This window comes from Streptomyces sp. BBFR51 (genome assembly GCF_044591655.1).
Classification (GTDB): Bacteria; Actinomycetota; Actinomycetes; order Streptomycetales; family Streptomycetaceae; genus Streptomyces.
In genome coordinates, this window is record NZ_CP172448.1 from 3,215,087 (window position 1) to 3,270,829 (window position 55,743).

Consider the following 55,743-nt stretch of genomic DNA (forward strand, 5'->3'; position numbering starts at 1 on the left):
AGGTTGAGGTCGGACCGGGCCAGGTTGTGGTTCTGGTTCCAGCCCGGCTTGGTGACGTAGTACTTGAAGTCGGTCGTGGCGTGCCGGGCGGTGAACTGCCAGCGGAAGGTGTAGCTCTGCCCGCCGTTCACCCCGGTGGTCGGCCACGCCTGGCCGTTCGGCTGCTTGGGACTGTCGAGCGCGGCGAACGAGCCGTGGCCCGCGGAACAGATGTTCCCGTCGGCCGGCCCGGAGGCCGGGAAGCCCTTGGGCCCCTCGACGCTCTGCGGCTCCCACTGGATGGCGCCGCAGCCGCCGACCGTGCCGTTCTGGCACACCTTCTGCCGGCTGACCGGCAGGTCGGTGTAGCCGTGTCCGCTGGCGCCGCCGGACGACAGGACGAGGGCTCCGGTGGTCGCCATGCCCAGCGCCGCGGCGTACATCTTGGTCCTTGTGCGCATACTGCTGCTCCCTGTGCCGTGTGGGGAAGTTCAGTGAGCCGTGCAGGTCTAGACCAAGTATCAGATTATTGCCGGCAATTGAACATGTCCATACCAATCGCGGAACGCGCTGTGGAGGAGCGGACCGGCACCGCCCACGCCGGACGGCTCAGGGCCCCGTGTCCCCCCGCCCCGCGCAGAACGCCACCGTCAGGTCCTTCACCAGCACCTTGCGCTCGTAGTCGTCCAGTTCGACCAGCCCGCGCATGGTCAGCCGGGTCACCGTGTCCTCCACCGAGTCCACGACCGAGGTGAGCACGCTCGCCCGCTGCGCCGCGTCCAGGGCGGCGATCCGGCGCCGGTGCATCGCGGCGGCGACCTCGGGGGCGTACTCCACCCGGACCGGCCGCACCGAGAAGACCTCGAGGCCGACCGGCGCCGCGTCCGCCGCCACCAGCCGGGTCAGCGTGTCGCCGGCCACGTCGGCCGAGCTGCGGACCGTACCGAGCGGCTCCACCGGGACCCGGGCCAGCGCCGCCTCGACGCACTCGCGCAGATACGTCTCGTGGTCCTCGACGCCCAGCGTGGCCCGCGCGGTGTCCCGCACCCGCCACACCACCAGCGTCACCGCGCGCAGCGCGACCCCGTTGCCGTCGGCCGCGGGCATCGGCTCGCTGCGCCAGTGCCGCAGCCGCACGTCGACCCGGCGGCGCAGCAGCAGCGGGTTCACCCACAGCAGGCCGGTGCGCCGCACCGTCCCCCGGTAGCGCCCGAACAGGCCGAGCACCCAGGCCCGTCCGGTCCGGCCCCGGGCCAGCCCGCCGAACCCGAACATCCCCAGCGCCCCGGCGGCCGCGTACGCCGCCCACTGCGCGGGCCCGAGCCCGGCGCCCGCGTACGCCGGCAGCCCCAGCGCCTGGGCCGCGAGCGGCGGTACTAGCCCGGCCCACCAGGAGGTGAGCGCGCATCCCGCCGTCCCGCACAGACCGGCGGCCACACCCGCCGCGCCGGGCAGTACCCGGGCCGGACGTTCCGTCAGCTCCGGGTCGACACTCGGCACCGGGCGCGGTCGCGCCGCGCCGGGGCGCCGCGTGGGGGGCCGCTCCCCGGGCCGCTCCCCGGGGCCCCGCCGGCGGGCGACGACCGCGGGCCGCAGCGGCACCGGCGCCGGGTCCGGGTCGTCGCGGAACAGCAGGTGGACGGGGATCTCGGTGGTGGCCTCGTTGTGGATGAGCCGGGCGGGCCGGGGACCGGCCTCCCCCGTCACGGGCTCGGCGGCGGCCGGCGCCGTGGTCTGAGGGTTCGTTGAAGATGTCGTACTCATGCGTGCTCCAGCCTCCGCGCCAGACGCGTCATGAACGGGTGATCACCTCGGTGCGGACGCTCACGAGAAGAGCCGCCGCCAGGTCTCCGGGCCCGGGTGGCCGTCGGCCGCGCCGCCGCGCCAGCCCTGGGCGCGCTGGAAGGCCTCGACGCCCCGCCGGTCCGCCTCGCCCCAGCGCGGACCCGGTCCCCTCGTGTAGTGCGTGCCGAATCCCTTCTTCACCAACTGCCCGCCGAGCCGGGTGACGTACGCGTTGTCGGCGCCCGGACGGAACATCGCCCGTCCGGGGTATCCGGCCACCCCGTGCGAGGCGGGGGCCCGGGCCGGCGCCCCGGCCGCGCCGCTCGCCGTGCCCGCCGCGACCCCCTTGTAGCGGTACGGCAGGTACTTGGCGGAGTCGCTCCAGTAGGCGTAGGGCGTGGCCAGCTCGCGGGCGCGCGGCGGGGTCTGCTCGTAGGCCGTGTAGGCGGTGTGCGTGGCGTCCGTCCAGCCGCCGAAAATCACCACGTGGGAGCCCTTCTGGGGGTCGGACGCATTGTGGAACAGCAGAATGTCGCCGGGCTGGAGTTCCTCCTTGGTGATGCGGTCGGCGAAACCCGCGAGGCTTCCGGTCCATTCGTTCGCGGGCAGCTTCCAGGCCATCGACACGAAGCCCGAGCAGTCCTGCCGGTAACCGTCGGACCAGTAGGCGGTCATGCTGTACGGGACCTTCGCGGTGACCCAGGTCCTGGCCCGCTCGATGATCTCCGTACGGGTGATCGTGGCCGTTTCCGCACCGGCCGGAGGCGCCCCGGGCAGGCCCGCCAGGCCGTACAGCGGGGCCCTGGGCCCCTGCGGGGTGTCGGGCACGTCAGCTGCGGTAACGCCCGGCCGAAGGGCGGCGTGGACGGCGGCCGGGACCGCTGCCGCCTGCCCCGCGCCGAGGGCGGAGGCGACGGTCGCGGACGCCGCCGCGGTGGCCGCGACCAGCGCCCGGCGGGCCGCCGGATGGGCGAGCGCGCGGCCGGCCGGGGCATGCGGCAGGACGCGCCGCCAGTGACGGCACCCGGGACATCCGCAGTCGCTCGCGGGGTCGATTTCCTCGAATACGGGAGTCTCCATGCGATTCCCCTCACACTCCCGTTGGAAATGTCCGCGACGGTGCACTTCGGTACATGTCGGTCAGCTTCTCAACTGCTCTCCGCACTCGCATGTTGACGGTCCGAATGATGTAACCGGCGGGGCCGGGCCCCGGGCGATGGTCCTGGGCACCGATCGGCATCGGGTAGAGTCGTGCAGGTCAGCAGGCGCCGCTAGCTCAGTTGGTTAGAGCAGCTGACTCTTAATCAGCGGGTCCGGGGTTCGAGTCCCTGGCGGCGCACCGACGGTCGAAGGCCCCTCGTAGCACACGAGGGGCCTTCGGCGTACCCGGTGCCCGGACACCTTGCGATCATGACGAACCCCGTAGAACCCTGGTCCGGTTGGGGGGCCGGGTGCCCGGGGGATGCCGAGGGGGGCATCATGCAACCGGGGGTCGCCGTTCCATGTCTATATAAGGTGTGGATGCCGTGGTGACAGTGACCCACCACTGTGACGTCTGTGACGGTCGAGGGGGACCAGTGCAGGCGAAGGAAGCGACGAAACACGCATGACCCGCGTGTGGGGGGATGACTCATGACGTCGACGCCGACGGGCGCCGGGCCAGACCACGACCCGTCCCAGACCACCCAGCTCAGGGTGCCCGGGCACCGGAACTGGAACACCGGTTCGTTCCGCCGGATAAAGAAGACCCTGCCGAAGTACGACTACGAGCACTACAGCCGGCTCGCGGGCCCCCTCACCCAGCCCGACCCGAACAAGCCGTACACGGTGCAGTACCGCTCGCTGATCTCGCAGGAACCGCACCGCTTCCGGGTCGCGCTGATGCTGGCCGCCGCCCCGCTGCTGTCGGTGGTGCTGCTGGTCTGGCTGCTCCAGCCCGAGCACTGGACCGAGCGCGACTACGTGGCCTTCTCCTGGCTGCCCGCGCTCGACATCGTGATGCTCGTCGCGATCGGCCTGATCGAGCTGTTCCGCTGCCTGAACGTGCTGTCGAACGCGCACGCCACCCTGGTCGCCCGCGACCCGGTCCCGGTGGTGCCCGAGACCGGCACCAAGGTCGCCTTCCTCACCTCCTTCGTGCCCGGCAAGGAACCGCTGGAGATGGTGACGAAGACCCTGGAGGCGGCCGTGAAGATCCGCCACCGCGGTCTGATGCACGTCTGGCTCCTCGACGAGGGCGACGACCCGGACGTGAAGGAGGTCTGCGCCCGCCTGGGAGTACACCACTTCTCCCGCAAGGGCGTCTCGAAGTGGAACCGGAAGAAGGGTCCGCACCGCGCCAAGACCAAGCACGGCAACTACAACGCCTGGCTCGATGCGCACGGCGACGACTACGACTTCTTCGCCTCCGTCGACACCGACCACGTGCCGCTGCCCAACTACCTGGAGCGGATGCTCGGCTTCTTCCGCGACCCGGACGTCGGCTTCGTCATCGGCCCGCAGGTCTACGGCAACTACGACAACCCGATCACCAAGGCCGCCGAGTCGCAGCAGTTCCTCTTCCACGCGCTGATCCAGCGCGCGGGCAACCGCTACGGCGGGCCGATGTTCGTGGGCACCTCCAACGCGGTGCGCATCAGGGCGCTCAAGCAGATCGGCGGTCTGTACGACTCGATCACCGAGGACATGGCGACCGGCTTCGAGATGCACCGCCACCGCAACCCGGCCACGGGCCGCAAGTGGCGCTCGGTGTACACCCCGGACGTGCTCGCGGTCGGCGAGGGCCCGAACGCCTGGACGGACTTCTTCACCCAGCAGATGCGCTGGTCGCGGGGGACGTACGAGACGATCCTCAAGCAGTACTGGAAGGGCTGGTACTCGCTTCCGCCGAGCAAGCTCTTCAACTACACGATGATGATCATCTTCTACCCGATGTCGGCCATGAACTGGATCCTGGCGGCCCTGAGCTGCTGCCTGTTCCTGGGCCTGGGCGCATCCGGCGTCAACATCGACCCGGCGGTCTGGCTGATGCTGTACGGCAACGCCTCCGCGCTCCAGATCGGCCTGTACGTCTGGAACCGCCGCCACAACGTCTCGCCGCACGAGCCCGAGGGCTCCGGCGGCGTGGCCGGCATGATCATGTCCGCGCTGTCGGCGCCGCTGTACGCGAAGGCACTCATCGACTCCGTGCTGCGCCGCAAGAGCAAGTTCGTGGTGACCCCGAAGGGCGACTCGGCCAGCCCGGACACCCTGTTCGGCACCTTCCGGTACCACTGGTACTTCATCGTCATCTTCGGCGGCTCGATCGCCGCCGGCTTCGTGTACGGCCACTCGCACCCCGCGATGATCATCTGGGCGACGTTCGCCCTGCTGATCACCGCGTCGCCGATGTTCGCCTGGCGCCACGAGCTGAGGAAGGCGAAGAAGCAACCGCCGGTCGCGGCGGCGGAGCCCGCCCCGCGGGTCCCGCCGCAGTATCCGGCGCCGGCGCCCGAGCAGCCGTACTCGCCGTACGGGCAGCAGGCGCCACATGCGCCGCACGCGCCGCACGCGCCGCAGCAGAAGCCCAGCTGGGCCGCCTCCGCCGACGGGGGCGACGACCAGACCATGCAGATCGCCCTCGGTGGACTCGGGGGACTTGGGGGACGTAAGGAATGAAAGACCGTGCCGGCCGCCGCCGCGCCCGTCGCTTCGCGATAGGTACGGCGGTGGTAGTCGCGCTGGCCGGGATGAACGGGCCGTGGCTCTACCGCTTCGGAACCGAGAAATACCACCAGTACAAGATCAACCAGCCGGAGTACAAGGCCGCCAACGGCAAGTGGGAGATCGTCGAGTTTCCCGAGGAGTACCGGCAGAACACCATCCACGCGGCGCTGCTGCGCACCGGCAAGGTGCTGCTCGTCGCGGGGTCGGGCAACAACCAGGACAACTTCGACGACAAGAAGTTCGACACCCGGATCTGGGACCCCGTCAAGGGGACCATCAAGAAGGTGCCGACACCCGCCGATCTGTTCTGCACCGGCCACACCCAGCTCGCCAACGGCAACCTGCTGATCGCGGGCGGCACCAAGCGGTACGAGAAGCTCAAGGGCGACGTCACCAAGGCCGGCGGCCTGATGATCGTCCACAACGAGAACCCGGACCAGCCGATCACCCTGCCCGCGGGCACCAAGTTCACCGGCAAGGAGAACGGCAAGACCTTCGTCTCCAAGGACCCGGTCCTGGTGCCCCGCGCCAAGAAGGTCTTCGACCCGCAGACCGGCGCGTTCGTGCGCAACGACCCGGGCCTCGGCCGGATCTACGTCGAGGCGCAGCAGAGCGGCACCAAGTACGAGACGGGTACGCAGGACAACTACCGGATCCAGGGCCTGTCGGGCACGGACGCGCGCAACACGTACGGCATCGCGCAGAAGCTCGCCCTCGACAAGAAGGACTTCCAGGGCATCCGGGACGCCTTCGAGTTCGACCCGGTCGCCGAGAAGTACATCAAGGTCGACCCGATGCACGAGGCCCGCTGGTACCCGACGCTCACCACCCTGAGCGACGGCAAGATCCTCAGCGTCTCCGGCCTCGACGACATCGGCCAGCTGGTCCCGGGCAAGAACGAGGTCTACGACCCGAAGACCAAGGAGTGGACCTACACCGACAAGGTCCGCCAGTTCCCGACGTACCCGGCGCTGTTCCTGATGCAGAACGGCAAGGTCTTCTACTCGGGTGCGAACGCGGGTTACGGACCCGACGACGTGGGCCGCACTCCGGGCATCTGGGACGTGGAGACCAACAAGTTCACCAAGGTCCCCGGCATGAGCGACGCCAACATGCTGGAGACGGCCAACACGGTGCTGCTGCCGCCGGCGCAGGACGAGAAGTACATGGTGATCGGCGGCGGCGGGGTCGGCGAGTCCAAGCTGTCCAGCGAGAAGACCCGGATCGCCGACCTCAAGGCGGACGACCCGAAGTTCGTCGACGGGCCGTCACTGGAGAAGGGCACGCGCTATCCGCAGGCCTCGATCCTGCCCGACGACAGCGTGCTGGTCTCCGGCGGCTCGGAGGACTACCGGGGCCGCGGCGCCTCCAACATCCTCCAGGCCCGGCTGTACCACCCGGACACGAACGAGTTCGAGCAGGTCGCCGACCCGCTGGTGGGCCGCAACTACCACTCCGGTTCGATCCTGCTGCCCGACGGACGCCTGATGTTCTTCGGCTCCGACTCGCTCTACGCCGACAAGGCCAACACCAAGCCGGGCGAGTTCGAGCAGCGCATCGAGATCTACACGCCGCCGTATCTGTACCGGGACTCCCGGCCCGATCTGTCGGGCGGCCCGCAGACCATCGAGCGCGGTGAGTCGGCCACGTTCACCTCGCGGGCGGCCTCGACGGTCAAGAAGGTGCGGCTGATCCGGCCGAGTGCGTCCACACATGTCACCGATGTGGATCAGCGGTCCGTCGCGCTGGACTTCAAGGCGGACGGGGACAAGCTGACGGTGACGGTGCCTCAGGGCAAGAACCTGGTGCAGTCGGGGTGGTACATGATGTTCGTGACGGACGGGGAGGGGACGCCTTCCAAGGCGGAGTGGGTCAAGGTGCCGTAGCGCTCCCGCGGCGGAGCCGCGTATGTCACAGTTCCCGCGCCCCTTCGGGACGCGGGAACTCGGCGTTATTCAGTTGCCTCGGCCAGCTTCGCGGCGTACTCCGGGTACCACTCGCCCGCCTTGGGACCGCCCTTGCACTCGCCGTCGGACTCTCCGGGGCGCTTGACCCAGAGGTAGGCGTCCACCAGCGGGTCCGACGTCTTGGTGGTCGGTGTCTCGCCCAGGGCGCGGCCCGGGGGGTTGCACCAGCGTTCGTCAGGGGTGCCCTCGGTGTAGGGGCCGTTGCCGTTGCGGCTGGTGTCGATGACGAAGTGCTTGCCGCCGACCTTGGCGGAGAGCTGCTTGCCGTAGGCGATGGAGTCCTTGGTCGTGTAGAAGTTCGAGACGTTGACCGAGAAGCCGTCGGCCTGGTCGATGCCGGCCCGCTTGAGCGGTTCGAAGATCTGGTCGGGGTGGCCCCAGCCGGCGTTGCCCGCGTCCAGGTAGACCTTGGTGTTCTCGAGGGCCGTGAGCTTCTCGACCGCGCCCTTGAGGAGGTCGTAGCGCTCCTCGTGGAACTCCTGGGGGGTGCAGCCGTCCACCAGGTGGAGCAGCGCGTCCGGTTCCAGGATGACGGTGGCGTCGCGGTCGCCGATGCCCTCGGCCACGCCGTCGACGAAGGAGCGGTAGGCGTCGCCGTCGGCGGCGCCGCCGCCGGAGTACTGGCCGCAGTCGCGGTGCGGGATGTTGTAGAGGACGAGCAGTGCGGTGCGGCCGGCCTCGTCGGCGGCCTCGGTGAAGCCGCGGGCCTGGTCCTCGGGGTTCTCCGGGGTGAGCCACTCGCCGGTCGGCTGCTGGGCGATCTTGCGGATCTGTTCCGCCTGGTCCTTCTTCCCCGCTTCGGTGAGCGACGCCATCTGCTGTGCCGCGTTGCCGTCGGGGTTGACCCAGAACGGGTCGGCCTCCTTGGGCTGTTGCGTGATCCCGGCGCCCGCGTTCTTGTCCTTGTCGTCCCCGTCCCCGGACGAGGAGCAGCCCGCGAGCAGCAGCGCCGCCCCCAGTGCCGCCGCGGACGCCGCTCGCCTCCCGGACAAGGTTCCGGCCGCCCTGCTGCCGTACATCCGACCCCCCTGGGTGCACTGTTCCAAGGCTCAATCCTGACATACGCCAGTGGCACCCAGATGGTTCCCTGACCGGGGCCCGGGTCGTGTGCTAGGGGGCGGTTCCGGTCAGGTAGGCGGAGACGACGACGTTGGCCGTGTAGCTGTTGGTGGTCTGGTCGAAGGTGCCGCCGCAGGTGATCAGGCGGAGTTCGGAGCGGTCCGTCTCGCGGGGTCCGTAGGCCTGCTGGGCGTCGAAGCCGTCGCGGGTGAGGACCTGGACGTCGTCGACGGTGAACTCGGCGGTGCCGGCGTCGTCGCGGACCACCCGGATCGTCTCGCCGGGTTCCAGGCTGCTGAGCTTGTAGAAGACGGCGGGCCGGGTCTCGGTGTCGACGTGGCCGACCATCAGGGCGGTCCCGGCCGCTCCCGGGGTGACGCCGGCCGCGTACCAGCCGACGGAGCCGGGCTGGTCGAAGGGCGGTGGTTCTATCGCGCCCTTGGTGTCGAGGCCGCGGGCCACGACGGGGGCCTCGATGCCGAGTTCGGGGACGTCGAGGCGTTGCGGGGTGGCGTCGTCGCCGAGGGGTGCGTGGGCCGGGGGCAGGGGTATGTCGGGGGGCCGGCCGGCCGCCGCCATGTCGCCGGTGGCGGGCCGGGATATGCCCTCGCGTACGTCGGTGGCCTCGCGGCCCCACAGCCACAGCCCGAGGAGCAGCACCATCCAGGCGATGCCGGTCACCAGGCGGCCGCCGGGGGCGGCGGTGTGTCGCTCGTCCTGTTCGGACATGGTCAGCCCGTCCCGCGGCTCCGGCTGCGGACGCTGCGCAGCGCGACGGCGACGGCGACGGCGGCGATGCCCGCGAGCACCAGGCCGGTCACGGTGTGCGCGGTGCCGGGAGGCTCGGAGCGGGCCTGCTCCCCGCTGTCGGCGGCCAGCCGCGCGGTGCCGCCGCCGCCCGCGTCGACGGGGGCCACGGGAGAGGCGGGGGCGGACGGCCGCGTGTCGGGGCGCCGCCTCTCGTCGACAGTGATGGTGCCCCTGCGGGCGTCGTCGCCGCACTTGACCTGCACGGCGTACGCACCGGCCCGCACGGTGGAGCGGACCTGGCTGGAGCCGACGAGGACGCCGTCCCCCGCGGCCAGGCTGAGCCGTACGTCCGACTCGAAGGCCGCGGACACGGCGACGGCCGTCTTCTCGGTGCAGTCGGGCACGCGGAGCGTGACGTCGGTGCCGGGGGCGGGCGAGGCGGGTGTCACGGAGACACCGCCGCCGTCCGCCGCGTAGGCCGCCGGCGCGCACAACGCGGCGGTCAGCGCGGCTCCGGCACAGAGTGTGACTTTCAGTGAGCCCATCGTGTACCTCCAGTTACCTGGAGACTCCCCCGCGGGCCCGGCCCCCGCATCCGCTGCGCGGGTCGTGCTGCTCCGAACGGGTTACGGCGACGGCCTGCGGGTTTCAGCGGCCGCCGGGGTGATCCGTGCGAACGTATGACTGCATAGCATGGGTCTCCCATGGCCCACGCACGCGCACGGCAGGAGTCCACCCCCATGACAGAGCGCAAGCCCATCGCATCGTGGCTCACCGACATGGACGGGGTGCTGATGCACGAGGGGGTCCCGGTTCCCGGTGCGGACGCCTTCATCAAGAAGCTGCGCGACTCGGGACGGCCGTTCCTGGTCCTCACCAACAATTCGATCTACACGGCCCGGGACCTGCACGCCCGCCTGAACCGGATCGGTCTCGAGGTGCCGGTCGAGAACATCTGGACCTCCGCCCTGGCCACGGCGTCCTTCCTGGACACCCAGCACCCCGGTGGCACCGCCTATGTCATCGGTGAGGCCGGTCTGACGACGGCACTGCACGACGCGGGCTACGTGATGACCGACACCGACCCCGATTTCGTGATCCTCGGGGAGACCCGGACCTACTCGTTCGAGGCGTTGACGAAGGCCATCCGCCTGATCAACAGCGGCGCCCGTTTCATCGCCACCAACCCGGACAACACCGGGCCGTCGCCGGAGGGTGCGCTGCCGGCGACGGGTTCCGTGGCCGCGCTGATCACGAAGGCCACGGGCAAGGAGCCGTACTTCGTCGGCAAGCCGAACCCGCTGATGATGCGGACGGGGCTGAACGTCATCGGTGCGCACTCGGAGTCCAGCGCCATGATCGGCGACCGGATGGACACCGACGTCCTGGCCGGTCTGGAGGCCGGGATGGAGACCTTCCTCGTGCTCACGGGGCTGACGACGCGCGACGACATCGACCGTTACCCGTACCGTCCGACCAAGGTCGTGGACTCCATCGCGGACCTGGTGGACCTCGTCTGAGGCGGCGCCCCGCGCGTCAATGGCGCCCCGCGCGTCAACGGCGTCAGTGCGTCAGCGGCGTCTGCGGGTCAGCAGTACGGCCGTGCCGCCCGCGGCGACGAGCAGCGCGGTGACCGCCAGGGCCGTGTCGAGGCGGCCCGATCCGGTGCCGGCGAGTTCGTCGGCGAAGGGGATGCCGGTGCCCTGGTCGTCCGGGGTGGCGGCGACGGAGGGGGTGGCCGGGTCGGTGTCCTGCGCGGTGGCCGACTCGTCCGCCGCCGCCGTGCCCGTACCGACGCGGAAGCGGTAGTCGTTCGACTGGCCGATCCACTCGCCGTCTCCGCCCCGGCGCTGGACCACGGCCGCGTTGGCGGTGACCTCGCCGGGTGCGGTGTTTGAGGTGAGCGCGAGCCGCACCTTCACGGTGAGGGTCCTGCCGGGGCCGACGGTGAAGCCGGGGAAGCCGTCGTCGAAGGCACCGATCAGTTCGTCGCGGTCGGTCTTCTCGAAGTCGACGGGGTGCGGGCGGTCGCCCTCGTAGAACTCCAGGCGGGGCTGCGACGGCTCCAGCGCCCGCGCCTCGTCGACGAGGACGACGACCGGGTGGATGCCCTCGCAGGTGCGGGAGGTGGTGTTGGTGAGGTCCAGGTACCAGGTGCCGTAGCCGCCGCCCGGGTCGTAGCCGGCGGGGCCGCCGTGGAGACGGGTCTCGAGGGGGAAGGTGTGGTCGTCCGGGGCCGTGCAGGCGGGCAACGGGTCGCGCGGGTCCGCGTGCGCGGGGGCGGCGGACGCGAATACGGCGGCCGACGCGCAGGCGCAGGCGGCGAGGAGCGCGGCTGCCGCCGCCGGAAGGGGGGACGTGGGCGTGAACAGTCGCATAAACACATGAGCATGTCGGAGACCCCACCCCAACAGCACCGCCGTTCGGGGCACGCCCCTCGAACGGCGGCGTCGCAGCCCTCGGACCGCGGTAGCGAAATCCTCGGCCAGACTGCGGCCGAGTCCTCAGTTCGGCCGTGGCGGCGTCCGTCCTCGACCGGACCACGACGCAGCCCATCGTCCTCGACCGCGGCGATGCCCCTGGTCCGGCCGCGGGACCGTCTCTGCTTCGGCCGCGGGGCCGTCTCCGGTCCGGCTGCGGGGCCGTCTCCGTTCCGGCCTCGGCAGCGTCTCCGGTCCGGCCGCGGGACCGTCACCCTTCCGGCCTCCGCAGCGTCTCCGGTCCGGCCTCGGCAGCGTCTCCGGTCCGGCCGCGGGACCGTCTCCCTTCCGGCCTCCGCAGCCTCTCCGGTCCGGCCGCGGGACCGTCTCCCTTCCGGCCTCCGCAGCCTCTCCGGTCCGGCCGCGGGACCGTCTCCCTTCCGGCCTCCGCAGCCTCTCCCGTCCGGCCACACGACCGTCACCCTTCCGGCCTCCGCAGCCTCTCCCGTCCGGCCACACGACCGTCACCCTTCCGGCCTCCGCAGCCTCTCCCGTCCGGCCTGCGCCCGGTCCGCACCCTGGCGGGGCGCTCAGCCGCCGTTCTCCCGGCCGAACAACGGCGCGAGGAGCAGTTGGGCCGCGCCCTCCGCGACCGCGCGCGTCCCGCCGGGCGCGATCCGTACCGGTACGGCGCCGTCGTGACCGCCCTCGCGCCGGGCGCGGGCGTCGAGGACCGCGCCGACCCCGTGCACGAAGGCCTCGGGCGCGGCGGCGACGGTACGGCCGCCCAGCAGCACCAGGTCGATGTCCAGCAGCCCGGCGAGGTTCGCGGCGCCCGCGCCGAGCACCCTCGCCGCCTCCCCGAGGTCCCCTCGGGCGACGGCGGCGAGACACAGGGCCTCTATGCAGCCGCGGGCGCCGCAGGTGCAGCGCGGCCCGTCCAGCTGGACGACCTGGTGCCCGAACTCCCCAGCGCCGGTCCTGGCCCCCCGGTGCACGCCGCCGCCGAAGACGAGGCCGGCGCCGAGTCCCGTACCGAGGTGCAGAAAGGCGAAGGAGCCGCCCTCGCCACCCCCTTCGCCCCCGACGGCGAGGCCGAGCGCCGCCGCGTTGGTGTCCTTGTCGACGACGACCGGCACGCCGAGCCGCCGCGCCAGCGCGTCCCGCAGGGGGAAGCCGTCCCACTCCGGAAAACCGGTGACCCGGTGCAGCACCCCCCGGACGTGATCGAGCGGCCCCGGAAGGGCGACGCCGAGACCGAGGAGGGTGGGGAGCGCGGCGAGGACCCGGTCCGGCGGGCGCGGTGGCGGACTCTCGCCGACGGGTGCCGACTGCGGGTCGTCGGCGGCGGGGGATCGCGGGTCGTCGTCGGCAGGCGCCCCCAGGCGTTCCGACGCAAGTGCCTCCGCCGCCCGCGCCACCTCCTCCACGACGGTCTCCGCCCCCGCGCCGAGGTCCAGCGCCGCGCGCCGCTCCCCCACCACGGTGCCGTCGAGGTCGACCAGCACGGCCCTCAGCTCGTCCCGGTCCAGGTGGACGCCGAGCGCGTGGCCCGCATCGGGGACCAGGCGCAGTACCGTGCGCGGCTTGCCGCCGGTGGACGCGCGGCGTCCGGCCTCGGCGGCGAGGCCCTTGCCCCGCAGCCGGGCGGTGATCTTGCTGACCGCCTGGGGGGTGAGCCCGGTGCGCTCGGCGAGTTCCAGCCGGCTGATGCCCTCGGCACCGGCGGTGCGCAACAGGTCGAGCACCAGGGCGGTGTTGTGGCTGCGCAGGGCGAGGAGGTTGGCGCCGCCGCCCACCGCGCCCCGCATGCCGCCACCACCGCTGCCACCGCTGCCACTGCCACCGCTGGCGCCGACGCCGCCACCGGCGACACCCGCACCGGTCCCCGTACCTCCGCCGTGCGTCCTGTTCACACCCCCCATTGTCTCCGGCGCTTGCACTTTGGCAACACCGTTGCGAAAGTAGGAGGCATGACTGGTACTCCTCCCGGCAATCCCCCTCTGCGCGTCGGCCTGGTCGGCTACGGCCTCGCGGGCTCCGTCTTCCACGCCCCGCTGATCACCGCCACCGAGGGCCTGGCCCTGGACACGGTCGTCACCTCGAACCCGGAGCGGCAGCAGCAGGCCCGCGCCGAGTTCCCGGACGTACGGACCGTCGCCACCCCCGACGAGCTGTTCGACCGGGCCGGCGAGCTGGACCTGATCGTCGTCGCGTCCCCGAACAAGACGCACGTACCGCTCGCGACGCGGGCCCTGGAGGCCGGTCTGCCGGTCGTGGTGGACAAGCCGGTGGCCGGGACCGCGGCCGAGGCACGGGAGCTGGCGGCGCTGGCCGAGGAGCGCGGCCTGCTGCTGTCCGTCTTCCAGAACCGCCGCTGGGACAACGACTTCCTCACCCTCCGCAAGCTGCTCGCCGAGGACGCGCTGGGCGACGTGTGGCGCTTCGAGTCCCGCTTCGAGCGCTGGCGGCCGAAGCCGAAGGGCGGCTGGCGCGAGTCCGGCGACCCGGCAGAGATCGGAGGTCTCCTGTACGACCTCGGCAGCCACGTCGTCGACCAGGCCCTGGTCCTCTTCGGCCCGGTCACGCAGGTGTACGCCGAGTCCGTCGTACGGCGTGCGGGCGCGGAGGCGGACGACGACACGTTCATCGCGCTCACGCACGCGAACGGCGTCCGCTCCCACCTCTACGTGTCCTCCACCGCCGCCCAGCTCGGCCCCCGTTTCCGGGTGCTGGGCTCGAAGGCCGGGTACGTCAAGCACGGCCTCGATCCCCAGGAGGCGGCGCTGCGCGAGGGCAAGCGGCCGGGCCCCGGCTGGGGCGAGGAGGACGAGTCGCTGTGGGGCCGGCTCGGCTCCGGTGAGTCCCCGCTGACCGGCGGCGGACACGTGGAGGCGACCGTCGCGGGCGACTACCCCGTGTACTACGCGGCGGTGGCGAAGGCCCTGCGCGAGGGCGGCCCGAGCCCGGTGGACGCCGGGGAGGCGGCCGCCGCACTGGACGTACTGGAGGCGGCCCGCCGTTCGGCCCGCGACGGATCGGTGGTGACGCTGTGAGCGCCACGCACCCCGAGACCCCCGCACCGACCGTCGCCGAGCTGGAGGAGCAGGAACGCCGCCTGGTCTTCCGCCGGTTCACGAACGACGACGCGTGGGCGCTGGGCGCCCTCCTGGTGGAGCTGGCCCGGGAGCGTCAGGCCCCCGTCGCCATCGACATCCACCGCGCCGGCCGGCAGCTCTTCCGCGCCGCGCTGCCCGGCTCGACCCCCGACAACGACGCCTGGATCGACCGCAAGCGCCGGGTGGTGGAGCGGTACGGTTCGGCGTCGTACCTGGTCGGCTCGCGCTTCCGGGCCAAGGGCACGACCTTCGAGGAGTCCTCGCGGCTCGACCCCGACGGCTACGCGGCCCACGGCGGCTCCTTCCCGGTCACCGTCGCCGACGTCGGTGTGATCGGCGCGGTGACGGTGTCGGGTCTGCCGCAGGTGGAGGACCACCGGCTCGTGGTGGAGGCACTGGAGCGGTTCCTCGGCGAGTAGCCCGTACGGCCCCGGGCCGGGTACTCGGGGAATCGCCGGTGGGTACCTGTGGTGGGCAGGCAGGTACCCAGGAAGATCACGATGCTCACCGGAGGGATCGGAACCGATGAACGACGCGACGGCTTCCCTGAAGGAATCGCTCGGACGATACGGCGTCTGGAATTCGGCCCTGCGCGCCGAGGACCCCGAGCGTGAGAGTGAACGGGCCGAGGCCGCCGCCGAGTTGGAGCAGCTGGGCTACGGTGCCCTGTGGCTCGGCGGCAACAGCGCCGCCCGGCACGCCGCCCCGCTGATCGGGGCGACCTCGCGGATCGTGGTCGGCACCAGCATCCAGAGCATCTGGGAGCACCGGGCCGCCGAGGCCGCGGCGGGCTTCGCCGAGCTGGAGGTCTCCCACCCGGGCCGCTTCGTGCTCGGCCTCGGCGTGAGCCACGGCCCGCGGGTGGAGGGCTACAGCCGCCCGTACTCGACGATGGTCGGCTACCTCGACGAGCTGGACCGGGCCGGGATGCCCTCGGGCCACCGGGTGCTGGCCGCGCTCGGCCCGAAGATGCTGGACCTGTCCCGGGACCGGGCGGCGGGCGCCATCCCGTACCTGGTCACGCCCGAGCACACCGCGCAGGCCCGCGAGCGGCTCGGCGAGGGCCCGCTGCTGGCCCCGGAGTTCAAGGTCGTCCTCGACGCCGACCCGTCCCGCGCCCGCGCGACGGCCCGCGCCTACCTCGCCATGTACCTGAAGCTGCCGAACTACACGAAGAACTTCCTCAACCTCGGCTTCACCGACGCCGACGTCACCGGTGGCGGCAGCGACCGCCTCATCGACGCGGTCTTCGCCTGGGGCGACGAGACCACGATCCGCACCCGCATCGAAGCCTTCCACGACGCGGGCGCCGACCACGTGGCCCTCCAGGTGGTGGAAGACGACATGACCCGCCTCCCGAGGGAGGGCTGGCGCACCCTCGCCTCGCTTCTGGCGTAAGGGAGGACGCCCCTGAAAGGGGCGCGGGGCTGTGACATGTGCGGCTCCGCCGCGTGGGCGCGATCAACCACGACGCACGCGCGGCCGCCGATCGACCCCACGCCCCACGCCCCACCCCCCCCTTAGGCGTCCTTCAACTCCTGCCGCTGCCGCCCCAGCCCTTCGACCTCCAGCTCCACCACATCCCCCGCCCGCAGATACGGCTTCGGCTCGGGCTGCCCCATCGCCACCCCCGCCGGCGTCCCGGTGTTGATGACGTCACCGGGACGCAGCACCATGAACTGGCTGACGTACCGCACGACCTCCCCCACGGGGAAGATCTGCTCCGCGGTCGTCCCGTCCTGCTTCAGCTCGCCGTTGACCCACAGCCGCAGCGAGAGCCGCTGCGGGTCGGGTACCTCGTCGGCGGTGACCAGCCACGGGCCCAGCGGGTTGAACGTCTCGCAGTTCTTGCCCTTGTCCCAGGTCCCGCCGCGCTCGATCTGGAACTCCCGCTCGGACACGTCGTGCGCGACCGCGTACCCGGCGACGCACGCGAGCCCCTCCTCGGCCGACTCCAGGTAGCGGGCCGTACGTCCGATCACGACGGCCAGCTCCACCTCCCAGTCGGTCTTGGCGGAGCCGCGCGGCACGAGCACGGTGTCGTGCGGCCCGACCACCGTGTCCGGCGCCTTGAAGAAGACGACGGGCTCGGCGGGCGGCTCGGCCCCGGTCTCGCGGGCGTGGTCGTGGTAGTTCAGCCCGATGCACACGATCTTGCCGATGCGCCCCACCGGCGGTCCGACGCGCAGTCCGGCGCCGTCCAGGGCGGGCAGCTCACCGGTCTCGGCGGCGGACCGTATCCGGCCGAGCGCACTCGCGTCGGCGAGCAGCGCTCCGTCGATGTCCGTCACGACGCCCGACAGGTCTCGCAGGGTCCCGTCGGCGTCGAGCAGCGCGGGCCGCTCCGACCCCGCCGTACCGACTCGCAACAGCTTCATGATCCCCAACTCCTCGATCGCGGGCAGCCCGCCCGATGAGGTGGCGACCTGGATGCGGCAGTGACGCGACAACCATCGGAGGACTGGTCGATCGTCCAAGTTCGGGGTCCACTCCGCAATACCCCGTTCACGTACTGGACCGTAGCCTCACCGGTACAGGACGGCCCGTTCCACGGCGCTCCACGTCGTACTGGTGACGACGTACAGCGCGGCGGCCAGCGGCACCACGGCCACGGTGACGAGCGTGAAGAAGGACATGAACGGCATGACCTTGCTGATCGCGCCCAGTCCCGGCACCTGCTGCCCGTCGTCGGCGGGCAGCACCGGGCGGTCGGCCATCGTCCGCTTGGTCAGCCGGTAGCTGAAGAGGGCCACCCCGGCGACGAGCACGAACAGCGCGGCGTACACGAGCCCCGCGCCCCCGACCGGCCCTGCGTCGCCGAGCGCGTCGGCCCAGCGCCCGCCGAGCGGGGCGGCGAGGAGCCGGTGCGAGAGCAGCGCGTTGGCCTCGCCGCCGATCGATGAGCTGGAGAAGAGGTGGTAGAGGAGGAAGAAGGCGGGGATCTGGCACAGGCTGGGCAGGCAGCCCGACAGCGGCGACACCTTTTCCTCGGCGTGCAGTTCGAGTACCGCGCGCTGGAGTTTCTCGGGGTTCTTGGCGTGCTTGCGGCGCAGTTCGGCGATCCGCGGCTGGAGTTCGGTGCGCGCCTTCTGCCCGCGGGCGGCGGCCCGGGACAGGGGGTGTACGAGGAGCCGTACGAGGGCGGTGAACAGGACGATGGCGGCGGCCGCGGCCGAGGCGCCGAACAGCGGCTGGAGCAGGTCGGCGAGTCGCTCGACCAGGCTGGCGAAAACGGACATGAGTGGGTGAGCCCTCCGGGGGTCTCGTCGTGCCGGGTGAGGTGAGGCCGGTGAACGGCGGCATGACGACACACCCCGCGCAGGGGGTGGCTTCGGAGGTGACTTCTGGTGAAGCGGTGCCCTACGCGGTGGTCGCCGGGAGGGCGTGTCCGGGCGCTCGGGGCCGGCGGCGGCCGGGGGCGTCGGGATCGCGTTGGGGCAGGAAGGCGGTACGCAGGTCCCGGTCCCTGATGGCCGTACGCACCCGGGTGCGCGGCACGGCGGGCGCGCAGCGCGCGGCGATGACGGCGCAGACGGCGAGCGCGGAACCGACCGCGGCGGTCGCGGCGAGCGCGACGGTGGCGGAGAGGCTGCCGACGTCGACGAGCGCGACGGGGAGGAAGACGAGCAGGAGGATGAGCAGGGGGCGCAGGACGGCCCGGTTCCGGGTCATCGACCGTCCCCCTCTCCCTCGTACACGCGTTTGCCCCAGTTATACAGGACGTGGTTGTACGGGGACTTGGCTGTACGGGGACTCGGCTGTACGGGGGACTCGGCTGTACGGGCCTCGGTGCGCGGCCGGCCCTATGCGGGATCGGCCGCCGACGGCTGCGGCGCGGTCTCGAGCGGCTGGAGCAGCCGGCGCGGTCCGAGCAGCGCACGGCTGACGGGATCGGCCGGGTCGGGGTCGAGTCCGGGACCCGGCTTCATGTGGATGTCGCGGACGGCCACGACGGTTCCGCAGGCCGGGCAGGCGCCGTACGGGCTGAGTTCGGTGTCGCAGTCGGCGTGCCAGAAGGTGCGCATCGGCTCCCCGCCGAGGTGCTCGCGCCCCCAGATGCCGAGCGCCCGCAGGGCGGGCCACAGGGCGATGCCGCGGTCGGTGAGGACGTACTCGTCACGGGGCGGCGCCTCCTGGTACCTGCGCCTCTCCAGGATCCCCTCGACGGTGAGCGTCTGGAGGCGGTTGGCCAGGACGGCGCGCGGGATGCCGAGGTGGACGAGGAAGTCCTTGTAGCGCCGGACGCCGTAGAGCGCGTCGCGGATCACCAGCAGCGTCCACCTCTCGCCGACGACCTCGAGCGCGCGGGCGATCGAGCACTCCTGCGTCACGTAGTCCTTGCCCAGTGCCATGACGTCCACTGTAGCCACTTTGCGAAGGGTTGGTTCACTCATCGAACTGGGGTGCTAGATTGAACCCCCGCAAGTCAGTTCATTGACCGAACCCATACCCATACCCATTTGCACGGGAGAGGGCGAACAGCCATGACCGAAACCGGCACGGACCCCTTGCACACCGCCGCAATCCCGAACGCACCGGACGCACCGGGCTCCCGTCCCGACCCCGACCCGGACCGGGCCTCGCCCCCGCACCCCGGCCGCACCCTCGCCCTGACCAGCGCCGCGACCGCCGTAGCCCTGATGACGTACACCGCGCCGATGGTCACGCTGCCCGAAACGGCCGCCGACCTGCACACCCCGCTCTCCGCCCAGGCCTGGCTGCTGAACGGCACCCCGCTGGGCCTGGCCGCCCTGCTCCTGGTGGCCGGCAGCCTGGCCGACGACTACGGGCGCCGCCGGATCTTCGTCTCCGGCACGCTGGCCCTCGGCGTCACCACCGTGCTGGGCGCGTTCGCGTCCACGACGTGGCTGTTCACGCTGGCCCGCATCGCGCAGGGCGCGGCGAGCGCGGCGCTGCTGGCCAGCAGCCTCGGCCTGCTCGTGCACGCCTTCCCGACGCCCGCCGGACGGCTGCGCGCGACCGGCGTGTGGGGCGCCTTCGTGAGCGGCGGGATAGCCGTGGGCCCGCTGCTCGTCGGGGCGATCCCCGACTGGCGGATGTCGTACGGCGTGCTCGGCGCGGCCGCGCTGGTGGTGGCGGGCCTGGGCGCGCGGGCCCTTTCGGAGTCGCGCTCCCCGCGGGCCGGCCGGCCGGACCTCGCCGGCGCGTTGACGTTCGGACCGGCGCTGGTCGCGCTGGTGGCGGCGCTGACGCTGGGGCGGGACGGGTGGCTGCGGGCGCCGGTGGGGCTGCTGCTGGCGGCGACCGTACTGCTGGTCGGTCTGTTCGTGCTGCTGGAGCGCCGCGCGGCCACCCCGATGATCGACCTGTCCCTGCTGCGCAGCCCGCGCTTCCTGGCCTCCTCCGCGGGCGGCCTGTTCACGGGCCTCGCGGTGATCGGCCTCTTCAGCTTCCTGCCGACGGTGTTGCAGCGGGCGCTCGGCATGTCCCCGATGGAGACGGCCCTGCTCTCCCTGCTCTGGGCCGGTCTCGCCTTCGCGGTGGCCCTCCAGGCCCGCCGCCTCGCCCACCGTGTCTCCCCGCGCCACCAACTGGCCGTCGGTTTCGCCCTGCACGCGGTCGGCGTGCTGACCATGCTCGGTGCGGTCGGCGCGGGTTCCTGGGTCCGCCTGCTGCCCGGCCTGGCCGTGGCCGGCGTCGGCAGCGGCCTGCTGAACGCCGCGCTGCCGCTGCTCGCGGTGGAGTCGGTACCGGCGGCCCGGGCGGCGATGGGCTCGGGCGCGCAGCAGACGTTCCGCTACATCGGCTCGTGCGCCGGGGTCGCGCTGACGATCGCGATCGCGACGTCGGCGAGTGGTCCGGGGGCGGGCGTGGACGTGGCGCTGTGGGTGTCGGCGGGGCTGGCCGTGGCGGCGGGAGTGCTGGTGGGGGCGCTGCGGGAGCGGCACTGAGCCCCCGGGAGCCGTGACGGGGCCGTTCCCGGGGCCCCTGGCCCGCGGATGGCTGACCCTCGTCACCTCACGGCAGTACGGTGTCCCCCATGCGCCCCGACACGCCCGCCGAAAACGTCGACCACACCGCCGAAGCGGCCCGCCTGGAACGAACCGCCGGCCTCTATCCCGAGGACTCCGAGGCCCTGCTGCTACGCGCCGCGGCCCACCTGGAACTGTCCGGCGACCGCCCCGCCGCGACCACGCTCTACGACCGCCTGCTGTCCTCCGCCACCGGATCCCCCGGGCTGGAGAACCCGTCCCTGGTGCGCGCCCTGAAGGCGTCGAACCTCTGGGAGTACGACCACGAGGCGGAGGCCCGGGCGATCATCGACGGTGTCCGTGCGGCGTCGCCGCGCGACCCCGCCCCGTGGGTGATCGTGGCCGAGGCCCTGGAGTCCCACGACGAGCTGGAGGCGGCGCACGAGACGTTCACGGAGGGCGCCCGCCTGCTCCTGACGGACGTGCCGGAACCCCCGTACCCGACGCACCCCCTCCTCTACGGCCGCCACCGGGTCCGCCGGATGCTGGGCCTGGCCCACGACGAGTGGGACACCCTGGCCGACACGCTCCACACCCTGCCGGTCTCCCTGGACGAGCTGCACGACCCCAAGCGCGTCTGGTCCCTCGGTTCGGACAACCCGGCTGACCTGGAGGCGGAGATCTCCCGCCTGCGCGCCGAGCTGGGCGCGTACCGCCAGGCCCTCTCCCGCCCCTTCCCGGTGGCGATGCTCCACTGGCCGGCCGACGAACTGGCGGAGCTGCTCCAGGCGTATCCGCCGCTGGCCGCCGAATACCCCTCGTACGAGGAGCACTTGGCGACCATAGAGGCGGCACTGCGCGAGCTGGCGTCCTCGGGCACGCCGAACCTGGGCGTGGTCCCGGGCACGGTCCCCTCCTACGAGGCCTTCGCGGCGTCGGAGGGCGCGTCCCCGGCCGACCCGGCCCTGCTGCCGCAGTACGCGACGACCCTCGCGGCCCGGGGGCGTGCGGTGGCGTGGCCGCCGCAGCGCGGGGCGGCGTGCTGGTGCGGCTCGCAGCGGGCGTACGGGGAGTGCCACGGCCGGGAATAGCCGGGAATAGCCGGGAACGGCCCGGACCGGCCGGGAAGAGCCGGGAACACCGTCGCGGCGGACCGATGAGTTCCCGCCCCGGCGGACGTCTACAGGTGCAAGAGCCTTACGAACCAACGAAGAGCGCGCGGCGTCGAGCCACGCCGATCCGAGGAGACAGGACGACATGAGCACCGAGCAGACCACCGCGGCGGAGAACGGCTTCTCCTACACCCTGACCCGCACCCTGGACGCCCCCGCGGCGCGGGTCTGGCAGGCCTGGACCGCCCCCGACCAGTACGCCCAGTGGGCCTACGCGATCCCCGGCTCCGTCGAGATGGACGTCCGCCCGGGCGGCCTCTGGAAGGCCACGATGCGTACCCCGGAAGGCGCGGAGTTCCCCCTGACCGGCTCCTACATCGAGGTCTCCGAACCCCGCCTCCTGACCATCGGCATGGACGTCCCGGGCCGCCCGGAACCGTCGAGGATGGGCGTGGAACTCACGGAGGAGGGCCCCCGCAACACCGTGATCGTCCTCAGCCAGACCTGTGACACGGCGGAGGAACGGGACATGGCGGAGCAGGGCAGCGGAATGCTGCTGGACGGCCTGACGGCGTTCCTGGCGGACGGAGCGAAGAGCTGACCGCCCGCCGCATTCCATTCTTGACTTCGAAGTACAGAATGGGTTAGCGTTCAGTCATGGCAAGACCCAAGGAGTTCGACCCGGAGATCGCCGTCGACCAGGCCATGGAGGTGTTCTGGCGCAAGGGATACGCGTCCACCACACCCCAGGACCTGGTCGACGCGCTCTCCATCGGGAAGGGAAGCCTCTACAACACCTTCGGCAGCAAGCGGGGACTCTTCCTGCGGGCGCTGCGGCGATACCGCGACACCCAGACCGCCGCACTGGTGGAGGCCCTGGAGCAGCCCGGCCCCGTCAAGGAGCGCCTCCGCACCACCCTGACGGCTCTCGCCGAGATGGACATGGCCGACCCGGACCAGCGCGGCTGCCTCGCGGTGAACTCCGCGACGGAACTGGCGAGGACCGACCAGGAGGCGACCGAACTCGCCCGCCGCATGCTCGACATCACCGAGGACGCCTTCCGGGCACTGATCGCGGAAGGGCAGCGGGCGGGCGAGATCTCCCCGGAGCGCGACCCGGCCGCCCTGGCGAGCCTGTTGATGAACACGGTCGTCGGGATGCGCGTCGTGGCACGCGTGTCCGAGGGAGCGGACCGGCTCACGCGCGTGATCGACGCGACGATCGACTCCCTGTGACCTGCCCTGACTTGACCTGACGGCTCCGGCCGCCCGGATCAAGCCATCCCCTACCCAAATTTTGTACCTCAAGTTCAAGAACTGGAGAATCACATGTCCACCAGCCTCAAGCTCAACGGCAAGAACGTCGTCATCACGGGAGGCAGCAGCGGCTTCGGCCTCGCCACCGCCCAGCTGCTCGTGAACGAGGGCGCCCGCGTCCTGATCACCGGCCGCAACCAGGCCGCCCTGGACGCCGCGGGCGAGCGGCTCGGCGCGAACGCGATCACGGTGCGCAGCGACGCGTCGTCGCTCGCCGACATCGAGGCGCTGGCCGACCGCGTGAAGGCCGAGTTCGGCAGCATCGACGCCCTGTTCGCGAACGCCGGCATCAACGGCTTCGCGCCCTTCGAGGCGACGACCGAGGAACTCTTCGACGACCTTCTGACGGTCAACGCCAAGGGCCCGTACTTCACGGTGCAGAAGCTCGCCCCGCTTCTGGCCGAGGGCAGCGGCGTGGTGCTCACCACCTCGGTCGCGAACGTACTGGGCCTCCCGGCACTGAGCGCCTACGCGGCCAGCAAGGCGGCCCTGCGCTCGATGACCCGCAGCCTGGCCCGCGAGTTGCTCCCGCGCAAGATCCGCGTCAACGCGGTCAGCCCCGGCCCCATCGACTCCGGAATCCTCGAGAAGTCGATGCCCAGGGAGGCGGCCGAGCAGACCAAGGCGCAGATGGCCGCGGACAACCCCATGCTCCGTATGGGCACCCCCACCGAGATCGCCAGGGCGGTCGCCTTCCTCGCCTTCGACGCCACCTTCACCACCGGCGCGGAACTCGCCGTGGACGGAGGCGGTTCGCAGCTCTGACCGGCGAAGCCCGCACCGCAGGGCTCAGCAGTCGTCCCGGAAGACGATCAGCAGTGGGTCGGTCTGGGTCTCCGTACCGTCGGTGGCCCAGACCTCGGCGACGTACTCACCGGCCGGGGCGGGCGCGATCCGCAGGTCGAGGAAGCCGTTGATGACCAGGGCGCCGTCGGGACGGCGCTCGTTGGTCCCCGGCGGGATCGTGCTTCCGCCCGCGCTGGACGAGCCGGGAGGCAGGTTCCGGACCCCCGTCTGGATCGGGGTCGACCAGGTCCCGGACACGGGAGAGAAGGCGTAGGTCCAGGGCCACCCGTGCTCCGGATCCACACAGATCCGCTGCCCCTCGGCCTCCAGCGTCCAGGTCGACGCCGACGCCGAGCCCGGGGCCGGAGCTGCCGCCGAAGCCGGAGCCGCGCCGACCACCGTCAGGGCGAGCGCCGAGGCCAGGCCGACGAGTAATCCGGCCCCCTGATGACTTGTCTTCATCGATTCCTCCTGATATGGACGCGTATGTGCAGTGCGACTACGTCTCCAGGCCGATTCACCCGGACAACAACCATCAGCGAGTGTCACGCGGCCAACTTCCCCCGAACAAGGTGTAGTTGCACGTTCAATAATTGTGTCCTGATACAGCCGCCCGGCACGCCCTACGGCCGGCCCCTGAAGCACGACGCCCCGCTCCCCCACTCCCGGACCGCCGCGCACGACACCGTCCGCGCTCCCCTCCACCAGCACACGACCGCGAAAGCGCGAACACATACCCACGAAGTGTCCGCGCCCCGCTCATCCGAGACCCGCACCATCCAAGCCAGGACCGCCCGGCACTCCCATGCGTTCCGCCACTACCTCACCCAACACCCCCCGCCTTGCGCACTGTTGTCGGCTCACCGCCCCGCGATAGCCTGCCCGGCGACTGCTGGCAGCACGACCCCGGGGAAACGAGAGGGCAACCGATCGTGACGGAGGGCTTCCGCACCATCCGTACCGGCGAGCACATGTGCTTCAACACCACCGCCACGAGCCCTGGCCAGGCGGAGTTCGCCATCCGCCCCGACCAGCCCGACCCTGCCGAGTACCAACGGTGACGGCCGCCGACGCCACACCAGCGCTCGCCGACGCCACGGGAGCCCGGCAGGAACTGACCGTCGTCCTGCCCGCGCGTCTGCGCCGTGCCCCCAGGTGGCCACAGGGCCCGTTCCCGTTCGAACGCGGCAGCCACCGTACCGACGCGGCGACGAGATCGACCTACTTCGCCCCAGCCTCCGCCCGGGCCCTCTACGGAAGCCCCGAACGCCCCCGCCGCTGGCACCTGCCGATGGACCTCAAGCACGACGGGCTGCACCTGCTGGGCATAGAACTACTCCGCGCGGCCACGGCCCGCGATCCCGAACACGCGCTGACCGTCCTGCACTTCAGCGCCGAAACACCGCTCCTCCCGGTGCTACGCACCTTGGCCGGCCGCGGCTCGGCCACCGTCGCCGAGCCGCTCGCCGGACTCACCGGACCGTTCGATCCGGCCCTGCTCCTCGACGGCGTCGCCGACGTCGGGGACCCGACCGCACCCTTCGCCCTCTCCCGGCCGTACACGATCGCGTTCCTCACCCCGACGGCCCGTCACACTCCCGCGCTCCGCGACGGCCCCGAGGGCGAACTGCCCACCACCGCCGACCGCTGGCTGTGGCAACTGGCCTCCCGCTCCAGCCCACAGGACTTCCCCCTGGCCCCCGAGACGATCGAGACCAACCTCCAGGACGTCGTACGCATCTCCGGGGACTGGAGCGCCCTGGTCCTGCGGCAGGGCGCCGCTTTCCTGGGCCACCGCCCCGACACGGGCGACGGCGACTTCTACGGCTTCGGCGCGCTGCACTCCCGCACCGTCTACCTCGACGCGCTCCTCCTCGGCTCCCTCCAGCGCGACCACATCGACGAACTCACCGACGAGCTGTCGGAGGTGTTCACCTCACCCCGGCACCTGGCCCACCGAGTCGCCGCCCTGGAACGCAACATCGCCCACTTCCGCAGCGGCTACTGGCGCCAGCACTTCACCGCCCACGGCCCCGCGAACGAACTCCTCCTCGCCTTCCAGAACCAGCACCGCCTCCCGGCCCGCTTCACCGAGATCCTCGCCGAGGCCGCCGACTACAGCCGCCTGGTCCAGACCCAGGAGAGCCAGCAGATCAGCGGCGCCCTGGGCGTCCTGACCGTCCTCGGCCTCCCGCTGGGCACGGCCCTGGGGATACTCCAGGTCCTGGGCGACGACTCTCTGTCCCACCTGCTCATCGCCCTGGCACTGTCGGTGGCGGCGACTGCGGGCGTGCTGACCACGCGGTACGGGCGGTTGGTGCTGTCGTCGTTGCGGGGTGGGGAGAGCGGCCGGTAGGCGGTTACGAGCGTCCGACCGGCACGGGAGACGCACGCCAAGCCGATGATGACCAGGCGTCCGCGCGGACTTCTTTTCCTATTACGTGAACCTGACGACTCGGCTAGGGCATGATCACTTCTCGGAGGGGCGGCACACTCGGTGCCCGCCCGATGGAGGGGGCAGTCTGATGCGCATCGGCTCGAAGACCAAGGCGATCGGCACACTGGCGGCGAGTGGCGTTCTCGTGCTCGGTATCTCGACGTCGGCGTCAGCCGTCGACACGATCCCGGCGAGCAGCTACGGCCACGCCGAGTGGAACGCCAACCCGTCCGGCTCGACCCCCGGCGACTCGCTCAGGGCCTGCGACACCAAGGCCGACGGCTACGGCGTCAAAGCCAAGGCGTTCAACTCGAACTACGACGTCGTCCGCACGGCGTCCACATCAGGCCTCAGCGCCGGGCACTGCACCTCATGGAAGAGCGGCAACCTGCCCGAGGGCCAGAGGTTCCAGATCATCACCTACAGGGTCAAGGGCGGCAACGAGATCGTGCTCGACCACAGGTTCGTCTCCTCCTGATCGCCTGACCAGCCGCCGAGGAGACTTCTTTCCCGATCAGCGGATAGTTGGTCTGACCGTGCCGTTGACTGACCCGTAATGGGCGCCGACAGAGCCGTTGTTGCCTGATCGGACGCCCAGGCCGATGCTGTCGGCGACCTGGCCTGGGTCGTCGCGGTTGACTCCACGATCGTGCGCGTTCACCAGCACGCGGCCGGGGCTCGCAAGAAGGGGCCTCGGCCGAGGAGCCCGGCGGGCTGACTACGCCGGCCAGGCCGGTGACGCACCCGCGTCGCTACCCGCTACGAGAAGACCGCACCGGTCCACCGCGCCGGCCTCCTCTTCGCGGGCATCTTCCTCCGGTCTGTCCGTTGAACGAACAAGCTCACGGCTGGAGGCGTTCTCCCTGCGGATCGAAGCAGACGAGTCCGTGCTCGCGAGCCAGCGTAGCGGCGTACTCGGACACCTCCTCCGCCTTGCCATAGGACATGAGCAAGTACACGATCGGGCCCGATGCCTCCTCGATGACCGGCGGGGACGCCCATACGACACTTCGATCGACGTCGTCCGGATATCGCGCGACGAGCGCTTCCACATACGCCACGATGCGTGGCGCCGGAGGCACGACGACATCGTCCGACTCCAGGTAGCGCTCGTAGAGCTCGTCGTAGGTCAAACCCGCTTGGCGGTCGTCGAGCGGACGGTCACCGTCCCACACCGCAAGGTCATGACTCACAAGCGCATCGTCGCAGGCAGCGGTCCCGTCGGAGCCAGCAGGCCCGCGTGCCCTTGGGTACGGCCCTGGGCACCCCCCAGGCCTGGACGACCACGCACTGCCTCACCTGGCCCTCACCCTGACTCTGTCGGTGGCCGCAACGGCGAGAGCTGACTACGGGGTACGGGCGGGCTTGATCCCTGTACGAAGTTCGCCGGCACAATGGCAGCGTGCCCGAGCCCATCCCGTCCTCCGCCTCCGTATCTGCCCGCATGAGCCGCCAGGGCTCCCGCGACACGGCACCGGAGATCGCGGTGCGACGACTGCTCCACGCGTCGGGGTTGCGCTATCGCGTGAACGTGCCGGTACCGGGAATGTCCCGCCGCACGATCGACATCGTCTTCCCCAGAACCAAGGTCGCGATCTTCCTCGACGGTTGCTTCTGGCACGGATGCCCGCAGCATGCCACGCAGCCGAAGTCGAACGCCGAGTGGTGGCGGACCAAGCTCGACAAGAACATGTCCCGCGACGTCGAGACGACCAGGCATTTGCGGGACCAGGGGTGGACGGTCCTTCGGTTTTGGGAGCATGAGGCACCGGAGGTTGTGGCCAATGCGGTCAGGGAAGCCGTACTTCCGGCCGGGCCTCCGAACTGATCGACACACCGCCGCCGCTGAATCGGTGGCTTGTCCCGGCACGCCGGGACGTGGAGGGGGGAAGCAGTGGAGGGGCTGACTTCGGTCGACGTGTGCTCCGGTGCGGGAGGTCTTGCGCTGGGCCTGGAGCAAGCGGGCTTTGATCCCGTGCTCCTCTTGGACAGCAACAAGCAGGCATGCGAGACCCTCCGACACAACAGACCGTCGTGGAACGTTCTCGAAATGGATCTCCTGGATTTCGACCCTGTCGAGCACCAGGTGAGCTACGACGTAGACCTTCTGTCGGCCGGCCTGCCACGCGTAAGGTCGTCTGCGACGACGAAACGGGCAGAAACAGGGCAGGAACTCAAACTCCTCAAGGCAACCATTTATCTGGCGCACGCTGTTCGACCGCGCGCTCTTCTGATAGAGAACGTTCCGGAACTGGTGAACGGCACTGCCTTCGACGAGGTACGCGACTTTATCCGGGGCGAGCTTCTGCACCTCGGCTACCGATTTCACTGGTTCATCGTCAACGCCGCCGACTTCGGCGTCCCGCAAGATCGACGACAGGGAGTGATGGTGGCTCTCAAAGATGCGTTCGCCGAACGGTTCCGCGCACCGGAGACCGCCGTGGGCGAACACGTCACCGTGGGTGAAGCCCTGCGCGCGTCGATGTCAGCACGCGGATGGACCGGGGCCGATGAATGGGCACAGCAGGCGAACCGCGTCGCACCAACCCTCGTGGGCGGCTCGGAGAATCGTGGCGGTGCCGACCTGGGCCCAAGCGGCACCAAAAAGGCCTGGGCCCGCATGGGCGTCAACGCCGTCTCACTGAGCGACGAGGTGCCCGGCCCGGACGGCACTCAGGAGTCGGACAACTCCGGATCCCCGTTGAAGAAGATCACTGTCGAACAGACAGCGCTTCTTCAGTCCTTCCCCAAGGACTGGGAGATCACCGGCCGGAAAACAGTCCGGTACCGGCAGATCGGCCATGCCTCCCCTCCGCCGGTGGGGGAAGCGCTCGGTTTGGCCATCGCCCGCGCACTGCGCCCCTGACCGACGAATCCGCAGGTCGCAAAGAGGCCGCGGACCATCGAGCGGGTACCTGGTACAAACCGCGCACATGACTCCCGGCCGGCTACACTTCCCCCTCATGACCCGAGCACCACATCCGGACGCACATCAGGACGCACCGGTGATCGTTGACCTCTTCGCGGGCCCGGGCGGCCTGGACATCGCCGCGGAGGTGCTCGGAGTGCCCGCAATCGGCGTGGAGTGGGAGAAGTCGACCCGCGCCACGCGGGATGCCGCCCACCTTCGCACCACCGCGGTCGGTGACGTGGCGAAGGTGAACCCACTCGATCCCGAGGTTCGCTCAGCCCGCGTCCTGGCCGGTGGCCCGCCCTGTCAGACGTATTCGGTGGCGGGCAACCGCGAGGGCCACAAAGCCCTCGACGAGGTTGTGGACCTGGCCGAGCTGGTGGGCAGCAGCAAGACCGTCGGGGCGCTGGAGAAGTCCTGGGCGGAAGTGGAGCGGAGAGCCGTCGATCTGGAATGGGCCGACGAGCGCACAGGCCTCGTACTCCAGCCTCTACGGTGGATCGTCGAGAAGAGACTCAAGTCCGATCCGTACGAAGTGGTGGTGTTGGAGCAGGTTCCCACCGTTCTTCCAGTGTGGAAGAAGTACCGCGAGATCCTTCGAGACCTCGGGTACGACGCGGAGTGCGAGCTGCTGCACACCGAGGAATACGGGGTACCACAGACGCGTCGCCGTGCGGTATTGATCGCCCGTTACCGACGAAGCGGAAGAGGCCGGAGCCTGGAGTTCCCGCCCCCCACACATCAGCGCTACCGAAAGGGGGCGACGCGTCTCCCCGCGGAGCGGATCACGGGCACCACGAACGTCCTCCAGCAGAACTCCCTCTTTGGTTCCCAGGCCCCGCCCACGGTCGGACCGTGGGTCTCCATGGGAGACGCGCTCAAGGAGTCGCGCGCCTCGGAATTCGTCGTGCGTTCCAACTACGGCTCTGGCGGAGACCCCAAGAAGCGAGGGCTTCGCGTTTCCGACGCACCGGCGGCCACCATCACCGGCAAGGTTCGCCGCAACACGGTCTTCGACCTCAAGGGGTACGACCGGGACGGTGAACCGGAGCTGGGTCCGGAACAGGACCGTTTCAGTTTTCGCGAAGCCGGCCTCCTGCAAACATTCCCGGCCGAGTACCCCTGGCGCGGCACAGATGTCGCACAGCAAATCGGTAACGCGATCCCGCCCCTGCTGGGCGTACACATCCTGTGCACAGCACTGGAACTGGGCGAGGAGCGCAGAGAGCAAGCCATCAGGACGCTCAAGACCTGGCGCCCTCCTCGGCCCTAGGGTCTGTTGTCCGCGAACGAGACGGCCGAGGCGGCCCGGATCACTCCTCCTCCGTGTCCTCCTCCTTTCCGCGTACTCGCGCGTCGGCGAACAGATCCACGAAGAGAGCGGTCAGGCGCTCCACGGATTCCTCGGGGGCGGGCTCCTCGGTGGGACCGAGGGGAAGGGGGCGGTGGTGCACGGAGTGCCCCTCTTCCGCCTCGTCGATCCATCTTCGTAGCGCCCCGGCGTCCCGTTCCGCGTCCGGCGCGATCACGTCGTACATCAAAGTGGCGGCCGCAGCGTTGACGGCCTTGCCCAACGCGTTCGCCTCTCGCCCGGTCCGAACGACGTCCCGCCGCAACATTCGGACCAATGCCTGGGCCGTTGGCCTGTGGTCGATCACGTCCAGCCGCAGAACCGTGTTCAACATGTCCTGGTTACCGCAGGCGGCCACGACAGGTGCATAGTCGGACCCGTTCCGGAAAAGCTCGGCCGACCACCAGAGCCGGGCGAAGGCCTGCTTGTGGTGAGGCCCCTTGAAATACCGTGCGTTGACGGACTTCTTGTTCTCCGAGAAGTGCCGCCACACGACGAAGTCGGGGGCCACACCGAGTGCCACGTAATTCCACAACGCGGCGTCCGCGGCCTCCTCACGTGTCAGGCGAAGAATCGCGTGCAGCCGTGGTGCGAGCCAGGCGTCGGCCTGAGTCGGCCTGTCGTCCCGATAGGTGTACATCGCGTCGTCGATCAGGTCCCGTACGGCACGGAGTCGCATCCGTGGGCTCTCGGGCAACGGTTCGGTCGCCTGGTTGAGTGTGATCGCGGGGACGTTGTCCTTGCCGGACAGCAACCCGTCGGCGATGAACCTCGCCGCGTTCTCGTCCGCGAGCCGAGCCAGGTACTCGGGCAGATGGTCGGGCCTCTCCGTCACGCCTCGTCCTCACGCTTGAGCTTGTTCAGGCCGCGTACGGTCTCCGAGAGCGCCCTGGGCACCTCGGCCCTGCGCATGGCCGCGTACTGAACCCGCGGCTGCAGTTCGGTCCACCCCGTCACGCCCACGCGCCGGCGGTGCACCTCACGCAAGGCGTCCTCGAGTGACCGATCCGGAATCACGTCCGGCAGCATCTCCCTGAGTACCTCACCCTGCCAACCGTGCGGGAACAACGGGGTGTCGTCGTCCTCGATCTCCAGATCGCCGATCGCCGAGTGGAACACGGCGATCCACACGTCGGCGGCCATCTGGGACACCATGAGCTCGTTGACCAGGCCCTCGGGCCCGCGCCCCTCGGCGCTCAGGACGTCGGTGATCCCCTCGAAGTCGGTATTGATGTGCACCGTGGGCAGTCTTCCCGATGCGTTCACGATCCATGGAGCGTCGACGAAGTTCCGCAGCCACTGCGGGCCCTTCGCGAATCCCACTTCCTTGATGTCGAAGCTCTGTTCACGTGTCGGGATGTCGCCCCTGGTGTCGACGACCCAGTCGTCAGCCGCCTCCGCGACGATCCGACCGGGCACGCCCTCGACCGTCGCGACGACCTGGACCGTCAGTGTGGCTCGCTCGAAGACGTCGGAGCGCAGCACATGGAGGTCACCGCGCCATTCACGACCGCCCTCCGTCTCCGCAGCGAGTTTCGCCGTGACCCGGGTGTTCGTGGTCCTGTCCGTGAGCACCGCGACCGCCACCACCTCCGACCAGGGGCTTCCCGGTTCCGTGGCCTTAGAGGGGATCGTCGCCGAAATCGTCAGTGTGGCCGTCTCCCAGTCCTCGGTTTCCGCCAGTCCGAGCGCGACGACCCGCTCGACCACGGAGCGGGCGCGGGAGTCGAGTTGTTCACGAGGCTGTTCGGGCGCCTTGACCCTGGCCGCGTCCACGCGCAGGGAAACCGTGCCACGGAGGCGCGGATACGGGAAAGCCTTCACGACGACACCTCTCCTTCGACGGCACGCAGTTCAACCACGAGGCCACTCAGACTCGTTCTCACGGCGTGTGTCGTCGGGTCGGTCACACCACGGAACGTCGCGGAACGGGCCTTCTCGGCGAAGCGCAGCGTGTCGTCCACGACCTCGCAGTTGTCCACCCCCACGAGTTCGGCCCACGCGATGGTGGGCCGGGGGCCGGAACGCACCTCGAACTTGGCCACCGGGGCAAGCCTCCAGACGTGGCCCCCGGCGGGGATCCTGATCTCCCCGGTCACCTGCCAGGCTCCACCGTCGAGCACCTGGGCGTCCAGTTCCTCCAGCACCGGCAGGGTCGCTGCCGACAGACGGGCCCGCTTCGTCCTCGTGCCGACGGTCAGCTTCGGGGCCAGACGTCCTCCGCCCGCCTTCGGCTTCTTCTTGGGGCGGGACACCAACTGTTTGATCGCCGCGTTGGTCTCTCGGGTGAGAGTGGCGATCCGCCGGTAGGCCGAGGGCGAGTAGGTGAGGGTCAGCTCCTCGGTCTGGCCCCACTTGTTGTGCTCCGGGGGCTCGGCGGCCCGCAGGAACACGTCTGCCTCGGCCGCGTACGGAGCTCGCGGCCCCGCGGCCTCACCGGCCAACAGCACGGCCTGGAAGGGGTTGACGGACAGGGACAGCCCGGGAACGGCGGCGTCCCTCACCGTCATGCGGTTCCCACGCATCGCCACGACGCGGTTGGGTTTTCCGTCCATGTCCTCGGCATCGGTCACCAGGAGCACGGCGCGGTGCTCTCCCGCAGAACCTCTTGCGCCCCCTGCGACCGGAACACTCATGGGAACGGTGGTGGCCACGACCTGGCCGGATTCCGTCAGTTGATCGACGGTCGTGCCGTCCAGGAACGCCTTCAACGCCCGCGTGCGGGACGGTTGGGTCACGGTGGGGTCTACCCGTTCCTCGGGAACGACCACCTCGCCGTTGCGCAGGGTGCGCACGGAGGCCTCCAACAAGGGCAGTCGGTCACCGCCACCCGTCATCGCGGCCCAGAAGTTCCGGCCCAGGGCCTGGACCAGTCTCCGGTGCATCCCCTGGATGCTGAAGTCGTCACCGGCCTCGTCGTCCTCGGACACCCGACTCGCGTCGACGAGGCCGGCCACGTCGTGCGCACCCACAATGAGGAACGACGTTCCGGGCTCTCCGCTCTCTCTGGTGAGCTGAAGCGATTCGACGGTTTCCTCGTCCGCCCACCAGGACCTGGCCACCGCGGCCCCCGGGGAGTCGGGATCGGGACGTCCCAACCACGCCGGCCCCGCCCACGCCCGATCGCCGACGCGCCGCCACGGCAGATCGAGCCGACCGACGAGGCGACGCTCGGTGCGGCCCTCGTGCGGTTCCGACAACGTGGAGTTGATGAGAACCAGTCCGAGCCGACTGGTGGCCCACAGGGTCGCCTTGCCCAAGCCGTACGAACCACCCGCCGACTTGCCGGACTTGTGGCTGTCGAGCTGCCGTCGCACCACTGCCGCGAAGCGACCGTCCTCGTAGTCGTCACCCGTAAGGCCCGCGGCGTTGTAGTCGTCCACTCGCAGCAGCACGAGACGGTCGTGGTCGTACATGTCGCGCAGCCCGGCGTCGATGACCCGGCCGACCTTCTGGTCCTGGGTGGCAGCCACCTCGTAGTGCGGGAAGAGGTCGTCCCACTGGATCGCCTCCCGGAACCGCGCGAGCTTCTCACCGGTGAGTTCGTGCAGGGTGTAACGCACCCGCACGGGCTGTCCGTTGGCGGTGAGGCGCTCATCCAGGCTGTTCTGGCAGGTTTCCCGAGCCAGCACTTCGACATCGGCGTCGAAAGCGAACGCGGCGGCGTTGCCCAGCTCGCGACCGCCATCGGCGTGACCGGGGCGGTGGTACCAACCGACGGGGAGGCCGGCCTGAGTGTCCGTCGTACGGGTGTGCACCGTGGCCAGGTCGGTGTTCAGCGCATGCGCGATACGTTCGATGGTCTCGGGCCGAGGGGCGGCGCGTCCGGTGATCCACGCGGAGACCGCCGCCCGTGTCACCTCCACCTCCTGAGCCAGTTCGGTCTGCGTCATGTCGGCGAGCTTCAACTGCCGCGCCAGCCATGGACCGAAGTCCTCACCTGCGTCCACGGTCACCTGCTCTCGGGTCTTGGTCCGCTTGCGTCGGACAGCAGGGCCACCCTACCCGCTGCCGTTTGACAGCCGGTAACCTGTCAAACAACCTTTGACACGACCCGACCCCAACCCAGGACTCGTCGGAACGGTCAGACACCATAAGTCCGTTCTGCCCGATTTATTGCTCACGAATTCGTCATCGAACCCCCTTGCGCCCCCTCGAAACCGCCGGGTACGGTCATTTCCGCGGCCCCACCCGTCTCAGAAGAATCCATTCTTCGACGTTTTGGTAGAGGTGTGCCGCCATTCTCCTTATGCGCTCGACGGCGGCATCACAAGCAGTGGCACGCAGGGTTCCCTCACGTCTCTTCGCGCCCCACCCCGTCCCTCATTCTCGTGATTCTCGCCGCCCCAGAACTCCTTGTTCGAATTAGCCAGTAGTTTCCTCGGAAGCAGCATGTGCGCCGCCGCAACCGTCGTCATTGCAACCGCGTCCGTGTGATCAATCGCGCGTGTTGCCACCCGCACCACTCTTCACGCCCAGCCTCATCACCTCGGATCGGAGTCCAGTGCATCCCGAACTGACCCCCGTGCTCAAGACCGTGGTCGAGCAGTCCTCACGCGTTCTTCAGACGTACGCGGTCGACCCCGGTCTCATTCCGGAGCATGCGAACGGAGAAAGGCGGATCACCCAGGGTGGATACGGTGATCGACAGCTCTTCGAACTCGTACAGAACGCTGCGGACGAGATCGCGGCCGAGCCCGGTGGTCGCACTCACGTCGTACTGACGGACACCCATCTCTACTGCGCGAACGAAGGAACGCCGGTTACCCCGGAAGGGGCCGAGACGATTCTCCGGATGAGCATGTCGCGGAAACGCGGTGGGCAGATCGGACGCTTCGGGGTCGGCGTGAAATCCGTGCTCGTGGTGACCGACGCCCCACAGTTCTTCAGCCGGACCGGAGCCTTCGGGTTCGACCGCGAGTGGGCCAGTGCCCAGATTCATTCCGTTCCCGAGGTCAGAGCCCGGCTCGGGGAGGAGTTCGAGGCCCCGGTGCTGCGTATGGCGCGCCCGCTGGACGTGGCCGCGGAGAGATCCGCCGACCGCGTGCTCGACGAACTCCTGGACTGGGCGACCACGGTCGTCCGCCTGCCCTTGCTCGACGGCGCCGCCGACCGACTCGGCCAGGACATGCACGGCGGACAGTCGACCGGTGGCCGAGAAGAGTTCCCGGTCGGATTCCAGCTCTTCTCACCGCACGTGGCCAAGGTGATCCTCGAGGATCGTCGTCCGCGCCCCGTCGTGCGACGCACACTCACCGTCGAGCGGGAGCGGGAGCGGCACGTCGTCCACGAGGAGCGCACCGGCAGGACCCCCTCGGCCGGCCGGTGGCGTGTGTTCACCCTCACCCACGAACCCACGGTCGAGGCTCGTTCCAGTGCGGGTGAGCTGCACGACCGCGTCTCTCTCGACCTTTCGTGGGCCGTACAGGAGTACGAGAAGGACGCCGCCGGGCTCCTGTCCTCGCCCAAGGGGCGGGGACGGTTCTGGTCGTACTTCCCGACCAAGTACGAGATGACGCTGAGCGGCATCCTCAACGGAGCCTGGAAGACCAACGAGGACCGACAGAATCTGCTGGACTCCTCGCCGTTCAACCAGGAGATGATTCGTGTCGCCGCCCGGCTGGTGGTCGAATCGCTGCCGAAGCTGGCGCCTGCGGAGGACCCGGCCGCTTATCTCTCGCTCCTTCCGGGACGTCCCCGTGAATCCGAGACCGTCAGTTGGGCGGACCGCTACCTCACCGAGCAGATCTGGGAAGCCACGGCCCATCGTCCGTCGCTGCCGGACCAGGACGGCGGACTGCGCGCACCCCGCGACCTGAGGATCCACCCGTCGCTCGGCAAGGACAACCAGTCGTTGCTCCGTTGGCTGAACCTGTGGAACTCGTACTCCGGCCGCCCTGCCAACTGGCTCCACCCGTCTGTGGAGGCCAACACGCTGCGCTCCGGCAAGGTGGAGCATGTCCTCAAGGCGTCCAAGCGTGAACGCGCCTCGGTGCGTGAGTGGTTGGAGGCCCTGGTCGCCGACGGCAGTGCCGGCGCGTCCGCGACAGCCATCCGTATCGTCGCCGACATGGTCCAGTCGGCGCCTCTGTACGCGGACGAGGCCCGCGCCGCACGGATCGTGCTGACCGAGGAGCACGGCATGGTGGCGCCGGTGGTCGGCAAGGTGTTCCGACGCACCGACCAGGACGGACTGCGCGAGTCCCTCGTGTATGTCGACACGGCTCTGTCCGAGGACCGGTCGCTCGCGAGTGCCCTCGCCGTCCTCGGCGTCCAGGAAGCCGACGTGCGGGGGCGCTTCGTCAGCGTCCTGGACCAGGGCTTCGCGTCGTACGGGCCCCAGGAGTGGACCCGGTTCTGGGAACTGTTCCACCAGGCCGGCAGCAGCCAGCTCTCGCACGAGGTGATCCGACGCGTGACCAATCCGTCGTCGACGCTGCACGTGCGTACCGCGGGCGGCAGCTACCGGGCGATGCGCGACTGCATGCTGTCCGGTCTCGTCGTGTCACCGGAGTCGGACCCCGCGATCACCGTTGACACCCGATTTCACTCCGACGACATGGCCTTCTTCCGCGAGGTCGGACTCCACGACGGTCCGACGGGAGGCCACCGCCCCGAAGGTGAGCCGTGGTTCGAGCAGTACCGCGAGACGATGCACAAGGCATACTGCGGGACCCTGCCCAACCAAGCGTCCCGTCCCGCCCTCGCCCGCATGAAGTTGGAGGGCGCCGCGATCGGTGGCCCCCTGCATCTGCTGCCCGAGCTGTCGGACGAGGCGAGGGCCAAGTTCCTCGGAACGCTGCCCGAGGAAGCCCTCATCGACAACTGGACACTCCAGGTCGGCGCCCAGGTAGCCACTCGCAGGGCGGTGGCCTCGCCGATGCGCTGGATGCTCAAGCGCCACGGTCGCGTCTCGACGTCGCAGGGCATCCGCCCTCTGCACGAGGCGGTCGGTCCCCAGCTCGTCGCCTACAGCGACGTACTGCCGGTCGCGGCGATCAGCGCCGAGAAGGCACGCAAGCTCCGCCTCGCCACGAACGTCGAGGAAGTGCCCGACTCGTTCTGGAACCAGCTCCTCGACAAGCTCCAGCGCAGCGAGGACGACACGTTCGTCGGCAACACGTACGTGCTGTTGACGCGTCTCGAGGTTCCCTTCCCCGACGACTCGCTCACCAAGTGCCGTATCGGTGACGAATGGGGCACACGACCGGACGGCGAGATCGCTGTCGCCGCGTCGCAGAACGAGTACCGGGAGCTGCGCTCCGAAGGACTGCCGGCCCTGCTGGCCGCATCGTCGGAAGACGCGGCACTGCTGGTGAAGCAGTGGGGGATGCTCCCGTACGCCGATGTGATCAGCCGCGAGACCCGACACGAGCCGGCGGGCGAGCCGATGCCGCTCAGCGAGGCCTACCCCACCCTGCGACAGCTTCACGGCTCGAAGGTGGAGCAGTACTCGCTGCAGCGTTGCAAGGTCCTCGAAGAGGTGAAACGCACCCCGAACGGCATGCATCCCACGACGCTGAACAGCAGCCTGCAGGGTTCCACGGTCCTCGTGCTGGAACCGGCCGACGCGCTGGAAGCCCTGACGGCCGTCGACCGGGAGCTGCGTTGGCGCATGGGTGCCGCCGGTTGCAGGCAGGTTCTCGCGGCTCAGCAGCGTCAGGAGGAGGACCAGAAGGTCAAGAGCACGCTGAAGGCCGTGCGCCGGGCCGACGACGTGGTGGACAAACTCCTGCTGCTGTTGGGATCGGAGTCCCTGCGGGACCGCCTTCCGGCCGGCCTGATGGACGGGGAGCGTGCGGAGAACGGCGACGTCGAGCCCGACGGCCGGCGCATCGCGCAGATGGCGGTCAACTCACACGGGGACAGCGTTCTGCAAGTGCACGCCCGCGACCTGCAGGGTCGCTACCCCAGTCACGCCCCGGCGTCCTTCACGGGTGCTTCCAGCGCGGTGGCGTTCGTGGCGGAGTACGGCTTCCCGGACGCCTACGCAGGCTTTCGGACGCCGTCCCTGGATCCACGCATCGACGTGGACGGTCCGCGCCACTTTCCCCGCCTGCACGACTACCAGGAACGGCTGGCCGCCAACGTCTTCACCATGCTGGACCGGATGGTCCCGCAGCGCGGCATGCTGTCCCTGCCGACCGGAGCGGGCAAGACTCGGGTCACCGCCGAGGCTGTGATCCGGTGGGTGAAACAGGTGGGTCGTCTGGATGGGCCCATCCTTTGGATCGCCCAGACCGAGGAATTGTGCGAACAGGCTGTACAGAGCTGGAAGTTCGTGTGGGAGAAGGTCGGTGCCGAAACACCGCTGGCGATCAACCGACTGTGGTCCTCGAACGAGGCCGGTCCGGTCACCGACCGCCCGCAACTGGTCGTCGCCACAGACGCGAAGCTCCAGCAGCCCAACTGTCTCGCCGCCGACGCCTACGCATGGTTGCGGAGCGCCGCCCTGGTCATCGTCGACGAGGCGCACACCGCCATCACCCCTCGATACACCGACATCCTGGCGCACCTCGGTCTGACGGCCGCCCGCACCGATCGTCACCTGCTCGGGCTCACGGCCACACCGTTCCGCAACACCAACCAGGACGAGACGCGCCGCCTGATCAACCGCTTCGGGGGCCGGCGTCTGGACGAGGGAGTCTTCCCCGACGGAGACGCCTACGCCGAACTGCAGAGGCTCGGCATGCTCGCACAGGTCGAGCACCGGCTGCTGCAGGGCGGCACGATCACCCTGACCCGTGAGGAGAAGGAACGGGCCGAACAGCTCAGCATCCTGTCCAGGGCGGCCGAACAGCGTCTGGCGGACGACCACGACCGCAACACCCGCATCGTCGCCGAGATCTCGGACATGCCGAAGGACTGGCCGGTGCTGGTCTTCGCCACGTCGGTCGACCACGCCAAGTTCCTGGCCGCGAAGCTCCGCGACCTGAGGATCACGGCCTCCGCCGTCGACTCGACCACGTCGCCCAACGACCGTCGTCGGCGCATCGACGACTTCCGAGCGGGACGGATCCGCGTACTGACCAACTACGGCGTGCTCACCCAGGGGTTCGACGCCCCCGCCACCCGGGCCGTCGTCGTCGCTCGCCCCGTCTACAGCCCCAACGTCTACCAGCAGATGATCGGGCGCGGACTGCGAGGAACGCTCAATGGCGGCAAGGAGACCTGCCTGATCCTCAACGTCCGGGACAACATCCAGAACTTCGACACCGCCCTCGCCTTCACCCAGTTCGAGCACCTGTGGAGCGGCAAGTGAGCGACCCCTACGGCGACAGCCCTCCGCTCACCGACGAGCAGCGGGCCGTGGTCGACCTCCCCTGGGACACCCGCCTGCTGGTCACTGCGGGGGCGGGCTCCGGCAAGACTCACACGGTCGTCCGACGCCTCGACGCCCTGGTGGGTCACGACGATCCCGAAGAGGCCCTGGAGGCGGGCGAGATCCTCGTCCTGAGCTTCTCCCGCGCGGCCGTCCGTGAGCTGCGGGACCGCATCTCACGGCACGGCGACCGAGCCCGCAGGGTGCGCGTCCAGACCTTCGACTCCTGGGCGTACCAGCTGCTTGTGCAGGCCTATCCCGACGAGGAATGGGCGGCGCGGGGCTTCGACGAACGCATCCGCGCGGCCACGGACGCGATCGAGAAGGGCGCGGTGGAGGCCGGTGAGACGGGTGCTCCCTCGCACGTGGTGATCGACGAGGCACAGGACCTGGTGGGCGACCGTCGAGACCTCGTGGAGACTCTGCTCGACCGTTTCCAGCGTTCGTGCGGGTTCACCGTCGTCGGCGACTCGGCCCAGGGCATCTACGGCTTTCAGATCATCGACCCGGCGGAGCGGGCCGGTGAGACCGACCGCTTCTTCGCGTGGTTGCGCATGTCGTACGACGACCTCGTCGAACTCGATCTGACCCGGAACTTCCGGGCGACGACCGCGGAAGCCCGGACCGCCCTCGTCGTCGGCTCCCGTCTGCAGAGCATGGGCGGTTCCGAGAACACCCGGCAGAGCGAGGCCACGACGCTCCACGCCGAGCTTCGCGACCGGCTTCTCGACCTGCCCGATTTGGGTGACCTGACCGGTGACTTCGCACTGGAGGCCCTGCGGACGTACCCCGAGACCTGCGCGATCCTGACTCGCGACAACCGCGAGGCCCTCGCCGTCTCGGAACTCCTGTACGAGCACGGGATAGAGCACACGTTGAAACGCTCGTTGCGGGACAGACCGGTTCCGTACTGGGTCGCCGAGCTGCTTCGCCGGGCGGAGTCCCTGACTCTCACCGAGTCCCGCTTTCTGGAGCTGCTCACGGAGATTCCGTTGTCTCCCGCCTCGGATCCCGACCGATGTTGGCGGTCGTTGCGTGCCGCGACCCGACGCACCGGACGCGGCCTCGTCGACGTTGCCGCCGTACGGCGTCTGGTGGCGGAAGGACGGTTCCCCGACGAGCTGGGCGACCCGGAGGTAGCTCGGTTGACCGTCTCCACGGTCCACCGGGCCAAAGGCCTGGAGTACGACCGGGTGCTGTTGCTCTCTCCGCCCTCCGTCGCCGAATTGCGGAAGGTCCACGCGGATCTCGACGTACCCGCCGAGGCACGGGCGCTCTACGTGGCGATGACACGGACCCGTGAGGACCTGTACCACGTGGCCGGCCCCGACACCTCCCGCGTACGACGCCACCGTCCCACCGGCCGCTGGTACCTGGGGGGTTGGAAGAAGTACGAGCGTTACGGCATTCAGGCACTGCCCGGCGACACGCACAGCGAGACGCCGCCTGTCCCGCACGACGCGGACACGTCCGCCGCCGAGACTCAGACCTATCTGCTGGAACACGTCCGTCCGGGCGACGCGGTGACGCTTCGAAGGCGTCATCCGTTCCCCGTGGGCTCGGACCAGAGCCCACCGTACGACCTGGTCCACCGCGATCGAATCGTCGGGGAGGCATCCGAACGCTTCCGTCGAGACCTCCACGCCGTGGAGATGGTCTCGCGTTCCTGGGACGTCACCTGGCCCGCCGAGATCCTCGGCCTGCGGGTGGACACGCTGGAGACGGTCGCGGGCAGTACGGCGGCGGGGGCCAATGCCGGACTCGGCGGCAACGGTGTGTGGATCGCCCCTCGCATCACCGGAATCGGAAGATATCGACGCGGCGAACGCGCCGCCGGGGAGGAGCAAGGATGACGAACGAAGAGAGCCGGCACGCCGAGCACTACCGGGTCCGTAAGGAACTGGTGGCCGGGTTGCGCCGCGAGCTCCTCGGACCCGACGTCAAGGCCGGGGACGACCCGGTCGAGATCCTCACCCAGGACGCCCCGATCACGCGCTATCCGATCGGCGTGCTCTACCCCAGAGCCGCCGGGCAGGAGGCTCACCTGCGGGTACGGGAGGACGCCGCCGAGCAGGAAGGTCTGGACGAGACGCCGCTGCTCAGCAAGGACGACAAGGAGGAAGCGGAGGGGGCAGGCCGGCCGCCCGCCTCGGCCGACCGACGCCCTTCCACTATGGGGCTCACGTTCGCCGTGGCGCCCGAGATCAGCCCCGAGATCGTGGTCTCCGCACGGGCCGCCGTGTACGACCCCGTGGACACCGACGGTCGCCCCGTGTCCGCCCGCCGGGCCGAGGCGCGATCCACCAGCGATCAACGGGAGCACTGGCGGCGCCGGGAACTGGAACTGCCGAACACGGCCGTCGACATCACGGCACCCGGCGTACTCGATCCGGCTCCCGCTCTCGCCGACGGGGTGGAGCTGCACGTTCTCGTGCGGCCGATCGACGTGTCCTCCGGCACCGTCACCGTCACCGTCACGCTGATCAACAAGCACACGGTGGGCGAGCGAGAGCTCCAGGACGCGTTCGCCCTGTTCCAGCCCGGTCTCCGGATTCGGGCGAGCAACGGGGGGTCCGCCTTCGTCGAACGTCCCGCCAAGGTGTCCGCGGTCGACTCGGAGCTGGCCACAAGTCGTTTGCTGTACCGTCACGCCCCCACCTTCGCTGTGGGGCACGGCTGCGCCGCCGAGTGGGACTGGACGCCACCACCGATCGGTCTGACCGACATAGAGCGTGCGGGTGTCACGGAGGTGCGCTCCGAGTTCGTGCCCACGCACGAGGTGCTGTTGACCGACTCCAATCCGGAGATCGACAAGCTCTGCGGCTCCGCGCTCGGCATGCTCGGCCTCGCCGAGGCCCCCGAAGCCAAGGTGCTCGACGCGTTGCGCGGACTGGCCCGCGGATACGAGCAGTGGATCGAGGCCAAGGGATCGGAGGCTTCGGCCCTCGCCGGGACAACGTACGAGGAGGCCGCGCTCGCCCAACTCGATGCCTGCCGTGAAGCTCTCGGTCGGATGCGCGAGGGCATCCGGGTCCTGGCTGACAAGCCCGAGGTCATGGAGGCCTTCAGGCTGGCCAACCGGGCCATGTCGGAGCAGCGGGCCCGAAGCGCGTGGGTGAAGGAGGGCCGTGAGGGCAGGCCCGACATGGCTGGGCAACGCTGGCGGCCGTTCCAGATCGCCTTCATGCTGCTGTGTCTGTCCGGCATCGACGACCCGAACCACGCCGACCGCCGGGTCTCGGACCTGCTGTGGTTCCCCACCGGTGGTGGCAAGACCGAGGCCTATCTCGGTCTGATCGCCTTCACCACGTTTCTGCGCCGGTTGCGCAGGAAGACCGCCGGCGGCGGCGTAACCGTACTCATGCGCTACACGCTGCGCCTGCTCACCCTGCAGCAGTTCGAACGGGCCACGATCCTCATCTGCGCCATGGAGAAGATGCGGCTGGCCGATCTCGACCGTCTGGGCGGCGAAGCCATCTCGATCGGCATGTGGGTCGGCAAGTCGGCGACGCCGAACGACCTCAAGACGGCCGCCGGAAAGGTGGACAAGCTGCGCGGAGGGCAGAGCCTGCAGACCGAGAACCCGGTGCAGCTCCATGCGTGTCCCTGGTGTGGCACGGCCATGGACGCCCACGACTACACCGTGGACGAGGACGACGAGCGCATGGATGTGTGCTGTCCGAACACCGACTGCGACTTCGCCTCCGGCCTCCCGGTACACCTGGTCGATCAGACCGTCTACAAGGCCCGCCCGACGCTGGTCATCGCGACGGTCGACAAGTTCGCCTCCATGCCGTGGCGCAAGGAGACCGCCGCGCTGTTCAACCGGGACCGTGCCAAGGATCCCACTCCGCCTCCCGAGCTGATCGTCCAGGACGAGCTTCACCTGATCTCGGGCCCACTCGGCACGCTGACGGGACTGTACGAGACAGCCGTCGACGCACTTGCCGACCAGCCGAAGGTGATCGCCTCCACGGCCACCATCCGCAGGGCCGCCGAACAGGGGCGCAACCTCTTCGACCGGGATGTGCGTCAGTTCCCTCCAGCCGGCCTGGACGCCCGCGACTCCTGGTTCGCGGTGGAGACCGATCCCGCGGAAAAGGCCAGCCGCCGCTACGTGGGCCTGCTCGCGCCGGGGACCAGCCAGTCGACCCTTCTCATCCGCACCTACGCCGCCCTGTTGCACCAGGCCATGCGTGCGGAGACGAGCGACCAGGTCCGGGACGCGTACTGGACCCTGGTCGGCTACTTCAACAGCCTCCGCCTCCTGTCTGCCGCCGAGCTCCAGGTGAACGACGACGTCGAGGACTATCTGCGTCTCCTCGCCGAGCGTGACGGCACCGAGGTACGCCCGTCCAACCGCTACTCGGAGCTGACCAGTCGGGTCGACGCGAGCCTGATCCCCGCCCGACTCAAGGAGATCGAGAAGCGCTGCCCGAGTCCCGACGTCCGCGACGTCCTGCTGGCCACCAACATGATCGCCGTCGGCGTCGACATCGACCGTCTCGGTCTGATGGCGGTCATGGGCCAGCCACAGACCACGGCCGAGTACATCCAGGCCACCAGCCGCGTGGGACGCGCCCATCCGGGACTCGTCGCCGTGATGCTCAACAGCATGCGTCCTCGTGACCGCTCGCACTACGAGGGCTTCCTGCACTTCCACTCCGCGCTGTACCGCGAGGTGGAGTCGACATCGGTCACACCGTTCTCCGCCCGGTCCCGCGACCGAGGTCTGCACGCCGTGGTCGTGGCCCTGGTCCGCATCCTCATTCCCGAGGCCCGGGAGAACGACGCGGCCGGTCGGATCGACTCATACGTCGATCGTCTGAAGTCGGAGATCAAGCCCCTGCTGACAAGTCGGGTCTCCGGGATCGACGAGGACGAGCTGCCGGACACGTCCGACGCGTTCGACGAGTTCGTCGGCTGGTGGCAGGACGAGGCGAGCGCGCATGGGGGGCTGCTGTACGAACCCCGTCGTGGCAACCCCACTCCCGCTCTTCTCAAACCGTACGACGACGAGTCCGAGGACGACGCCTGGCGCACCATGTGGAGCCTGCGCGACGTCGACGCCGAGTCCGCTCTCTTCCTGGAGGCTTCCCGATGACCCCACCCCCCGCGCGGCGCCGTCGTCGAGCCGACGGCGACTCGGCCGCCCCGCGCCTCGCTCTTCCCCGCCGAGGGTCCGTTCGCCGTTCGCAGATGATCACCACGTACGGCGTGGGATCGCTCATCGCGGTCGACAACGAGTCGTTCGTCGTCTCCGGCATCGACGACGCCCCCCGCAGCTGGACCCTCGACGAAGCACCGATCATCCACGAGCACCGCCTGGCCCACGTGCTGGGCGTGCGCCACTTCCGACTGCCGCCGGCCTCCGAGGACACCAGCAAGGACGGTGTACGCGTGCGCCGGTTCCCGCTTTGGCACTCGTGCCCGTCGTGCCGGTCCCTGCAGCACGTTCGGGGCTTCAACCCTCCTCCCGGGAAGAACGTCTGCACGGACTGCGACGACGAGCCGCTGGTCCCGTCGCGCTTCGTCATGGCCTGCGAGGACGGTCACCTCGACGACTTTCCCTACTGGAAGTGGCTGCACCGCAAGAACCGGGACGAGATCGCGTCCGGGCTCTGTGGTGGGCAGATGCGCATGCGCTTCTCCGGCCAGAGCGCTTCGCTGCGCTCTGTCCTCGTCTCGTGCACGTGCGGCGTGCCGGAGGTGTCCATGGAAGGTGCCTTTCGTCGCTCGGCCCTGACCGACCTCGGGGTGCGCTGCGAGGGCAGGCGGCCGTGGCTCAAGGACGCGCCCGCCGAGTTCTGCACGCAGACGCCGCGAACACTCCAGCGCGGTTCGTCGTCGGTTTGGCAACCGGTGCTGAAGTCGGCCCTGTCCATCCCCCCCTGGAGCGACGGTCTGGCCGCCAAGCTCTCGAAGCACTGGGACAACCTGCGCGCGTACACGTCCCGTGTGGAGATCGAGATCTACCTGAAGGGCGCGTTCCCGGGCGACCACTCCGTCTCGGTCGACGCCGTCATGGATCTTTTGGCGGCCGAACAGGAGGAGGATCCCGCGCAGGAGGCGGGGTCGGACGCGGCTGCGGTCAGTCGTTACCAGGCGTTGCGCCGCCAGGAGTACGAGCGTCTCTGCGCGGGCAACGCGCTGCGGGACAAGGGACGCGAGGAGCAGTTCGTCTGTGAGCCTCCGGTCTCGGACTCGGCGACTCTCGCACCGCTCGGCGTCGGCAGGCCGATGCTGGTCAAGCGCCTGCGCGAGGTACGGGCGCTCAAGGCGTTCACCCGCATCGCGGACCCGGAGACGAGCGTGGAGGGCCACGAGGCCCCGTTGTCCCTGACTCCGACCGACTGGCTCCCAGCGATGGAGGTGCACGGCGAAGGGGTTTTCGTGCACCTCGACGAGGAACGACTGAACACCTGGGCGGATTCGAAAGCCGTCGCCGAACGTGTCGAGCAGATGCGCACGTACCACGAGCGAGTGTTGAGGGAACGGGCCAGCGACCCCGAGGAGGCACCCACCTCGCCCGCGACGCCCCGCATGGTGCTGCTGCACACGCTGTCGCACATACTCATCAACGAGTGGAGCCTGGAGGCTGGATACCCGGCCGCTTCCCTCCGCGAGCGGCTCTACGCCGACGACACCATGGCCGGAACCCTGATCTACACGGCGACCAGCGACTCCGCCGGAAGTCTCGGTGGTCTCGTCGCACAAGGCGAGCCCCGGCGACTGACCGGCACTCTGCTCTCCGCCCTGCGTCGCGCCCAATGGTGCTCCGCCGACCCCCTGTGCATGGAGACGGAGACGGGTGGTGCGAACGGCATCAACCGTGCGGCCTGTCACGCGTGCGTCCTGCTGCCCGAGACCAGTTGCGAGCACGGCAACGGCCTGCTCGACCGGGCACTGCTGGTGGGCACCCCCGAAAACCCCGACCTGGGCTTCTTCGCCCACGCACTCGTACTCTGACACGGCTCAGCCCCAGGAGGCCCGGGTCGCTTCGGTCTCGAAGCGCACCTGGGCCCGGTCCAGTACTTCGTCCACGTCGCGTCCGTGTGCGCTGAGCCAGTGAAGGAGGTCGGTGATGATGTGGATCGCCGCCTCTTCGCCCTTCAGCGCGCCCACCAGACCGAGACTCCGTCCGACCTGCTCCTCCCCCACGATTCCGTAGAGACCGCGCATCTCCTCGGTGCGGATCACCCGGGGTCCGCGCTCGCTCTCTCCCGGCGAGGTCTGACCCGTGGCGATCTCGCACCAGGTCACCTTGCCGTCGCCGAGAAGGCTGACGCCCCAGCGATCGGTGACAGCCGCGACGAGCGCCATGCCTCGACCGCCCTCCGCCTCGACGTCCGCGGCGACGAGCGTCGGCAGGGCCCGGGAGTCCGGATCCCGCACCTCGATGCGCAGGAAGGCGCCGTTCAGCAGTACGGACAGAGTGGTCGGGGTTCCGGCTCCGACGTGGGTGATGACGTTGGCCACCAGCTCACTCACGCAGAGTTGGGCCTCGTCCACGAGACCCCGGAGTCCCCAGGCGTCCAGACGTGTCCGCACCTCACGTCTCAGAGCTGCGACTTCCTCTTTCTGGGCGGTGAATTCGACGACGTACGGGGTGCGCACCATGTGCGGGTTCACGGCCACATCGGGACCTTTCGTCGGTGCCGGTCTTCCTCGTCAGGATGGCCGGCACAAATCCCGTCGTGCAATGTGCACGGCGAGAATCCCACCATCGGGTGATTGTCGTGCGAGGCCCTTGGCACGGACACTGAACTCCGTTCGTCAAGAGGGAGGTTCGAATGGCCGGGTCGCCAACGGCACGTCGCCGAAGGCTCTCCATCGAGCTGAAGAAGCTTCGGGAGAAGAACTCGCTGACCTGCGCCCAGGTCGGGGCGGCTCTGGACTGGAGCGGCTCCAAGGTCAATCGGATGGAGACCGGCAGCGGGAGGGTCCAGCCGTCCGACGTGGACGTCCTGTGCCGCTTCTACGAGACCAGCGAGGAACTGCGCGAGTTCCTGAAGTCGTTGGCCCGGCAGGCCAAGTCACGCGGTTGGTGGCAGGTCCACGGCTCGGGCGTGCCCGAGTGGTTCTCCATCTACATCGGCCTCGAGCAGGACGCCACCACGCTGCGCCAGTACCAGTGCGAGGTGCTGCCCGGGCTGCTGCAGACGGAGCCGTACGCCCGCGAACTCCACACGTGCGGCTCCTACATGCCGCCCGAGGACATCGACCGGGCGGTGCGAGTACGTCTGGAGCGGCAGTCGATGATCTGCGCACCTGACGCACCCGACTGCTGGTTCGTCGTGAGCGAAGGAGCGGTACGCAGAGTCATAGGGGATCGCGAACTGATGCGAGCCCAACTTGAACACGTGTTGGACGCCGTGCAGCAGCCCAGTGTGACCCTCCAGGTGCTTCCGTTCGACGCCGGCACCTGCCCCACCACGGGTCCGTTCACCATGCTGGGCTTCCCGGATCCGGAGGACCCGGACATCGTGTACCGGGACGGCATCACCGATGCGATGTATCTGGAGGGGGACCCTCATGTCCGCGAGTACAACAGGGCCTTCGACGAGTTGAGGGCGGCGGCTCTGAGCCCGCGGCGCACCATTCAGCTGATCAACAGCGTGATGAAGGAGTCGACACGGTGAAGACCGACCTCAATATCCTCGACGAAAGAGGACCGTCGCTCACTTGGATCAGGTCGTCCTACAGCAACGGCGCGGGAGGCGAATGCGTTGAGTGCGCCGCCGAGGGCGATCGAATATTCGTGCGCGACACGAAGATCGGCAACGCCCTCGTCACATCCGTCGGCACCACCGCTTGGCACGCCTTCACGCGGGCAGCGCGTCGGAGCTGAGCGTGATTCCTTTGCCTGCGACGGTGCGATCACACACCGATGCGGTGGCATCGGGGTGGGCGAGGCCAGCGTGTCGGGTACTGATCAGGAAGCCGTGGCGGTCGTGGGATCTTCTTGGAGAGACTCCTGGGCATGCCTGACAACTCGCTGTTCGTCGCCGGCCTCACAGGTGTGACGGCGATCGCGGCCAGCTCGCTGGCCAGCTGGCTGACCAGCAGGGGCAACGCCCGCGCTGCTCGAGTCCAGGTCGATGCGGCTACTGAGGCGCAGCGCCGCGAAGGCACCCGTCAGACTCGGCGGACCGCTTACCTGGACCTCATTGAACAGGCCCAGGTCGTCGCTGACGGGCTCCGGGGAGTCGACGGTCTCTCGGCCACCGAGTCTGAAGCCGCCTTGACCACCCACCGCGACCGGCATCAGCAGTTGCGTCGAGCTGTGACGCTGATTGACTTGGAAGGCCCTTCCACGGTCCAAGTCCCTGCATCGAACTTGTTGATCATGTCGGGCACGCTCACCACCGCGCTAGCGGCCATGGCCGAGAACGCCAGCCGGGAGAACCGCCGTGAGTTCCAAGAAACGTTGCGTGCCTACATTCGGCTGATCACGCCCTTCGTTGACGCAGCTGCCGCAACACTGAATGAGACGTAGGCGCGCTGGTGAGCATGATTCGGAGCGGCTGGACCTTCAGGACAAGCTCAGGCCCGGTCGTCGCCGCCGTCCCGCCCCTCGTCCCCGCCGTCGACGACCTTCAGGTCGGCCCGCGCCCCCGCGTACGGGTCGGGAGTGCCGGCGGGAATGCTCTGCACAGCCTGCCCCTGTGCAGCCCCATTGCCGTTGAAGACGAAGTCGGCCCGGATACGCCAGTTGCGGCCGTCGGGGTAGATGAAGCCCTGGGCGGCGAGCTGCTTGAGGCTGCGCGAGACGGAGGCCTGCGACATGCCCACCTGCTCGGCGAACTTCACCTGGCTCTCGACGAGGACCAGGCCGTGGTCCTTGCGGTTCTGGAGGGCGCACATCTTGTGGAACAGCTTGTACGCGCTGACGCTGAGGTCCGCGTCGGCGAGGGCGTTGTGTGCCGCGTATCCCATCGTGGTGAAACCTCCTCCCCTGAACCAGAGGCCGTGCGCGGCTGAGGCCGACGAATGGACGGTGAAGTCGTTCACCTCGCCCGTCCGAGTATTCACGGTCTCGATCCGGGTCACTCGCCGGGCCGCACGCACAGAGTACTCCCAAGGGTGAATGGAGGGCGTGCAGCGCTGACTGATCCGTTCCAGTGCTGCCGCTTTGTGATTCAGCAGTGGATAGCATAGGTGCATTATTCAGATCTGGATGACGATATCCAAAACTGCAATGCAGCCGTCGCGTTCTGGCAGGTCAGCGGCCTGTCCGTGATCGTCCGTCTTTAACAGGTAAGGGGCCCGCCGTCCCTCCTCCACCCACTACCTCGTGGGTGAGCGCCATGGCCCCCCCGGGCATCGTGGGTAGTGGTCGTCATCGAGCGGCGTGGTTGATGCCGGGACGTGGCTGATCGAGGCACACGTGACGGACGACCGTCCGGCTCTCCCAGCACCGTGGCGGGCTTTCGTCGGCTCAGGCCACCCGGTCCGTGGATGCCGAGGTCAGCGGTTTCGCGGACCGCAACGTGTGGTGCATGAGGCGATCGGTGCTCGCGGTCAGGCGGATGACGGAGAACTCCTTGGCCGGACTGCACACTGGGAACGTGATCGTTCTCTTCGTCTTGAACGCGATACTCGCCGCAGGTGGCGTCTTCTCCGCGATACTCGCCGCGCTCCGTCCTTCGGCCCTCGTCGCGGAGGGCGCCGAAAGCGTCGGCGTTCTCTTCTACGCACAGATGTACGCGGCCAAAGCAGTCCCTCTCTGCCTGCTCGCCGCCGTCGTTCCGTTTCTCGCCACGGGAGTCGTACCAGGCCTGTGCCTGCTAGGTGCAGCCCTCTCCCAGGCGATGGACGCAACAATCGGACTCGGACGACGCAACCTGCGCCAAGTCGTCGGCAGCACCGGCGCGGCCGTCGTGCATGCCTTGGTCGCCATCCTGATTTGGTGACGCGGGCGCGAGCACGGACCGTCTCATGATCACGCGCACCTCGTGGGCGGGCACCATGACCCGCCACCGGACGCCGTGGGTGCGCGTCGTCGTCGAAGGGGCGTGGCCCCGTGGGCGTCGCCCGCGGAAACAGGTGGGGAGACGACGCGGGACGTGCGGCTACCGCAACGCCTCGATCGCTCTCAGGATCAGCCCTCGCGCCTCTGCCCCATAGACGGCCATGCCTCTCAGCTCCTCGAACGCCTTCAGGTACAGCTCGATCTCTGTGGGCTGTGTGACCCTCACCTGGGCGGAGACGAGTTCCACCGAGACCAGTTTGTCGTCATAGACGTGGAACGTCTCCCGAGGCCACTGCGCTCGGTCCTGGGTAGCCGAGGGAATGACACCGAGGGAGACCTGGGGCAGTGCCCCTACGGTGAGGAGGTAGCCGAGTTGGGCGGCCATGGAGTCCTCGTCCGTGACGCGGTAGTACAGGGCGGACTCCTCGACCACGAGCACGAACCGGTGCCCTGGCTCATGGACGACTCCTGAGCGTGTGACGCGTGCCCTGGCGGCCTCGCTGCTGTCGTCGACGGGGAGGTCACGGAACCGAGCGCTGATGCCGAGTACTCCGGCGGCATAGCCCTCGGTTTGGAGAAGACCTGGCACCAGCGACGACGAGTACACGCGGAACAGGCGGGTCTCATGAAAGAACTGGACCGCGCTGTCCTGGAGCTGCTTCAGGCCGCTGCGGACGCGATGGCGCCACTCGGTGTACATCGACTCGGCGTGCAGTGACTGGGCGACGAGGTCTTCTTCCTGGTCAGCGAAGCCACAGGCGGAGGTCCAGGCCCGAATGTCCTTGGTGGACGGTGCGGTGAGGGCATTCTCGATCCGGGATGTCTTGGCGTGGTGCCAGCCGCACCGGCCGGCCAGTTCCGTGACGGTGAGCCCTGCTTCCCTCCGCAGGTCGCGCAGTCGTCGGGCAACGACTTCACGTGCGGTCTGAGCGGAGGAGGACGGGGATATCGGCATGAACGGGCCTGTCGGGTACGTGCTGTCAGTGAAGTCGGAACGTGCTGTGGGGGACGGCTCGCGCCCAGACCGCTTCGAAGGCGTCGGCGCACAGCTTCGCCGCCTCAGGAGCATCGTCCCAGACCTCGCCACCCAGTGACGAGCCGTCACCGGCGAAGTGGTTCCAGCGGATGAGACGACCGTCGAAGAGCCAGAAATCATTCCCCGGCAGGGCGATGTCGCCGGCGCGACGGCGGGGCAGCCAGCGGACCTGCTCACCTGCGGCGACGTTGGTGAACGTGCCGTCATACAGGAAGCGGGTGTATTCACTGACCGGCTCGGAAACGATCCGGGCCCGTCGCATGACGACGCCCCGGTTCACGGTCTCCTGGACGAGATCGAGCCACGGTCGCCACCACGATGCCCGGTCGTCCGGCTGGTGGCGGTGCCCGGCACGCCAGTCGGCGAACGGCCCGTGTTCGTAGTCCACCGCGTAGGAATCACGCATCTCGAGGTGTACGGCGGAGTGGGCACAGCCTGCGAGGAGATCAGTGAAGGCCGTTGGCACGTTCGACGGCATCGCACGCCTCCCTGATCGCGGGCGCCATCCTTGCGGGAATCCGGATCACCGCTTCGCTCTCCGGGATGCCCTTGGCATGGCCCGGCAGTTCGAAGGCGGCGCATTCCGCTTCGAGACTCGCGTCAGGCTTCCAACCCTGAATGACCAGTTCCTTGTTGTTCTGGTCAACCCAGACGGTCGGGCTCTCATGGTCTCCGGTGTTCGGGTCGATCCCGATGAACAGCAGGGGCATGGCGACCTCCGACGGCGACGGGATGTGCGGCAGTGTGCATCACAGTCATGGGTAAAGGTGCTCCAGGTCAAGAGGGCAATCGGTGAGATGGCCTGTACGGGTTGCTGGTTGCACATATCTGCACATCGCTGGAGGGGTTGAGCCTCGCATCTCTAGCGTCGTGGTCTGCGACAGCCGGTCTCACCGTTCACCCCAGGGCATGGGGCGTCGGTGAGTAACGCTTCAGGAGGCCAACCGAGATGGACGCACGCTTCCGTTCCAGCCCGCCGGGACCGGGACCTGAGAAACCTCCGGGCCCGGTCCCACCCACCAGCGGTGGGTGCAGGAGGGAGTCCACGCGATGACCACTACCGCCGTCGCCGTCAGTGAGCGCTCCGGGCGCTCGCTCGTCACGGATCAAGAGTTCGACATGCTCGCCACGTTCTGTGCCGACGAGTACGGGCTGGAACGATGCGTGGCCGATCGCGTCATGGACCAAGCCCTGGCCCTGACCTACGTCATGGGTACGACCCACTCCGGCGCCGACATGGCCCCCTCCCAGCTCGTCGACCCCGGATGGCACACGCTCATCCTGCACACCGACTGGTACGCCGACTGGTGCCAGAAGCACTTCGGCTACTTCCTCCATCACCAGCCGAACAGCAAGCTCCGTACGCGCGGGCTGATGACCTCCGTCACCGGCAGGATCCGGTCGGCGGGGTTCGAGGTCGATGACCGCCTGTGGGGCACGGGCGCGGAATGCAACGCTCCCGCGTGCTGCGGCGACGGCCCCTGCTGCTGACGCATGACCCGATCCGCGTCTCAGAGGGCAGAGCCGGCCCGTTCCCCGAGCGGCTCTGCCCTCCCCGCACGAAGGGGCTCGCCTTCATGTCCCCAACCGAACTCAACGCCAGCAGCCGTGTGACTCTCTTTTCCCTCAATCACGTCGCTGTCGCCTACACCACTCGCTCCAGTGACGAACGTGCCCTGGGCGACATCGGGCTTGTCGCTGTAGTGGACGCGGGAGGCAACGGCGACGAGCTGTGGCGCCTTGCCCGGGACCTCGGCGGGCGTACCACCCCTCAGGAGCAGGCCCGTTGGATCCTCACTCAGGCCGTCCGTGCCCGGATCGTGAACCTCGGTGAAGGAGGCATCGTGGCATGGACGGCACACATCAGCCGACTCTTCGAGCTCAGCACACTCTTCGCCAATCACGACATCTTGGCGACCGGTCGAATCGTCCTGTCGGGCCAGACGGTTCCTGCTGCTCAACGCCCCGACTTGTCGGGCTCTGACTGCGCGCGAACCTCGAATAGGAGCGGGCGGGATCGGTCGGACGTGCCGACCGGCGTGCGTCTGCCATGGTCCCAGGGCGGCGCAGCATAATGATCAGCGCGGGTGCCTGCCGCACAACGGCAGTGCCCCAGGGAGGGGTTGGCGTGCAGAACACGAACGGCGGGGCTGCCCTCGTCATACCTGTGGTGGTGGTCGGGCTGGTGGTGCGGCGGCAGCTGCGTGCCCGGCCGGTGCGGCGCGTCGGGTCGCTGATCGCTCCTTTGGTGCTCGTTGTGTTCGGTGCCGCCGGGATCGCCTTCGGTGTCGCCTCGGTCGTCGCGGAGCATGCGCTGACCGCGCTGCCCGTCGTCCTGCTGGTGGCAAGCCTGGTAGTCGCGGCGTCGTTCGGGGTGGTCAGGGCCCGGACCGTACGGGTGTGGCCTGGGCCCGAGAGCGAGGTGCTGCGCAAGGGGACGACGGCGACGACCGGAATATGGCTCGCCTCGGTCGCTGCGCACATCGGGCTGGCGCTGTGGATCGATCACGCGGCCGGGGCCGGGGTGCTGGGGACCACCTCGCTGTACGCGTACCTGGCGATCGGCCTGGGGACGCAGTACCTCATCGTGCGGAGGCGCGCCACCGCGCTGTGAACCCCGCGGCCGGATCCGCAGGACGGGCAGGCGGACTGGCCTGGGAGATCCGGTTCGCAGGTACGCGCACTCGTCGGTGGCCCGAGGTCAACCTGAAGAGTTGCAGGACGAGGGCGACACCGTCTGCCCCTAGCTTGGCCGAGGACAGGGATGACCATCCTCAACGGGGAGTGACGTGATGAGCAAGCTTCGTCGGCTGGCCGGGACCGCGGCTGCGTTCGCGGCCGTGATCGCGACCATGGGCGCATCGCCCGCTGCGGCCGCCGCCCCGCCCGGACTGCCGGCCGCCGTCCAGGGCACGTGCAGTGGCACCGCCACCGACAGGGTCTCGGTCGTCGTCGACAAGGGATACATCAGGAGCGGCTACTACCAGTCCTACTCCGTGGTGAAGACCGTGTACCGGGGTGCTTCGTTGGCCTTCTTCGAGGGCGTCAGGAACAAGTACGGAAACGAGTGGTTCAAGGTCCAGTACTCGGACCGCACCAACGACTGGTGTGGCTGGATCTACACGGGTTCCGTCTGGTGGGAGGACTGAGCCGAGTTCTCGGCCTGCCCTGACACGGCCGCACGGTGGATCCGGCAGGGCGTGCAGGGGTGAGCGGGAGTCCGGATCAGCTCCTCTCAGCGGGCCCGGCCCAAGGTCACGGTGCGGGATCCGGGTGTGAAGTCGCCGAAGGACTGGCGCCAGGACTCATCGGGCCAGTGGTACGTCACGCGGCCCTCGACGGGCCGGTAGTGGGCTGTGTAGAGCGTTCTCGACCCGTGCTCGTCGACGGATCGATACAGCGGCGGCCGCAACATCGCCGCCACGTCCGCACCCGCGGCGCGAATGGCGCGCAGCCGCTCCTGTGTCCGCAGGGCCCGCTCCTGCTCGTCGGTCACCGGCAGGTGCTGGTGATTGGCGGCGCAGGCATCCGGCGCCACCATCGGCGACATGTCCGGCCCCACGAACACCGTCACCGCCTTCATGGGATCGACGAGGGTGAGGTTCTGTGGGACGGCAACCGGCAGGGACCGCAGCCTGCCGACCGCCTCGTCGACGGTGTCGCACGTCTCCAGCAGGTAGCGCACCAGGATGAGAATGGCGAAGCCGCGTCCGTGGGCGGAACGTCCGCCCCAGGTGAGGGAGACCGCGAGACCGGCGTCGTTCATCCCGTCCAGCAGG

52 protein-coding genes, 1 tRNA gene and 1 pseudogene (2 of these 54 only partly in view) are annotated in these 55,743 nt (G+C 69.4%); 31 read left to right on the plus strand and 23 right to left on the minus strand.

The window, feature by feature from the left end:
- The 3 genes from ACGH7X_RS14560 to ACGH7X_RS14570 all read right to left on the minus strand — a co-directional run.
- Positions 1-440 carry the 5' portion of a lytic polysaccharide monooxygenase gene (locus tag ACGH7X_RS14560; protein ID WP_399885398.1) on the minus strand. 166 nt of this gene lie to the left of the window's left edge, so only the first 440 of its 606 coding nucleotides appear in the window; it begins with the start codon at positions 438-440; its stop codon lies off the left edge, out of view.
- A gap of 148 nt (positions 441-588) precedes the next feature.
- Complete coding sequence (locus ACGH7X_RS14565; protein ID WP_399885400.1) at positions 589-1,743, minus strand: SPFH domain-containing protein; 1,155 nt, start codon at positions 1,741-1,743, stop codon at positions 589-591.
- Between the two features lie 60 nt (positions 1,744-1,803).
- Positions 1,804-2,844 carry a peptidoglycan-binding protein gene (locus ACGH7X_RS14570; RefSeq protein WP_399885402.1) on the minus strand — a complete coding sequence of 347 codons (1,041 nt, stop codon included), beginning with the start codon at positions 2,842-2,844 and terminating at the stop codon, positions 1,804-1,806.
- A gap of 185 nt (positions 2,845-3,029) precedes the next feature.
- Here ACGH7X_RS14570 and ACGH7X_RS14575 point away from each other — a divergent pair.
- From ACGH7X_RS14575 to ACGH7X_RS14585, 3 genes are all read left to right on the plus strand, one after another.
- A tRNA-Lys gene (locus ACGH7X_RS14575) sits at positions 3,030-3,103 on the plus strand.
- Positions 3,104-3,396: 293 nt separating this feature from the next.
- Entirely contained in the window at positions 3,397-5,421 is a 2,025-nt protein-coding gene (locus tag ACGH7X_RS14580) for a glycosyltransferase family 2 protein (RefSeq protein ID WP_399885404.1), read from the plus strand.
- A complete protein-coding gene (locus ACGH7X_RS14585) occupies positions 5,418-7,355 on the plus strand; it encodes a galactose oxidase-like domain-containing protein (protein ID WP_399885407.1) in 1,938 nt (645 codons plus the stop codon). The genes ACGH7X_RS14580 and ACGH7X_RS14585 overlap by 4 nt, the downstream gene beginning before the upstream one ends.
- 65 nt (positions 7,356-7,420) lie before the next feature.
- Here the strand turns inward: ACGH7X_RS14585 and ACGH7X_RS14590 are convergent, their stop codons facing one another.
- From ACGH7X_RS14590 to ACGH7X_RS14600, 3 genes are all read right to left on the minus strand, one after another.
- Positions 7,421-8,455, minus strand: a complete 1,035-nt coding sequence (locus ACGH7X_RS14590) for a glycoside hydrolase family 6 protein (RefSeq protein ID WP_399885409.1) — start codon at positions 8,453-8,455, stop codon at positions 7,421-7,423.
- A gap of 91 nt (positions 8,456-8,546) precedes the next feature.
- The gene (locus ACGH7X_RS14595; protein ID WP_399885411.1) at positions 8,547-9,224 is read right to left on the minus strand and encodes a class F sortase; all 678 of its coding nucleotides are present in this window, start codon (positions 9,222-9,224) and stop codon (positions 8,547-8,549) included.
- Between the two features lie 2 nt (positions 9,225-9,226).
- Positions 9,227-9,790 (minus strand): hypothetical protein, encoded by a 564-nt coding sequence (locus tag ACGH7X_RS14600; protein ID WP_399885413.1) that lies wholly within the window; start codon positions 9,788-9,790, stop codon positions 9,227-9,229.
- A 195-nt stretch (positions 9,791-9,985) separates the two neighbouring features.
- On the opposite strand from ACGH7X_RS14600, the gene ACGH7X_RS14605 reads away from it, so the two are divergent.
- Positions 9,986-10,765: an HAD-IIA family hydrolase gene (locus tag ACGH7X_RS14605; RefSeq protein ID WP_399885415.1), complete on the plus strand. Its 780-nt coding sequence runs from the start codon at positions 9,986-9,988 to the stop codon at positions 10,763-10,765.
- A gap of 51 nt (positions 10,766-10,816) precedes the next feature.
- Here the strand turns inward: ACGH7X_RS14605 and ACGH7X_RS14610 are convergent, their stop codons facing one another.
- A complete protein-coding gene (locus tag ACGH7X_RS14610; protein WP_399885417.1) occupies positions 10,817-11,623 on the minus strand; it encodes a hypothetical protein in 807 nt (268 codons plus the stop codon).
- A 632-nt stretch (positions 11,624-12,255) separates the two neighbouring features.
- Positions 12,256-13,476 carry an ROK family protein gene (locus ACGH7X_RS14615; protein ID WP_399897022.1) on the minus strand — a complete coding sequence of 407 codons (1,221 nt, stop codon included), beginning with the start codon at positions 13,474-13,476 and terminating at the stop codon, positions 12,256-12,258.
- A 162-nt stretch (positions 13,477-13,638) separates the two neighbouring features.
- On the opposite strand from ACGH7X_RS14615, the gene ACGH7X_RS14620 reads away from it, so the two are divergent.
- The 3 genes from ACGH7X_RS14620 (at position 13,639) to ACGH7X_RS14630 (ending at position 16,182) form a co-directional block, all read left to right on the plus strand.
- Positions 13,639-14,721, plus strand: coding sequence for a Gfo/Idh/MocA family oxidoreductase (locus tag ACGH7X_RS14620; protein WP_399885419.1), 1,083 nt, complete (start codon positions 13,639-13,641; stop codon positions 14,719-14,721).
- The gene (locus tag ACGH7X_RS14625) at positions 14,718-15,203 is read left to right on the plus strand and encodes a heme-degrading domain-containing protein (protein WP_399885421.1); all 486 of its coding nucleotides are present in this window, start codon (positions 14,718-14,720) and stop codon (positions 15,201-15,203) included. Before ACGH7X_RS14620 ends, ACGH7X_RS14625 begins: the two co-directional genes overlap by 4 nt.
- A gap of 106 nt (positions 15,204-15,309) precedes the next feature.
- A complete protein-coding gene (locus ACGH7X_RS14630) occupies positions 15,310-16,182 on the plus strand; it encodes an LLM class F420-dependent oxidoreductase (protein ID WP_399885423.1) in 873 nt (290 codons plus the stop codon).
- Between the two features lie 122 nt (positions 16,183-16,304).
- Here the strand turns inward: ACGH7X_RS14630 and ACGH7X_RS14635 are convergent, their stop codons facing one another.
- The 4 genes from ACGH7X_RS14635 to ACGH7X_RS14650 form a co-directional block, all read right to left on the minus strand.
- The gene (locus ACGH7X_RS14635) at positions 16,305-17,162 is read right to left on the minus strand and encodes a fumarylacetoacetate hydrolase family protein (RefSeq protein ID WP_399885425.1); all 858 of its coding nucleotides are present in this window, start codon (positions 17,160-17,162) and stop codon (positions 16,305-16,307) included.
- Positions 17,163-17,309: 147 nt separating this feature from the next.
- The gene (locus ACGH7X_RS14640) at positions 17,310-18,023 is read right to left on the minus strand and encodes a YidC/Oxa1 family membrane protein insertase (RefSeq protein WP_399885427.1); all 714 of its coding nucleotides are present in this window, start codon (positions 18,021-18,023) and stop codon (positions 17,310-17,312) included.
- Positions 18,024-18,144: 121 nt separating this feature from the next.
- On the minus strand, positions 18,145-18,456 hold the full coding sequence (locus tag ACGH7X_RS14645; protein ID WP_399885429.1) for a DUF6412 domain-containing protein: 312 nt from the start codon (positions 18,454-18,456) through the stop codon (positions 18,145-18,147).
- A gap of 131 nt (positions 18,457-18,587) precedes the next feature.
- Positions 18,588-19,136 (minus strand): winged helix-turn-helix transcriptional regulator, encoded by a 549-nt coding sequence (locus ACGH7X_RS14650; RefSeq protein ID WP_399885431.1) that lies wholly within the window; start codon positions 19,134-19,136, stop codon positions 18,588-18,590.
- 132 nt (positions 19,137-19,268) lie between these two features.
- Between ACGH7X_RS14650 and ACGH7X_RS14655 the strand changes: the two genes are divergently transcribed.
- From ACGH7X_RS14655 to ACGH7X_RS14675, 5 genes are all read left to right on the plus strand, one after another.
- Positions 19,269-20,696: an MFS transporter gene (locus tag ACGH7X_RS14655; RefSeq protein ID WP_399885433.1), complete on the plus strand. Its 1,428-nt coding sequence runs from the start codon at positions 19,269-19,271 to the stop codon at positions 20,694-20,696.
- 89 nt (positions 20,697-20,785) lie between these two features.
- Positions 20,786-21,808 (plus strand): SEC-C domain-containing protein, encoded by a 1,023-nt coding sequence (locus ACGH7X_RS14660; protein WP_399885435.1) that lies wholly within the window; start codon positions 20,786-20,788, stop codon positions 21,806-21,808.
- A gap of 166 nt (positions 21,809-21,974) precedes the next feature.
- On the plus strand, positions 21,975-22,430 hold the full coding sequence (locus tag ACGH7X_RS14665) for an SRPBCC domain-containing protein (RefSeq protein WP_399885437.1): 456 nt from the start codon (positions 21,975-21,977) through the stop codon (positions 22,428-22,430).
- Between the two features lie 56 nt (positions 22,431-22,486).
- The gene (locus tag ACGH7X_RS14670; RefSeq protein ID WP_399885439.1) at positions 22,487-23,065 is read left to right on the plus strand and encodes a TetR/AcrR family transcriptional regulator; all 579 of its coding nucleotides are present in this window, start codon (positions 22,487-22,489) and stop codon (positions 23,063-23,065) included.
- 93 nt (positions 23,066-23,158) lie between these two features.
- A complete protein-coding gene (locus ACGH7X_RS14675) occupies positions 23,159-23,911 on the plus strand; it encodes a glucose 1-dehydrogenase (RefSeq protein ID WP_399885441.1) in 753 nt (250 codons plus the stop codon).
- Positions 23,912-23,935: 24 nt separating this feature from the next.
- On the opposite strand, the gene ACGH7X_RS14680 is transcribed toward ACGH7X_RS14675, so the two are convergent.
- Positions 23,936-24,394 carry a DUF5980 family protein gene (locus ACGH7X_RS14680; RefSeq protein WP_399885443.1) on the minus strand — a complete coding sequence of 153 codons (459 nt, stop codon included), beginning with the start codon at positions 24,392-24,394 and terminating at the stop codon, positions 23,936-23,938.
- A 470-nt stretch (positions 24,395-24,864) separates the two neighbouring features.
- Here ACGH7X_RS14680 and ACGH7X_RS14685 point away from each other — a divergent pair, with 470 nt between their 5' ends.
- From ACGH7X_RS14685 to ACGH7X_RS14700, 4 genes and pseudogenes are all read left to right on the plus strand, one after another.
- Positions 24,865-24,993: a hypothetical protein gene (locus tag ACGH7X_RS14685; protein WP_399885445.1), complete on the plus strand. Its 129-nt coding sequence runs from the start codon at positions 24,865-24,867 to the stop codon at positions 24,991-24,993.
- A complete protein-coding gene (locus tag ACGH7X_RS14690; RefSeq protein ID WP_399885447.1) occupies positions 24,990-26,288 on the plus strand; it encodes a hypothetical protein in 1,299 nt (432 codons plus the stop codon). The genes ACGH7X_RS14685 and ACGH7X_RS14690 overlap by 4 nt, the downstream gene beginning before the upstream one ends.
- A 169-nt stretch (positions 26,289-26,457) precedes the next feature.
- Positions 26,458-26,847 carry a hypothetical protein gene (locus tag ACGH7X_RS14695; protein ID WP_399885449.1) on the plus strand — a complete coding sequence of 130 codons (390 nt, stop codon included), beginning with the start codon at positions 26,458-26,460 and terminating at the stop codon, positions 26,845-26,847.
- Positions 26,848-26,961: 114 nt separating this feature from the next.
- Positions 26,962-27,060, plus strand: a pseudogene (locus tag ACGH7X_RS14700) (IS5/IS1182 family transposase); the annotation flags it as partial.
- A 151-nt stretch (positions 27,061-27,211) separates the two neighbouring features.
- Here the strand turns inward: ACGH7X_RS14700 and ACGH7X_RS14705 are convergent.
- On the minus strand, positions 27,212-27,562 hold the full coding sequence (locus ACGH7X_RS14705) for a hypothetical protein (protein ID WP_399885451.1): 351 nt from the start codon (positions 27,560-27,562) through the stop codon (positions 27,212-27,214).
- Positions 27,563-27,813: 251 nt separating this feature from the next.
- On the opposite strand from ACGH7X_RS14705, the gene ACGH7X_RS14710 reads away from it, so the two are divergent.
- The 3 genes from ACGH7X_RS14710 to ACGH7X_RS14720 all read left to right on the plus strand — a co-directional run bounded on the left by ACGH7X_RS14710 (position 27,814) and on the right by ACGH7X_RS14720 (position 30,553).
- Positions 27,814-28,197, plus strand: a complete 384-nt coding sequence (locus ACGH7X_RS14710) for a very short patch repair endonuclease (RefSeq protein WP_399885453.1) — start codon at positions 27,814-27,816, stop codon at positions 28,195-28,197.
- 66 nt (positions 28,198-28,263) lie between these two features.
- Positions 28,264-29,235, plus strand: coding sequence for a DNA cytosine methyltransferase (locus ACGH7X_RS14715; RefSeq protein ID WP_399885455.1), 972 nt, complete (start codon positions 28,264-28,266; stop codon positions 29,233-29,235).
- 97 nt (positions 29,236-29,332) lie between these two features.
- On the plus strand, positions 29,333-30,553 hold the full coding sequence (locus tag ACGH7X_RS14720) for a DNA cytosine methyltransferase (protein ID WP_399885457.1): 1,221 nt from the start codon (positions 29,333-29,335) through the stop codon (positions 30,551-30,553).
- A 40-nt stretch (positions 30,554-30,593) separates the two neighbouring features.
- Here the strand turns inward: ACGH7X_RS14720 and ACGH7X_RS14725 are convergent, their stop codons facing one another.
- The 3 genes from ACGH7X_RS14725 to ACGH7X_RS14735 are packed head-to-tail and all read right to left on the minus strand — an operon-like array spanning position 30,594 to position 34,581.
- Positions 30,594-31,466 (minus strand): DUF6339 family protein, encoded by an 873-nt coding sequence (locus ACGH7X_RS14725; RefSeq protein ID WP_399885459.1) that lies wholly within the window; start codon positions 31,464-31,466, stop codon positions 30,594-30,596.
- Positions 31,463-32,455 carry a hypothetical protein gene (locus ACGH7X_RS14730; RefSeq protein ID WP_399885461.1) on the minus strand — a complete coding sequence of 331 codons (993 nt, stop codon included), beginning with the start codon at positions 32,453-32,455 and terminating at the stop codon, positions 31,463-31,465. Before ACGH7X_RS14730 ends, ACGH7X_RS14725 begins: the two co-directional genes overlap by 4 nt.
- Positions 32,452-34,581: a helix-turn-helix transcriptional regulator gene (locus ACGH7X_RS14735; RefSeq protein ID WP_399885463.1), complete on the minus strand. Its 2,130-nt coding sequence runs from the start codon at positions 34,579-34,581 to the stop codon at positions 32,452-32,454. Before ACGH7X_RS14735 ends, ACGH7X_RS14730 begins: the two co-directional genes overlap by 4 nt.
- Before the next feature lie 554 nt (positions 34,582-35,135).
- Here ACGH7X_RS14735 and ACGH7X_RS14740 point away from each other — a divergent pair.
- The 4 genes from ACGH7X_RS14740 to drmB are packed head-to-tail and all read left to right on the plus strand — an operon-like array spanning position 35,136 to position 46,922.
- Complete coding sequence (locus ACGH7X_RS14740) at positions 35,136-39,893, plus strand: DEAD/DEAH box helicase (RefSeq protein WP_399885465.1); 4,758 nt, start codon at positions 35,136-35,138, stop codon at positions 39,891-39,893.
- Positions 39,890-41,806 carry a UvrD-helicase domain-containing protein gene (locus tag ACGH7X_RS14745; protein WP_399885467.1) on the plus strand — a complete coding sequence of 639 codons (1,917 nt, stop codon included), beginning with the start codon at positions 39,890-39,892 and terminating at the stop codon, positions 41,804-41,806. Before ACGH7X_RS14740 ends, ACGH7X_RS14745 begins: the two co-directional genes overlap by 4 nt.
- Positions 41,803-45,057 carry a helicase-related protein gene (locus ACGH7X_RS14750; protein WP_399885469.1) on the plus strand — a complete coding sequence of 1,085 codons (3,255 nt, stop codon included), beginning with the start codon at positions 41,803-41,805 and terminating at the stop codon, positions 45,055-45,057. The genes ACGH7X_RS14745 and ACGH7X_RS14750 overlap by 4 nt, the downstream gene beginning before the upstream one ends.
- A complete protein-coding gene (gene drmB, locus ACGH7X_RS14755) occupies positions 45,054-46,922 on the plus strand; it encodes a DrmB family protein (protein ID WP_399885471.1) in 1,869 nt (622 codons plus the stop codon). The genes ACGH7X_RS14750 and drmB overlap by 4 nt, the downstream gene beginning before the upstream one ends.
- A 6-nt stretch (positions 46,923-46,928) precedes the next feature.
- Here the strand turns inward: drmB and ACGH7X_RS14760 are convergent, their stop codons facing one another.
- Positions 46,929-47,585 carry an ATP-binding protein gene (locus ACGH7X_RS14760; protein WP_399885473.1) on the minus strand — a complete coding sequence of 219 codons (657 nt, stop codon included), beginning with the start codon at positions 47,583-47,585 and terminating at the stop codon, positions 46,929-46,931.
- Between the two features lie 161 nt (positions 47,586-47,746).
- Here ACGH7X_RS14760 and ACGH7X_RS14765 point away from each other — a divergent pair, with 161 nt between their 5' ends.
- From ACGH7X_RS14765 to ACGH7X_RS14775, 3 genes are all read left to right on the plus strand, one after another.
- Complete coding sequence (locus tag ACGH7X_RS14765) at positions 47,747-48,595, plus strand: helix-turn-helix domain-containing protein (protein ID WP_399885474.1); 849 nt, start codon at positions 47,747-47,749, stop codon at positions 48,593-48,595.
- Positions 48,592-48,804 (plus strand): DUF397 domain-containing protein, encoded by a 213-nt coding sequence (locus ACGH7X_RS14770; RefSeq protein WP_399885476.1) that lies wholly within the window; start codon positions 48,592-48,594, stop codon positions 48,802-48,804. The genes ACGH7X_RS14765 and ACGH7X_RS14770 overlap by 4 nt, the downstream gene beginning before the upstream one ends.
- A 132-nt stretch (positions 48,805-48,936) precedes the next feature.
- Positions 48,937-49,452, plus strand: coding sequence for a hypothetical protein (locus ACGH7X_RS14775; RefSeq protein WP_399885478.1), 516 nt, complete (start codon positions 48,937-48,939; stop codon positions 49,450-49,452).
- 47 nt (positions 49,453-49,499) lie between these two features.
- On the opposite strand, the gene ACGH7X_RS14780 is transcribed toward ACGH7X_RS14775, so the two are convergent.
- Positions 49,500-49,892, minus strand: coding sequence for a hypothetical protein (locus ACGH7X_RS14780; RefSeq protein ID WP_399885480.1), 393 nt, complete (start codon positions 49,890-49,892; stop codon positions 49,500-49,502).
- A 632-nt stretch (positions 49,893-50,524) separates the two neighbouring features.
- On the opposite strand from ACGH7X_RS14780, the gene ACGH7X_RS14785 reads away from it, so the two are divergent.
- A complete protein-coding gene (locus tag ACGH7X_RS14785; RefSeq protein ID WP_399885482.1) occupies positions 50,525-50,869 on the plus strand; it encodes a hypothetical protein in 345 nt (114 codons plus the stop codon).
- Between the two features lie 159 nt (positions 50,870-51,028).
- On the opposite strand, the gene ACGH7X_RS14790 is transcribed toward ACGH7X_RS14785, so the two are convergent.
- From ACGH7X_RS14790 to ACGH7X_RS14800, 3 genes are read right to left on the minus strand one after another with little or no spacing between them, the layout of a single operon-like run.
- Positions 51,029-51,883 carry a helix-turn-helix domain-containing protein gene (locus tag ACGH7X_RS14790; protein WP_399885484.1) on the minus strand — a complete coding sequence of 285 codons (855 nt, stop codon included), beginning with the start codon at positions 51,881-51,883 and terminating at the stop codon, positions 51,029-51,031.
- Between the two features lie 25 nt (positions 51,884-51,908).
- The gene (locus ACGH7X_RS14795; protein ID WP_399885486.1) at positions 51,909-52,442 is read right to left on the minus strand and encodes a DUF6879 family protein; all 534 of its coding nucleotides are present in this window, start codon (positions 52,440-52,442) and stop codon (positions 51,909-51,911) included.
- Positions 52,411-52,674 (minus strand): hypothetical protein, encoded by a 264-nt coding sequence (locus ACGH7X_RS14800; RefSeq protein ID WP_399885488.1) that lies wholly within the window; start codon positions 52,672-52,674, stop codon positions 52,411-52,413. The genes ACGH7X_RS14795 and ACGH7X_RS14800 overlap by 32 nt, the downstream gene beginning before the upstream one ends.
- Before the next feature lie 340 nt (positions 52,675-53,014).
- Between ACGH7X_RS14800 and ACGH7X_RS14805 the strand changes: the two genes are divergently transcribed.
- From ACGH7X_RS14805 to ACGH7X_RS14820, 4 genes are all read left to right on the plus strand, one after another.
- Positions 53,015-53,455, plus strand: a complete 441-nt coding sequence (locus ACGH7X_RS14805; protein WP_399885490.1) for a hypothetical protein — start codon at positions 53,015-53,017, stop codon at positions 53,453-53,455.
- A gap of 86 nt (positions 53,456-53,541) precedes the next feature.
- The gene (locus ACGH7X_RS14810) at positions 53,542-54,039 is read left to right on the plus strand and encodes a hypothetical protein (RefSeq protein ID WP_399885492.1); all 498 of its coding nucleotides are present in this window, start codon (positions 53,542-53,544) and stop codon (positions 54,037-54,039) included.
- Between the two features lie 53 nt (positions 54,040-54,092).
- Positions 54,093-54,578, plus strand: coding sequence for a hypothetical protein (locus ACGH7X_RS14815; protein WP_399885494.1), 486 nt, complete (start codon positions 54,093-54,095; stop codon positions 54,576-54,578).
- A 178-nt stretch (positions 54,579-54,756) separates the two neighbouring features.
- On the plus strand, positions 54,757-55,113 hold the full coding sequence (locus tag ACGH7X_RS14820) for a hypothetical protein (RefSeq protein ID WP_399885496.1): 357 nt from the start codon (positions 54,757-54,759) through the stop codon (positions 55,111-55,113).
- A gap of 86 nt (positions 55,114-55,199) precedes the next feature.
- Here the strand turns inward: ACGH7X_RS14820 and ACGH7X_RS14825 are convergent, their stop codons facing one another.
- A protein-coding gene (locus tag ACGH7X_RS14825) for a C45 family autoproteolytic acyltransferase/hydolase (protein ID WP_399885498.1) crosses the window boundary here: on the minus strand, positions 55,200-55,743 show its 3' portion. It continues 401 nt past the right edge of the window; the window shows 544 of its 945 coding nt (coding positions 402-945); its start codon lies beyond the right edge, outside the window; its stop codon occupies positions 55,200-55,202.

Bases quoted from the DNA above. Each gene is read 5' to 3' on its own strand.
- ACGH7X_RS14565 (WP_399885400.1), bottom strand. From the start codon at position 1,743: ATGAGTACGACATCTTCAACGAACCCTCAGACCACGGCGCCGGCCGCC.
- ACGH7X_RS14570 (WP_399885402.1), bottom strand. From the start codon at position 2,844: ATGGAGACTCCCGTATTCGAGGAAATCGACCCCGCGAGCGACTGCGGA.
- ACGH7X_RS14580 (WP_399885404.1), top strand. From the start codon at position 3,397: ATGACGTCGACGCCGACGGGCGCCGGGCCAGACCACGACCCGTCCCAG.
- ACGH7X_RS14585 (WP_399885407.1), top strand. From the start codon at position 5,418: ATGAAAGACCGTGCCGGCCGCCGCCGCGCCCGTCGCTTCGCGATAGGT.
- ACGH7X_RS14590 (WP_399885409.1), bottom strand. From the start codon at position 8,455: ATGTACGGCAGCAGGGCGGCCGGAACCTTGTCCGGGAGGCGAGCGGCG.
- ACGH7X_RS14595 (WP_399885411.1), bottom strand. From the start codon at position 9,224: ATGTCCGAACAGGACGAGCGACACACCGCCGCCCCCGGCGGCCGCCTG.
- ACGH7X_RS14600 (WP_399885413.1), bottom strand. From the start codon at position 9,790: ATGGGCTCACTGAAAGTCACACTCTGTGCCGGAGCCGCGCTGACCGCC.
- ACGH7X_RS14605 (WP_399885415.1), top strand. From the start codon at position 9,986: ATGACAGAGCGCAAGCCCATCGCATCGTGGCTCACCGACATGGACGGG.
- ACGH7X_RS14610 (WP_399885417.1), bottom strand. From the start codon at position 11,623: ATGCGACTGTTCACGCCCACGTCCCCCCTTCCGGCGGCGGCAGCCGCG.
- ACGH7X_RS14615 (WP_399897022.1), bottom strand. From the start codon at position 13,476: ATGCGGGGCGCGGTGGGCGGCGGCGCCAACCTCCTCGCCCTGCGCAGC.
- ACGH7X_RS14620 (WP_399885419.1), top strand. From the start codon at position 13,639: ATGACTGGTACTCCTCCCGGCAATCCCCCTCTGCGCGTCGGCCTGGTC.
- ACGH7X_RS14630 (WP_399885423.1), top strand. From the start codon at position 15,310: ATGAACGACGCGACGGCTTCCCTGAAGGAATCGCTCGGACGATACGGC.
- ACGH7X_RS14635 (WP_399885425.1), bottom strand. From the start codon at position 17,162: ATGAAGCTGTTGCGAGTCGGTACGGCGGGGTCGGAGCGGCCCGCGCTG.
- ACGH7X_RS14640 (WP_399885427.1), bottom strand. From the start codon at position 18,023: ATGTCCGTTTTCGCCAGCCTGGTCGAGCGACTCGCCGACCTGCTCCAG.
- ACGH7X_RS14645 (WP_399885429.1), bottom strand. From the start codon at position 18,456: ATGACCCGGAACCGGGCCGTCCTGCGCCCCCTGCTCATCCTCCTGCTC.
- ACGH7X_RS14650 (WP_399885431.1), bottom strand. From the start codon at position 19,136: ATGGCACTGGGCAAGGACTACGTGACGCAGGAGTGCTCGATCGCCCGC.
- ACGH7X_RS14655 (WP_399885433.1), top strand. From the start codon at position 19,269: ATGACCGAAACCGGCACGGACCCCTTGCACACCGCCGCAATCCCGAAC.
- ACGH7X_RS14660 (WP_399885435.1), top strand. From the start codon at position 20,786: ATGCGCCCCGACACGCCCGCCGAAAACGTCGACCACACCGCCGAAGCG.
- ACGH7X_RS14665 (WP_399885437.1), top strand. From the start codon at position 21,975: ATGAGCACCGAGCAGACCACCGCGGCGGAGAACGGCTTCTCCTACACC.
- ACGH7X_RS14670 (WP_399885439.1), top strand. From the start codon at position 22,487: ATGGCAAGACCCAAGGAGTTCGACCCGGAGATCGCCGTCGACCAGGCC.
- ACGH7X_RS14675 (WP_399885441.1), top strand. From the start codon at position 23,159: ATGTCCACCAGCCTCAAGCTCAACGGCAAGAACGTCGTCATCACGGGA.
- ACGH7X_RS14680 (WP_399885443.1), bottom strand. From the start codon at position 24,394: ATGAAGACAAGTCATCAGGGGGCCGGATTACTCGTCGGCCTGGCCTCG.
- ACGH7X_RS14695 (WP_399885449.1), top strand. From the start codon at position 26,458: ATGCGCATCGGCTCGAAGACCAAGGCGATCGGCACACTGGCGGCGAGT.
- ACGH7X_RS14710 (WP_399885453.1), top strand. From the start codon at position 27,814: ATGAGCCGCCAGGGCTCCCGCGACACGGCACCGGAGATCGCGGTGCGA.
- ACGH7X_RS14720 (WP_399885457.1), top strand. From the start codon at position 29,333: ATGACCCGAGCACCACATCCGGACGCACATCAGGACGCACCGGTGATC.
- ACGH7X_RS14750 (WP_399885469.1), top strand. From the start codon at position 41,803: ATGACGAACGAAGAGAGCCGGCACGCCGAGCACTACCGGGTCCGTAAG.
- drmB (WP_399885471.1), top strand. From the start codon at position 45,054: ATGACCCCACCCCCCGCGCGGCGCCGTCGTCGAGCCGACGGCGACTCG.
- ACGH7X_RS14765 (WP_399885474.1), top strand. From the start codon at position 47,747: ATGGCCGGGTCGCCAACGGCACGTCGCCGAAGGCTCTCCATCGAGCTG.
- ACGH7X_RS14775 (WP_399885478.1), top strand. From the start codon at position 48,937: ATGCCTGACAACTCGCTGTTCGTCGCCGGCCTCACAGGTGTGACGGCG.
- ACGH7X_RS14780 (WP_399885480.1), bottom strand. From the start codon at position 49,892: ATGGGATACGCGGCACACAACGCCCTCGCCGACGCGGACCTCAGCGTC.
- ACGH7X_RS14790 (WP_399885484.1), bottom strand. From the start codon at position 51,883: ATGCCGATATCCCCGTCCTCCTCCGCTCAGACCGCACGTGAAGTCGTT.
- ACGH7X_RS14795 (WP_399885486.1), bottom strand. From the start codon at position 52,442: ATGCCGTCGAACGTGCCAACGGCCTTCACTGATCTCCTCGCAGGCTGT.
- ACGH7X_RS14800 (WP_399885488.1), bottom strand. From the start codon at position 52,674: ATGCCCCTGCTGTTCATCGGGATCGACCCGAACACCGGAGACCATGAG.
- ACGH7X_RS14805 (WP_399885490.1), top strand. From the start codon at position 53,015: ATGACCACTACCGCCGTCGCCGTCAGTGAGCGCTCCGGGCGCTCGCTC.
- ACGH7X_RS14810 (WP_399885492.1), top strand. From the start codon at position 53,542: ATGTCCCCAACCGAACTCAACGCCAGCAGCCGTGTGACTCTCTTTTCC.
- ACGH7X_RS14820 (WP_399885496.1), top strand. From the start codon at position 54,757: ATGAGCAAGCTTCGTCGGCTGGCCGGGACCGCGGCTGCGTTCGCGGCC.